Here is a 57671-nt window from a genome sequence, read left to right on the forward strand (position 1 = left end):
GAACAAGCTGATACGTCTGAGAAATATAATGAACAAGTTGAGTATGCAGCGGAAAAAGGAGCAAAAGCCGTATTGTTATATAGTACGATTGGGGATAGAGGCAACTATGGAGAAGCCTTTAACCCAGTTCTAAAAAAGAAACAATCAATACCTGTATTTGGGCTTGCTTATAATCAGGGAATTAGAATGAAAGACAAGATAGTGCATAATAAAAATATAGTTAGTTTAAAGGCAAAACACGAAATGAATTTGAGTTCATTAAATGTTATTGCGAAAAAAAAGCCCAAATACAAGACAGACAATGAGGATGTAGCAATAATGAGTGCTCATTATGATAGTGTTATCGGAGCACCTGGAGCAAATGACAATGCTTCTGGCGTAGGACTTTTATTAGAGTTAGCATACAATTTTAAAGATATAGAGACTAATAAAGAAATTCAATTCATAGCCTTTGGAGCAGAAGAAAATGAATCTTTAGGTGCTTACCATTATGTTAATCAGTTATCTACAACAGATAAGAAACATATTCTAGGGGTTTTTAATGCAGATATGATAGCGACAAGTTACCAGCAGGCTAAGGACTTATATGCAATGACACTAGATGGTTCTCAAAATGAAGTAACAAATACTGCGGTAGCCACTAGTAAAGCATTAGGGAAATCGGTTGTATTAACTGGAAAGTTTGATTCTAGTGATCATGTACCATTTTACGAAGCTGGAATTTCCTCGGCACTATTTATCTGGATGGATGTAGAGAGTTGGAATCCCCTTGTTTATCATGTTGAAAAGGTATTCCATACACCTCAAGATACCGTCTTAGAAAATATTTCTCCTCAACGTATGCAGGAGGCACTAGAAATTATAGGGACAAGTTTGTATTACTTTATCAAAAGATAGGTTTTTTCGGAGGTTTTAGCATAGCTAGCTAAATTTAGATTTTAATAATAATATAGTAAAACTTTTGTTGGGATAAAAATATACTTTGAGCATAGGCGAGGTAACTATATGAGGAGTACATGGAAAGAATTAAGGGGGATGGACCTTAATGTCTGGATCCGCTTTATCGGGGAAGCTTTAAATGGTATTGCAATGATGATGTTAATGCCATTTTTTGCATTATATTTGAAGGACAAAGTGGACTCTCTACTTGAGGTAGGCATAATTATAGCCTTATCTCCAATTGCGGCAAGTTTTGGTTCATTAATTGGAGGGCATATAGCGGATACTTATGGACGGAAACCAACTATGGTACTCTCTATGGCCAGTAATGGGCTACTAATGCTTGTCTTTTTGTTTATTGATAGTTTTATAGGGTATGCCATTTTATCAATTGGTTTAGGGCTATGTAATTCTTTCTTTGAACCAGCGGCATCTGCAATGGTTACCGATGTAACAGAACCTGAAAAAAGAACTGAGGCATATGGATTACTTAGAATGGCTCATAATATAGGAGCTGCGATAGGCCCTATCATTGGTGCAGCAGTTGTGGTTGTATCAAAAGATGTCATATTTTTGATTACTTCTGGAACCATGCTGTTTTATACAATATTAATGTTATTGTTTCTAAAGGAAACAAAACCTAAAAATATAATGATACATGAGGAAACACATAAACAGTCAATAAGATTTACGTTAAGAGTTGTTATAAGAGATAGAATATTTCTATTCTATATAGTGACGGGAATCATTATATTTATGGGATTCTCACAATCGGAAGGTATGTTACCACTTCATTTTAGTAATGAGGATACAATGATTTTTGGAAATAGTAATCCATTTCCATATTTAATGACTTTAAATGGCTTATTGGTTGTATGTTTTCAATTTCCAATTTCAAAGTGGTTAACTCACAAATCAATTGGTAAATCAATGCTATATGGTGCCATTCTTTTTGGCGTTGGTCTTTTAGCAATAGGATGGTTACCAAAGTGGTTTCAAGTAATAGACGCAAATGATCTAGTTATTCTAGGCTCATTATTAATAGCTTATACAATTTATACAGTAGGAGAAATGATTATGTCACCTATCCAAATGACATTTGTTGCTAATATAGCTCCAGAACATTTGAGGGGAACTTATATGGGAGCGGCTAATCTGCAATGGATTACAGGTAATGTATTTGGACCTCTTCTAGGTGGTGTATTACTGGATCAGCTTTTAGGGCATATATTATTTACAATCTTAGGTGTAGGTTGTATTATTTCTGGATTTGTTTACTTACTTTTAGATAGACTTATTGAGAATAGAAGTAAAGAAATACCTATAAAACAAACATCCTAATTTTAACATTGTTAATGAGTTGAAAATTAAATTTTATGTTTTAAGAGTTAAATAAAGTGCACGTTTATTATTAGTAAACGTGCATTTTATTTAATAGTATTTAAATTAACTCATATAAATATAAATTTTTTAGGTTACGACCTAAGTGTATAAAAGTAATTTACTGCTTCTTTTAATCAATTACAACTAAACTTCTTGACCTATCAATATGATTAAGTAACATACGATACTCCTCTTCGTACATAGTTACACGTTGTAGAAGGGACTGGTTTTCTGCTTCTAAATTTTTTATTTGGTTTTGTAAGTTTGTAAATTCATTTGTTTTTTTATAATTTTGTAGAAAGAGAATAATATCATCTAATGTCATAGATAAAGAGTTTGCTTCTTTTTTTTGTTGAGAGTGGGAAATACTGTTTCCCACTTTTCGATTTTGTTTTGCTTGTTGTATTTCTTCTTGGTATTGTTTTCTCACGTATGAATTCCAACGAAATCCACAAGCTGCAGGTGTCCTATTTAGTAGTTTTGCTACTTCTTTGAATGCAGCTAACTGTGTTCCACCGTTACAAATATTCTGGATTACTGTTGATGCGAGAAGTAAATCGTTATCGTTAGTCCAGGAATCTTGTCTTGAGATTACCACGTTTTAACCTCCTTATATGCTTTGTATTACATATATGCAATTACTTAAAATGATAGAAGTCCAGCTTTTCTTAATTTAACTAGTAGTAAGTTGATAAAAGTATGTATTTTTTAAACGCGAAATTGTATAAAGGAGCCTTAATTTTGTTTAGGTATTTGTAGGAGTTGAAAGGATTTTGGGTTGGTTATGATATAATAAAGTTCAAGTATACTAAGGGGGATTAATTAAATGATTTTTCAAAGCATGATTACAGCTATTATAGAAAAATTACAAGAGACGGTGAATCCCTATTGGATAATTGTGTTTGGATCAACGGCTGAGAATAGAGAACGGGAAGATAGTGATATTGATATAGCTTATGTAAGTGATACAACTTTAGGGAATTATGAACGTTTTTTATTAGCACAGGAGTTAGCTAACATTGTTCATAGAGATGTTGATTTAGTTGATTTATCCGAAGCTTCTACAGTTTTTCAAGCTCAGATTATACATACAGGAAAGACAATATTTTGTTCTGATGAGGAACGGAAAATCATTTTTGAAATGAAAACTTTAAAGATGTATTCAAAATTAAATGAGGAACGCAAGATAGTATTCGATGATATAAAGAAAAGAGGCTCAATATATGAAGAATGAGGTTATTTTAAATAAAATCTCCACAATAGAGCGTTGTTTAAAAAGAATCCAAGACGTGTATGGAAATGACCCTGAAAATTTGGAGGATTACACAAAGCAAGATTCAATAATCTTGAATATACAAAGAGCTTGTGAAGCGAGTATTGATTTAGCAATGCATATTGTTGCCGGGAAAAAACTGGGGCTACCTCAATCTAGTCGAGAAGCTTTTGATTTATTGGTTACAGCAGGACTACTTAGCGCAGAGCTGGCCAATAAGTTAAAGGCGATGGTTGGATTTCGAAATATCGCTGTACATGATTATCAAAGTGTAAATTTAGATATTGTTCGGCAAATTATTGAAAAACATTTAACTGATTTTAAAATATTTACAAAAGAAGTTATGGGGATATTGGAATTATAGGGAGACGCTATATAGGTGAGGAGAGATTGATATGCTCTTTTCTAATTTTAACATAACAATTTAGTTGTTTGCCTACTTGATTTAAAGATGAAAGAAGCAAGTATTATATGGCTACATAGTGGGAAGATACTCTTTAAAGAGTGTCTTTCTTTGATTTACTGCGTTTACATCTAAACACTAATGTTTCTTTAAGTTTTAATTATCTCGAAATAAATCTAAGGCAGAAAATAGCATAGAGAAATATGAGGAATTACCATAAAATAAAAAGCGGACCGGATTGTCCGTTTTTTATTTTATCAGGAGAGAATCTTGAATATTACTTTATGCTAATAAGATGAATAGGGTGTCTTTTAAATGTATTACTACTTTGTTTATTATTATGGAAAATTTGAAAGGTGATTTTAATGAAAAAATATTGGCATAAGCTATCGTTACTTCAAAAAAATATATTACTAACGGTATTAGTAATTCTGACGCTTGTGGGGAGTATGGGGGCGTTAAGTTTTAATATGTTTCAAAATAGTATGATGTCTATATTTGAGAGGCAGTCTTTTGAAACAGGAGATACAGTAATAAATCAATTAGATGTAGAAATAGTGAGAGATGTAGCAAAAGACCCCACAGCACAAAGAGTGAAGAAAGAAAAATTGACAGAGCAATTAGATAAAGCTATAAAAGGTATGAAAAGTGTCGGACAAACATATGTTACAGGAGCCAAGCTAAATGATAAAGCTGAATTACAATTAGTAGCTTTGGATACAGAATTAGCAAATACAGTTTCTATAAAACTAGGTTCTTTAAAAACAGGTGACTATTATGAGCATCCTACTCATTGGATGAAAACATACAGTAAAGTGATGAAAACGAAACAGGCACAAATGACAGAAGTGTATGAAGATAAATTAGGTTTCTGGGTAACAATTTTAGAGCCAATTACAGATGAAAATAAAAATATAATCGCAATTGTTGCAGCGGATTTGGACGCTTCTGTTATTCCACTTACAAAGGAAAAATTTTTAGCGCAAGGGTTACTCTTTATTATAATTTCATTAACAATCGCAACCACGATTCAAATATTTATCTCACGAAATTCTTTATCGCCTTTGAAGGATTTACAGGAAGGTTTACGTAAAGTTGGTGAAGGGGACTTAAGTATTAAATTGAATGAAAGATCTGATGATATAGGGATAACTAATTCCCATTTTAATAACACTATTGAAAAGTTTAATAGGATTATAGATAAAGTAAGGCAGACTGCTGAACAGGTTTCGGCATCTTCGCAGGAATTGTCGGCAAATACAAAAGAGAATAGTATGGCATTTCAAGAGATTGCAAGTTCTATGACAGGATTGAAATTAGAGGCACATTCTCATGTAGTGCATAACTGTTTAGGGATTGTTCAAGTAATGGAAAGTAAGATGAAACAAATTAAGGGAGCTGCAAAACAAGTTGCTACTGCTTCCGAAGGCATGGAACAGCATTCTATAGAAGGGAAAGATTTGATTAAGCAAATTGTTAATCAAATGAAAATAATCCAAGATAGGGTTCAAGATGTATCTTCTAGTATTTATGCATTAGAAGCACGATCTAATGAAATTATTACTGTAATTACAACCGTTTCAAATCAAACTAATCTATTAGCTTTAAATGCTACTACTGAAGACTCATGTGCTGGAAAAATCGGTAAAGAATTTTCAAGTGTTGTGGAAGAGGTATGTATATTAGCGGAAAAGACTGATGTATCTTCGAGAGATATAGCTAAATTAATTGATGAAACTAAAGCTGAAATAGAAGAGGCTGTAAAATCCATGCAGAGGAGTTCAAAGGAAGTGGAATCAGGAATAATACTTGTTCAGAGTAGTGGCGCTTTCTTCGAAAAAATTTCAAAATCTGCACAATCTGTTACAAATCAAATTAAAGCGACTTCGAGTAATTCAAGAGATGTTTTAGAAAATAGTCAATCTATTGTTCAGGTTGTAAATGAATTATCCCATATTGCAAATACATATGAGTGTAGCAGTAGTAATGTTGAGATAAGTATGAAAGAGCAAGAAATGTATGTACAAGATATTGCAGAGCTAGCAAATTCTTTAAATTGGCTCTCCCAAGAATTACAGGAGTTAATAGGAGGGTTCAAAATTAAGTAGGATAGAAGAAGGCGTAGGTATGACCTATACCTTTATTTATTCCCACATAAGGGATGAAAGCTTAGATATATATGTAAAATAGTTAAAAGAATAATTCTTTTGCATATTCCACTGGAAATAGAGCATTATATTACCAAATAAATGGAGGTGTGTTAGAAATGCAAATTCGAGAAAATAATAATTCAAACGAGATTTTGGTAGCAGCGGCAACAAGTGCAATTGAGCAAATGAAGTATGAAATTGCTCAGGAGTTTGGCGTTACACTTGGACCAGATTCAACATCACGAGCAAATGGTTCAGTAGGTGGAGAGATTACGAAACGTTTAGTTCGTATGGCGCAAGAGCAGTTATCTGGTCAATATAAAGTTCATTAAGGTTGGTTTTTGCCCATCCCCTTGAAAAGGGGAATAAGAAAAAAGCAAACTTCCCTTTTAAGAAGATTTGCTTTTTTCTAAGCTATATTAGTATTCTTTGACCCTTCTATATTTGCTAGGGTAAGCATTTTTATAAATACAACGTATTTATTGATTAACAAAAATATAAAACCCTTTTTCCCATCGATCTTTGAGCCATTGCAATTCTTCTTTCATATTGGGAACGTATTCGTTTGTTCGTTCCATCAATTTATAGGTTTCCACTAGTTCCAAACATCGATTTGGACTAGTAAGAGAATGTATAAAGAACATATCACGTGTTGTTACCGATCCAAAAGAGATCCCTTTACGACTCACCGATAATAACTCTTGAATTTCCTCTTGATTCATATTTGTTTTCTTTAGGTAATTATTCATATCAATGAATGTAGTGTAACTCCATTTCATATTATCATAATCATTTTCTTGTAGAATCATTTCACGATAAGATTCCATATCTTGTATGAGGAAATTACGAATCGCGTCTATAGAAAAGTGCATGTACCAAACTTCCTTTACTGTATAGGGGATTTGTGAGCTTTGAAGTTTCTTTAAAAAAAGTATTATCCTAATACATAGGAAAATACTTTTTTACTTTACCATATATTTAAGTTCTTAGCTGGTTTTAAAACCTGGTAATTTTGAAGGGAGAATCTTCATCGCTTCTCCTGTTTTTGGATTACGACCGTTACGCTCTGCAAGTTCCTAGACTTCGGATATCCCCCAAAACCAAGTAACTGTAATTTTTCTCCATGTTGTCAAGATTTTGCGATTTGGTCCACTCTTATTTTATCGCTGAAAACGCATCTTTTATGTTAAGTTTGTTTCTTGTTTAATGAGTTCCATTTTTTTATCTGTCACACTTATATATTCGGCAAGATTTCAGTAAGCATTATAACGTGTTTGATATATGTAAAACGAGATTCTTGCTTGCATTATCATATTTATACTAGAGAAAGTTATGCCGTCTTCAAAAAATTAATCAATATTTAAAAAATGTCAGAGAAAGACTTATATCTGATGTACTGACAGGCTTGTTGTTTTTTGTATATCTTCAATGTTCTTAATATAGCTACTTTACTTGTTTTATTAATAATTTGTATTTTGAAATTCAAGGATGATATTGGTGTACTTTTGCGTAAGTGAATAGTTTTCTGTTGAATTTATTGTTGGTGTATTGATTAATAAGAATGGAGACAGAGCAAACTGAAAAATTAATAGATAATAAAATTAAGGAAAGAAGCAGACGGTTCTGTTGCAAAGTTTTTGCAGATAGAAAGTTAGGATGGGGTATAGATGTTTACTCAATAGACGGCGTTCGTTTAGCGATGAAATTACAAGGACAAACTTTATTCTATCACTATAGTCTACGCGATGATGTAGTAGCAATGACAGACTAGAATGGGTAAGTTATTACAAATTACGGATATGATGCATGGGGTAATCTTCAGAAATACTTAACTCTGAGGCGGTCGCGAGTCGTCTCTCAATAGATTAATCATTACTACTTACTGTAATATATTAAAAACTTATTTCATAATTCATAATCTAGTCTAATAGAAACACGGAAACATACCCATCAACTTAAGAATTTAGAATTACCCCGAAACGAAAAAATGAGCTTTTTATTATAAGTTAGCACAAAATTTCGTTCTGGGGGTACTAGAAAATTTTAGCTTGATGGAGATGTGATGTTACCCCCATAAAGGTATGGTTTTTGTACTTTCAAATACAATCATGTCACTTAAGTAATGTAAGCGTCGTTGCAATTACATTGTCGACAAATGTACGTTGGGGGCGAGATTTCATCATAACTGTTAGACCGATTAACGCTACAATCAGTGCCTGTGCCAAAGACTTTGCATCTGTGTTGCCTTCCAGCTCACCTGATTGGATTCCGCGTTCAATCGTCTCCTGAAAAATGACGGCAAGGTACATTTGATGTTCTCTGGTCAAAATTTCAAATCTCTCATCATGAGGTGCTAATTCAACCATTGTATTGATACAAAAACAACCTTTACTAAGATCCCCTGCGTATTCTTCATTGACGACATCGGCAAAGAAAATAGAAAATGACTCTTTTACAGAGGAGTGACTTTGAAGCTTATTTCGTATATCAGAGGCCCGAGACATTGTATATCTACGAAGTGCGGCTTCAAATAATTCTTTCTTATCTCCAAAGGTCGAATAAATACTAGGGCGTTGAATGCCCATTCTAGAAGTAAGATCACTTAATGAGGTAGCCTCATATCCCTTCTCCCAAAATAACTGCATTGCTGCATCTAAAACTTGATCCTCATCAAATTCACGGGTTCTTGCCATTAAGAATTCTCCTCTTCAAATTTTGATTTTATTAATTGTTTTAGGATAGGTGTGTAGGTAATTATAATTATTTTTTATTACCAAACAGTATGTAATTATTATATGATTTGCCATTCTTTATGTCAAATCAAGCTCCATTCATTTAATTAAACATAAAATTTATTGTAAAAATCGTTGACATCATGAATAAGACTAAGTTATATTTACCAGTAATCATATTGTACTGAACGGTATGTTATGATTAAAAATCTAATGTGATTGGAGGGTAAGGTATGTTCAAAACAGAGACAAATATAGAAGATAATCCACTCTACACTAAGATAAGTCATAAATCTTCCATAACAAAACCTAATTTGAATCAACAGCCATCCATGTCTCATGCTTTGGCATTATTGTTTGCGGCTGCCTGTGGTATGTCTGTTGCCAATATTTACTTTGCTCAGCCGTTGCTTGATCAACTATCTAATGAGTTTGGTATTAACCATTCCATTATTGGTGTTGTTATTACCGTTACACAAATTTTTTATGGAGTGGGTTTACTACTACTCGTACCACTTGGAGATTTGCTAAACCAGCGACGTCTAATTGTCGGTCAAATGCTATTATCTACAACAGCTCTGGTTATAGTTGGTACTGCTTCCTCCAGCATGGTACTTTTCGCAGGTATGGCTTTGGTGGGGCTGCTTGCAGTTGTGACACAGACTCTCGTGGCGTTTGCAGCGACCATCGCTTCCCCTACAGAAAGAGGACGTGTGGTTGGCATTGTAACAAGTGGGATAGTTATTGGCATACTTCTCGCACGTACTTTTGCTGGTATATTAACAGATGTTGCGGGATGGCGTTCTGTATATCTATTTTCTGCTGCGCTCATGCTTTTGATGGTTTTTATGTTTATAAAGATGTTGCCCAATGTTGAGCGCGAGGTAAAATCGCTATCCTACCCTCAGTTAATTAGATCGGTGCTTACTTTATTTATTCAAGAACGAACGTTACGCGTTCGCTCCGTTCTAGCCATGCTGATTTTTGCTGATTTCAGCATTTTGTGGACTTCACTAGTATTGCCACTTAGTACACCGCCAATTGCTCTATCTCATAGTGCAATTGGCGCATTCGGTCTTGTAGGTGTCGCTGGAGCCTTGGCTGCGGCACGGGCAGGGAAATTGGCCGATCAAGGTTACGGACAACGAACGACAGGTATTGCTTTAGTTCTATTATTGATTTCATGGTTGTTCATCAGCTATATAGAGCAGTCATTGATCGCATTAGTGATAGGGATAGTTCTACTTGATTTGGCCGTACAAGCAATACATGTCACGAATCAAACCATGATCCTCCCATTGCATACAGGAGCACGGAGTCGACTTACTGCTGGATATATGGTGTTTTATTCTATCGGCAGTGCTGGTGGTTCAATTGCTTCGACTCAAATATACGCACACTTTGGCTGGGGAGGGGTTTCCTTACTCGGAGCCTCTGTCAGCGCTTTCGCTCTTCTTTTTTGGGCTATGACCAGACGAATTAAGATTTTATGAAATAAACGTGTGTTAGCCAATATGAGAAACACGTTACTACCATAAAGAAAATAATTAATTTTTTGACTTAAAATCTAATTGGAATAGGAGAGATAACAAATGGAAATAGGTATTACGTCTTTTGTAGAAACAAAACCAGATGTTCATAGTGGTGAAGTGATAAGTCACGCACAGCGATTACGTGAAGTTGTTGAAGAAATCGTTCTTGCTGATCAAGTAGGACTTGATGTATTTGGTGTTGGTGAGCACCATAGGAAGGATTATGCAGCATCCTCTCCAGCGATGGTTCTATCAGCGGCGGCACCACAAACGAAAAAGATACGGCTCGCGAGTGCAGTAACCGTGCTTTCTTCAGCTGATCCTGTGCGCGTTTTTCAGGATTTTTCTACACTGGATGGCATTTCAAATGGACGTGCAGAGATAATGGCGGGTCGTGGTTCCTTTATCGAATCTTTTCCACTGTTTGGCTATGACTTGAAGGACTATGATGAACTCTTTGAAGAACATTTGGATCTACTGCTCAAAATACGTCAGTCTGAAAAAGTGACTTGGGAAGGAGGAAATCGACCAGCAATCAATAATTTAGGTGTGTATCCAAGACCTGTTCAAAATCCTTTACCGATATGGGTTGGTAGCGGTGGGAATCAGGAATCAGCTATCCGTGCCGGTTTTCTTGGATTACCACTTATGCTGGCGATTATTGGTGGTAGCCCAATGCACTTTGCACGAATTGTACAGCTATATAAAAAAGCGGCGGCTCACGCTGGTCATGATGTATCAAAACTTCAGGTGGGGTCTCATTCGATTGGATTTGTTGGGGAGAATACGGAATTGGCAGCAGATACATTTTTCCCTTCCACTCAGGCAGGCATGAATAAACTTGGTAAAGAGCGGGGGTGGCCTTATTATGGGCGTTCCAGCTTTGATGCTGCGCGAAGTTTTGAAGGGGCGTTGTATGTTGGTGATCCAGATACAGTCGCCGAAAAAATCATCCATCTGCGTAAGCATGTAGGGATTACACGCTTTATGATGTATGTACCATTAAGTACCATGCCACATAATCAAGTCATGCGTGCCATAGAATTGCTTGGAACAGAAGTTGCCCCTCGTGTAAGAGAGGAAATTGCCAAATGGGAAGCTGAAGGAGAACAGGAGACACATCTATTCCGTTAATTATTCGATAAGGATTGCATCAAGTTTCATTATTTAACTGGAGGAATTTATATGAAAATTGACAGTCGAGTATTACCAGAAATAAAACAGGCTTTCTCACAATTTCCAGGCTTTCAATTAGAGGGGGATTTAGAGGCGAGTCGAAGTCTCTTGTCGAATCCACATTTGGAAAAATCAGAGCTTGTACACATGACCAAGCGAATGATTCCTGGTGCAGCCGGCGAGATGTTAGTTAAAATTTACGAACCCGTTGAGAAAAATCTTGATAAACTTCCAGCTATGCTGTGGATTCACGGTGGTGGATACGTAATGGGCCACCCTGATATGGACGATGTTTTGTGTGAACGCTTTGTTCAGACTGCTGAATGTGTTGTTGTGTCTGTCGATTATCGACTTGCGCCCGAGCATCCTTATCCAGCGGCTATTGAAGATTGTTATGCAGGCTTGGTTTGGATGACAAATGAGGCAGACTCGCTTGGAATTGATGTGAATCGAGTTGCGATCGCTGGAGCAAGTGGAGGCGGTGGGCTAACAGCAGCACTTGCGTTAATGGCTCGTGATAAAGGAGGTCCATCTATTATTTTTCAGATGCCGTTGTATCCAATGCTTGATAGCCGCAACATAACACCATCAAGCTACGAGATTATAGAAGACAACGCGACATGGAATAGAGCAAACAATTTGACGGCTTGGGGTATGTACTTGGGCAAGGAAAACGATACTAACGAATCATCTCCCTATGCCGTACCTTCGAGAGCAGACAATTTAGCAGGACTACCGCCAACTTATACATGTGTAGGTCAACTCGATTTATTCCGAGATGAAATCATTGAATATGTAACACGACTTGCACAAGCAGGAGTAGATGTTGAATTCCATCTCTATCCCGGCTGCTTCCATTGCTTTGAAGTACTTGTGCCTGAAGCCGAAGTGAGTCAGCGTGCCAGTCAGAATTATTTTGATGCGATGGCACGGGCGCTTCATCCATAATTTATTTATCACCAATGATTATCAATAATTGAAATGCTAATGATTATATTAAAAAAGAACCTTCAATAGGTTCTTTTTTATAGTTGGTAAATATGTTATCAACAATAGATGGTAATAAAGATAGAAATCTAGACACTTTTTATTAATGGGCTAAGTTTTCTTAGGAAGAAATCTATTTCTCATGACTGAACGCTAGATATAATAGGATATATCATTTATTAATTAGGGTGGGTGATTTAGCTTTTTGAGTTTACCACACTTAAATTTAAATTTTGTTTAGGGACAAAATGTTAAAGTTATACATTCTGAATTAACAGAAAATTAAGGTGGTAAAAATCCTATTAATTCTTTTATCAGGTAATTCATATTTCTTTGGCCTTATTTTCATGGTATTACCGAACGTTTATATGTCTCTAAGGGAAAGAAATACTTTAAGTTTTATTACCATCTAATGTTTGATTAAGATGGTAACATGAAAATAAAACGTTTACAACCAGGAAATAAAGAAAAAATATAAAAATTCGACTTTTTTCGACATTGTTACTATGAGAGAAAGAATCTAAATTAAGTAAATCTTATATTTAGAGGAGGGATTTATCTTATAAATAACTGTTAAAACGTTTGCAAATGTCTCACGATGAATTAAAAACGTCGAATATAAAATTATATTGTGACAATTTTCAACGAATACACTTTATAATTCATATTTAGACTAATAAATTAATTAATAATAAATTAAATACGTTATATTTAATAGAGTATAATATGGGATATTTAACTATAATATTCCATATTATATATAATTATAAATCATTTAACATATTTGTTGCGGGAAATTTTGACATAAGATATTTTAAATATTAAGCACAGAAACATTTCAAAGAAAAAGAGCTATTTTAAAATGTACCCTAAAAAAGTTTTTCCTAAAAAGTAGTAGGATTTTGCAAATCGTTTCTGTGCCTAATTAGATGAAAATAATATAATAAATTGTTTAAAAGAGATAAAAGTAAGTTACTTTTATGGAGAAATTACTATTAGAATTATGTCAAATTGCAGCATACAAATTACATTTTTCTATCTTACAAACTGTACAAATACCATTATTGGTAACTTGCCTAAGTTTTAACATCACATTCATCACTTTTTGTCCAATAAGATTAATAGGGTCAGAAAAATGTGTCGCTATCTACTATGAAAATATAAGAAATACGAAGAAGTATTTATAAAAAAAGTAATATAGTTATAAAATTCTTCGGTTGTATATACGTTGAGTTTCAATATTTTTGAGGTTTTTCAAATGATTTTCATTTTTTATAATGAGGACATTTGTTGTGTTGTTTGAAGAGAAGGGCATAGGTGTTAACAGTTCATTTGTATATAAAAGATAAACAGTTGAGTGCATAATAAATGATTTTTTAAAATCTTTCATGTATACACACAAGTGTTGTTGAGTTATTTATTCAAAATATAACCATAAATAATCATTAAATTATTATATACAAAAATAAGAATGGAGATATTCATTATGAAATTGATAAAAGGAATATTCGTTTCTACGATTGCACTTACATCTTTTACAGGATTAGAGTTAATTAAAATTAATGAAAATCCCGATATAGTGTATGCAGATTCGAAAGATTCTTCACAAAATATAAGTCAATTCCAGGGAGATATTAAAGAGGAGAATAAAATTATTTTAAAGTTTAAAAGTGAAGTGAATTTCCCGTATAAGGATGGACTCGAAAATCAAATAAAAGATGAAGGTAGTGATTCGGAATTAGTAAAAATCTTCTCTGAATTTCCGCAACTAACATTAAAGCGTTTATTTACATCTGTAAATCCTAAAGAGATTGAAAACATCGATAAACATAAGAGGGAAACTGAAAATAATTCATCTTCTAATTTAATAGATTATTATATTGTAGAAGTACCTAATAAAGTAACAGCTGAAACATTGATGGACAAGTTTAAGAAATCTCATCTTGTTGAAGAAGTATATATGCAAGAAAAACCAACTCTTTTACCAGAAGTCCAATTACCTACTGTATCGCTTAACCCTTACGACGATCCAAGATTTTTAAACCAGGGATATCTTAAGGAAGCACCATATGGGATTAATGCATCTTATGCATGGAGCATTATAGGTGGAGATGGAAATGGAACTACTTTTGTAGATATGGAGTATGGGTGGTTATTAGATCATGAAGATTTAGTAAATCAAAAAGTTGAGCTTATATCTGGTAGAAATATAGATCAACACGTTGGCCATGGAACTTCTGTTCTTGGGATTGTTTCTGCTGAAGATAATAAGGTTGGTAATATAGGAATTGCACCAAAGGCAAAGGTAAAAGTAGTATCCCAAATAAGAGGTGATGGGTCGTATAATACGGCTGATGCGATAATAAATGCTGTACATAATTTACAAGCTGGGGATATTTTATTATTAGAGGCACAAGCTTCTTATGATGGATATGGAGATAAATATTTACCTGTTGAAGTACAGCCAGATATCTTTGATGCAATACGAGCTGGAACAGATAAAGGAATTATTGTGATAGAAGCTGGGGCGAATGGCTCTAATGACCTGGATCAATTTAGAGATCGGAATGGAAAACAGGTATTAAATCGCAATAGTCCGGACTTTAAAGATTCGGGAGCTATAATGATTGGAGCAGCATCGTCAACTGTTCCTCATAAACGTTTATGGTTTTCAAATTATGGTAGTAGAATTGATGTTTATGGTTGGGGAGAGAACGTAGATACAACTCGTGCTGAACCTAATAGGATTACTAAAAATCTCTATACAACAGGCTTTAGTGGTACATCTAGTGCTTCTCCAATTATTGCTGGAGCAGCGACTTCAATACAAGGTGTGGCTAAAGAACATTTAGGTCGTCCATATAAACCAGCTGAATTAAGAAATATACTAAGTAATCCAAATACAGGTACCAAATCCCAAAATCCATTAACAGATAAAATCGGTGTTTTGCCAGATTTAAAGTCAATCCTGTCAAATTTAGGATATAGTCCAGATATATCAAAAAGTGTTTTAGAGGGAAACCATTTTGTATGGTCAATGAAAGGAATAGGAGATTTTGAGTTTGCAAAATTGGATTTTAATAAGACAAAAGAAGAAATGCAAATTCAATTAAAAGCAGGTGTACCACATCATTACTTTGATAGTACATATGCGAGTGTGAAAGTCCAAAATTCATCTGGAAAAGTGGTATATAATAAAGATATTTATGGAAACAGGCAACAAAATGCTGAAACACAAAAAATTCCGATGAAAGTCGGAGACTATATTGAGTTTACACATTTAGAGGGTGGAAACCGGGCGACTCTTATAAATGTGGATAAAAATATACAGGAAAGTTTTGGTAAGAAGATAGTGTATCAAGTTACAGTTAATGGTCTTAAGAAAGTTGATCAAATTATTAACCCTAGTCCAGATACGGAAGCTCCTACACGCCCTGAAGGATTACAAGCAGCCAACATTACTGCAAATAGCGTAGAGTTAAAATGGAATTCATCAACAGATAACGTAGGTGTAAAAGAATATAAAGTATTACGTGACGGGAGATTCATTCAAACGGTACAGGGAACCACATTTACTGATAGTAAACTGACTGCTAACATAGAATACAAATATACTGTGAAGGCGATAGATGCAGCTGGAAATGAGTCTATTCAAAGCAGTGTTCTTAGTGTAAAAACAAAAGAGCAAAATACCTCTTATGAAAAATGGGATCCGAGGAAAGCATATACAAAAGGGGATAGAGTAGAGTATCAAGGGAAAATCTATGAAGCTGTTCAAAGTTACCAAGGGAATGGGGATTCAAATTGGATATTCTCGTTATCCCTATGGAAACCAATTTCAATAAGTTGATGATATCGTCTGATATAAATATAGTCTATTTGAGAGAATAGTTATCTCATAAGAAGAAGTTGATGAAAAGATTAGTGTCTTAATGGTCGAACAAAATCGGGATCTACAAGATCAAAATCTCTTATTGTAGTATTCTCTATTGGATTATAGTTATAAAGTGTTAATAAATAAATCATATGTAACTCGTAGTGATTTTGATGCAGTTGAAAAACTTACAACAAAAACTATTGATGAGTATTTAAAATATTACTACCATTTCTATAAAGCTGTGCATAACACTATGATTGCTAGCTATATGGAAGCGCAGGATTGGTTACTCTGGATCACGGAAGACCGCCTGCACCAGCTTATGATAAGCAAATATAAAACAAAAAGAGGACGTATTATATACGTCCTCTTTTTGTTAATGGGGTAATGCTTTGTTTTATCTAATTATAACAATATTCGCAAAACAGTGTAAAGCAGTTCTAGATGTATAGTGGGATTCATTTGGCTTTTTCATTTAATAAAAAATTATGATTATACATAATTTAATAATTTCACATACCTTTATTTTTTCTTTAATAATTTCATATACGCTATATTTCATGAGCTCTTCAATCTGTGTATCTAGATTTTATTCTTGTGCACTTACAAGAAAGTACCCATAGCCCATTTTTAGCCCTCTTTATATATTATTTTTGATAAGTGTTACTGAGAGTATAAGGTAAAAACTGCTTTAGCTGGTGAGGAAAAAGCGGGTTATCCAATATTAGATGTAAGAGAGGGGAAAGAATTCTGGAAAACGTCAAAAGAAAAAGGAGTCGAATAACGACTCCTTTTTATATGAGATAGCTTAATTATTGAAAATATTACCTACTGAAATACTTTTTCAATTGTAGGCATAACAGCTATTGGTGGTAGAGATTTAGTCCATGCAGCTGCATATACATTTAATTTCTCACCTAATGTATAGTTTGCACTATCTGAAACAGGGACCCTTAAAATCTTATTTTGAGAAACTAGATCCCACCAATCATGTTGATAAGCAAGAGCTTCATCTTTTGTAGACGTAGCAGCAACTACTAAATAATTTTTCTCCACTGAAATGACATATCCAGTAAAAGGTTCTTGTTCTTGGTTCTGAATAGAATGAACAGGAATATTGTTGGCGGAAATCTTGTTAGAATCTGCAAAGGCCGGTGTTAATCCGAATGTAAATCCACAACCTAGTGTTAAAGCTGTTACCGTTGTTACGAATGTTTGTTTTTTGTTAAACATGATATATCCCCCTTATATTTTATCCTTACACTATCCACTTTCAATTTACATACATATAAAGCCTTTTAATATTAAGATACTTAACAATTTTGTAACAATTATTCCAATAATGTTAATATTACCTATTAATGGAATTGGGTTTGTGTTATAATTCACTAGGTGAACTATTATTATTCCTTTCATCTCTTGATGAATGGATGCCCTTCCTTAAATGTAAAGATGTTCGATTTTATTGGTGAAGAGAGGATATATCCCTCTTCTTTTTTTATTAATATGGGATTTTAGGGAATGAACAGAAAAAGAACCCTATGGGGTTCTTTTTCTAGGCATATTAACAGTAAGGAGAGTATTGAAATGCTATTTTCAAATCTTTACAAGGAGAAAAATTTGAAAAAGCTTATCATGTCATTATTTTTACATACATGTAATATAAAGTGAATTGATAATATTTAGACTCACTATTACCAATATTCAATTAAGATAGTTAGTACTACATTGATAGTGTTAATTATCCTGATTGGTGTGGAATGTGATAGGAAGCATAAGTTTTCCGCAAACTTATGCTTTCAGGATTTGAAGAATATTCTTAATATGGATTTTAAAGAAAATACAAATTTTTTACTAGATTTGAGAAAAAGGAATTGAAAATATCCTTTAAAACAAGATATATTCTGGTCAAAAAATTAGAGGGCATCAATTCATTAAAGCAGTAAAAAACGTTCTTATGAATTGGTGTCCTTTTTGTTTTAAAGAGAGAATATATTTTCTCAACAGGACAAATGGTAATTAGCTATAAGTATTAATTATAAGGATAAAAGGAAAATAGAAATTAATAATAAAGGAGAATGCGAAATGATAACATTAATATCTGAAAGAAATCTAGCTGAAATCCATGAAGACGATGTAGATGTATTAAAAGTAATGGCACATCCTGTTCGATTACAAATTGTAAATGAATTAATGCACCATAAAATATGCAATGTTACACAGTTAACGGAGATATTGAGACTTCCACAATCCACTGTTTCACAACATTTATCAAAATTGAGGGGAACCGTACTCCGCTCAGAAAGAAGAGGGTTAGAGATGCATTATTATATAGATAATGCTAAGGCCCGTCAGATTGTTGAAATTCTAGGTTTGTAGGTTAATAATACGTAAAAGGTTTCCTGTTACAAAGCAGGAAATCTTTTTATATGTATAACTAATTGTGTGATAATATCATACCGTAGAAACTACCTAACAATAATTCAATTTAACACGATGTATAGGTATAAACATGTAAATAAGGGATTTAAACGGAAATTAGATATAACAATGGATAATGGTAAGTGTATTAAAGAAATTATAGAATTAATGATATAAAAAATAATCAATAGTTGTTGTAAAGGCTTATTCTGATAATAAAAGGAATTAGATACATTAAATTCAACTATGAGTTTTTTTACTAAAAATATGTAGGTGAAGAGTATAAGCAATATAATCCTTTTGTTGCTGATGGACGAAAAGCCTTTATGGATTTCTTTAAGGAGAATTTTGTTAAAACCCCTAATTCCTCTGCAGAGATTAAACGTGTAGTAGCTGAAGGGGATACAGTTGCTCTTCATGTACATTCTCGTACTAATTCTCAAGATAAGGGAGTTGCTATAGTCGATATATTTCGTATCAAGGATGGAAAGATTGTCGAACACTGGGATGTAATTCAAGAGATCCCAAGTGAAGCAGCTAATGATAATACGATGTTTTAGGTAGAATAAATATTTATTTGTTAGAGATGTATTGAATCTAGATATTATAAAATGAAGGGGATGTCCTAGGTATACTACTAAGACATCTCTTTTTGTTTTACCAAGATTCAATTTGTTATAATTTGTAAGGGAGGTATTTTGTATTGAGTAAGAAAAAGCATTCAAGTATAGATTTTGAAGAAGTACCAAGTATGATTGAACGTTTAAGAGGCGAAAGCGGACAGTATATGTCTCTATAATAAGAGGCTCAAATCCTTGACACAAAACGTGTTGAGGTTTTTTTATGTTGTGGGTAAAACACTTTTATTTGAAAGAAGAGTAATTCAACCACAAAATGTTCACATAAAAAATCAAGATTTCCTGAAACTAGACAAGATAAATCCCTACTATAAAAAAGAAGGGGAGAAAGCCCCCTTACTTTAAAATTTATAAAAAAACAACTTAATTCATTGATGAAATATTATTGAATTGGTGCACAACTCCAAATGTATTTTCCAACTACTTTTATTTCTGGACAATTTTCTATATCTGTACAATCAAACATTAATGGATGTATACTTGGATTAAAAGAATCTGGTTCTAGGATAATTCTATTATTGGTTTTGTAAATTCTTTTTAAAGTGGCGTCATATCCGTTGATGAGTACAGCGGCTATGTCGCCATTATTTATATTTGTTGTCCTCTCAAGTACAGCTATATGTCCATCATGTACAATTCTATTCATACTGTCTCCGTTTATACGAAGTGCTAATAGTTTTTCAAATCCATATTTATCTAAAATGATATCAGGTACCTGTATATCACCAATTACATTTTCTATAGCTTCAATGGGTTTACCAGCTGCGATTGTACCATAAATGGGAATATTCCGTTTGGTAATTGCGTGATCTTCAGGATAATAGGATTCATTTTCATCAATAAAGTAGGTTGCAGAGACATTTAATATCTTAGCGATTTGAGATATTTTTGACATTTTAGGGCTTCTTTCACCATTTCTCCACCGTAAAACAGTAGTTCTACTAACAGATAATAATTCAGCTAACTGTTCGTCTGTCATATTATTTTTCTTCATTAATTGAGATAATTTTAAACCGAATGATTTCATGACTTTTTGTCACCTCCGTCTTGATTGATTATATAATTGGTGTGACAAAAATGCAACTTTCTTCGTTATTTGGTAAAAAAATTCTTGACTGTTTTGTCACGTAGTACTATATTTGAATTTGAAAAGAGGTGACAAAAATGCACAAGATGATATTTTTAGAAAGAAAATTAAAGAGAAAAACTATTGAAGAAGTTGCTGATTTTCTCAATGTTTCTCCACGTACATATTGGGCAAAAGAACATAATAAAAGTGAATTCACTCTGAAAGAGGCACATATGTTATCGTGCTATTTAGAGAAATCTATAGAAGAGTTATTCCCTGATCTTTTTTTAAATAATTTGTGACAAAAATGCACGTATTTATATCTGGATTATAGGATGTTTTTTGGGGTTATTTTAAACCTAATATCTAATAATCCTACTATTAAAGGTACTTTATATATAGTTTTTACTTAGAAACGAAGGAAAGAGATCCAAAAAATGAAACGCTAAAGTGTATTTGGGTTATAAAAATTGAGGTGAAATATAGAATACTAAATATTCAAGTAGATGAAAGAGCGATCAGAAGATTATATTGAGAAAAATTAGAAGAAAAGCTTAAAGAAGTGGATACAGAATTTTTATTTTGGGATACAAGTGAATTAAAAAAAGAACGTGCATGTCGTGGACTACTATTTAAAAAGAATTCTTTTTTTGATCAGCGTTTACAAAAATTTAAAGTGGACGGAAAATGGTATTTTTCGGCTAAAGGAACGAAGGCATTTTTATTAAATTAGCTAACAGAGAATTTGGTGTAAGAAAAGAAAGACAATCGTCTTAAAAAACAAATCTTATAGGAAAGTCTATGGCAGGGGGGATTAATTATGGTTTTTAAAGTGACAAAAAAACAAGGATATGTCAGCAAGAGTACTTATGAAAATGAAGAATTTAGTAATACTATTCGTTTTGAATCGGAAAAGCTTTCGCATAAACAGTTAAAAATGATTTATGCCAAAATGCATATAATAGCATTGAAATATGATGGAGTAATATCAAAAGAGGAAATCAAAAATAAATTAAAAGTAATACTTAAAATTCAATCACTAAGTGATCTTACAAGGAAGCAAGCTAATCAAGCTATAAAAGTATTAATAGGTTGGGAAATTTAAAGGTTTTGGAGAATAAAACCTTTAATATTTAGGAAATTTAATATATTAATTTTAAGAAAAAGTTCTGGAGGAAGATAAAATGAGTAGTTTGCTAATACAGGATGAGCCACTATTAGTATTACCTCGATTAGCAAGTAAGATTGGGTTGAACGAGGCAATTTTTCTTCAACAAATACATTATTGGCTCAAGCGCTCGAAACATTATTATGATGATCGTTATTGGGTCTATAATAGCATTACAAATTGGCATAAACAATTCCCGTTTTGGAATGAAAGAACATTGAAACGTATTGTTAAAAATCTAGAAGAGTTTAATTTATTGATAAGTGGTAACTATAACAAATTAAAGTTTGATAAAACAAAATGGTATTCAATAAATTATAACAGACTAGTTGAATTAGAAATAGATAACGATTGTGACAAATTGTCTCAACGAAAAGAACATATTGTCATAATGGAAAATGAAAATATGTCTCAACCAATACCAGAGACTACACAAAAGATTAACTCAGAGAATACCACTCAAAAAGATATAGTAGAGATAATTAATTATCTCAACCGTGTATGTAATACAAGTTATCGTATTTCAACTAAAAAGACACAAATGTTAATTAAATCTAGACTACAAGAGGGATTTAATATAAATGAATTTAAAGAAGTTATTGAGACGAAGGCGAGGGAATGGCTTTATACAGAACAGGCAAAATATTTAAGACCAGAAACCTTATTTGGAACTAAATTTGAGGGATATTTGCAGCAGAGAAAGATGGTGAAATCAAATGGCTTTAACAAAGGTAACAGATATAGTACAAAGTCTTTCGAAGAAAATGAACTTCCTTTCTGAAACATGTGTGATATGTAATCAGGAGAGGAAGCGAATTGTAAGATTGATGGAGATTCAGGGTGAAACGATTTGTCCAGTATGTCGTTTAGAAGAAGAAAATAGAAGGTTAGAAAAAGAAATGAATGTTTTTCGTTATGAGAAAGAGGAAAGAAAACGTAAAAGTATATTTTACGATCATAGTCTTATTAAAGATGAAACTATTAAATTAGCTAGATTTTCGACATTTATATCAGAATGTGAAGAGGATGAAAAGAATTTAATTTTAGCTAAAAAGGCTCTTACAGACTATTTAAATGATATTCGATTTAATTTGATTCTTGTGGGGAAAGTTGGAGCCGGAAAAAGTCATATTGCCTACTCTATAGCGCATGAAATGAATGAACAAAGTTCGGATAAAGTTATGTATGTTACAAGTTCAGAACTCTTTGATTACATACGTTCGACATTTAATACGCAATCTTGTGAAACAGAGCATAGCATAACAAATATGCTAATTTCTATGGACTTATTAGTCATCGATGATCTAGGAGCAGAGCTAGGGGATATGGATATTAATGATTTAAAAGCAACAGCATTTGTAAATCGTGTGTTATTTAAACTATTTGATGGACGACAAGGGAAAAAAACAATTATCACAACGAATTTAACAGGTGAGGCAATTATAAAAGCGTACGATGAAAGAGTTACATCTCGTATGTTTAATACATATCGACACATAGAATTTAAAAAAACAAGAGATAAGCGTAAGAGAAAATTACCTTTTTAGGAAAAGAATATATATTGTGTAGGAAATATAGATGCAGATGAAAACATATTGTTCAAGAAATTTGTACTGTATGAATTGGTTCTTTTAATTAGCGAGTAAGTGAAGTGATTCGGAAGTTAAGAAAGAATATGAGGAATGGAAAGAGCATTTAATCAGAAATTCCACATATGTACATTGAAAGCAGTTTTTAAGTTTATTTAATATGTTTTAAATAATTAAATGGAGGCATCTTGAAAATGAGAACATATAAAGGATTTGAAGCAATTAAACGAATGAAAACAAATTGGATTACAACAGTTCAAGAGACACCGATGTGTTGGAAAATAGAAGGAGAAAGAGTGATTGCTGATTATTTAGGTAAAAAAGAAAGCTATCAACAAATTAATTTCTTCTTTGAGAATGAGTTTATAGATTGTAGAGAAACTATTCGAAAAGGAGAACTATTGTATATTGAAAATGAAAAAGGTGAAAAATTTATCGCTGAATATTGTAAAGAAAATGAAAAAGAAATAAAGCATAGTAGTTGGTTCTGGATTAATGGAGAGGAGTTCTCTAATAATTATGGTCATTTTGAAAAGAGTACGAAATTAAAAATTAGGAAAGCTGAAAAAAGTGAAAAATTATTATTTGAACGGGCAAAATTATTCGCTATCAAAGGGCGTAAAATAGATGAGTTTAGACTTGGTGATGTAGTTGAAAGAGATAATAAATTGTATAAAGTGGCTATTGTAAAAAGTGGAAGTGAATCTCAAATTATAGTAGGATGTGTTCCGATTAATGGGGGTGCAATTTGCTATTATAATTCAAAAGATATAGAGATTCAATTTTTCGTTGAAGATATGGTGGTGTAGCAAGATGAAGTTATTTTTAATTAATCAACTTGTTGAAAATGGAATTTACAAATATAAGGATAAACAATTGTACGAATTAAATAGTGATGAGTTAATAAAATTAATCAAAAATTATAAGGATAAGAAAATAAATGTTAGCAATACAATGTATGAAATAATACATGAGGGATATAAGCCTTAATAGCAAATCATTGTAATGATTTTGATATGTGAAATTCAAATTATGATTCAGGATAAATGATAAGAAAGGGGCTTAACATGTTAAATATAGAATTACCAGTATTAAATAAAGAAGCTACTAAAGAAAATGTACTGAAAGCTATAAAGAAATACAGATTATTTATGAAGTGTAATTATCTTAATGAAACGGTACTCTCGAAAGAAAATATATTAAAAGAAAATGCGAAAGAAGAGCGGGTCAATTATATTATTGCGATGAACAAAGGGTTAGAAAAGCTAGATATTGAAAGTGATAGAATAATTATTCAAAAATATTTGTTAAAGAATCGAGTTAATAGATATGAGGTTATGAAAGAGTTGAATTTATCCGAGGGAGATTATTATAGAAAAAGAAATACTGCTTTTTACAACTATGCATATGCATTAGGGATTGAGGTTGAGGAGTGTTAAGATTATTAATCATAAATAAGTTTTTAATATGGATTATAACCACCTGTGTAAACAAACAGGTGGTTATTTTTATGTAAAAAAATGATGAAAAAGAGATAAAAACGAATCGTTATATACATATATCATATAAGTACAAAGTAGCAATGATAAATAGTATTAAGGAAGATTTTTTAAAAATAATTTTAGTTTTTGATGAAAAAAAATAAATGGAAATTAAATGTAGATTTAGATGGTCTCTATTTTTAACAATTTTGCTTTGTTATAAGGGTGGGAATGGTATATGCGAGATTTAATTATCCAATATAAAGAAACGTTATGTAAGCTAGAGAGTGCAAAAATAAGTGCAAAAGAAGAAGAGATTAAAATATTAACAAGTATGATTAGTGATGTCACATATGCTTTGGAGTGGATGAAGAATGCAAAGATGCCGGGGAATCGCAGAGGAATAGAACGTAGAGCTGCTTATCAACGAGAGAAATCATATGATTCCTTGTTAATGCAAAGGTATTTTCGTAGTACTGATACAACATATGAATGGGATGATGAAAACAAAGAAAGTGTCATTTCAGAATGGGAGAGAATAAAACTAGAAGATGCGCTCTCTACTTTGACAAAATATGAAAGAGAAATATATATCATGTCAAGAGGAAGAGGCATTACACAAGAGAAAATTGCTAAATATTTGAATGTTTCAAGAAGCACAATTAAAACGATTCTATATAGATCTGAAATAAAAATTGCTAAACAAGTAAGAAAAAGTCTTTTCTGCGAAAGTAGTTAAGGCTTTTTTTATTTACAAATACATTCTTGTCACCATAGTGCCACCTATAAATAGAGAGTAATAAAATAAGTTTAAATGAAATATAAAAAATGAAGAATGGATACTAGCAAAAAGAAAGAGTAATCCAAAGGATATCTATAAATTAAATGAGAGATTTTAAAAGTGACGGCATCTTTCTATTTACTACAAAATAGGTAGTAGTACATGAAAAACTACAGAAGGATGCGATTAGATGTTAGAACAAGATATAGATACTATGCCAATATGTTCAATTTGCCTTGAAAAATGTTTGTGGGTTTTGAAATTTCCAATCACAATTCAGTATTGTGAACAAATGTTAATTCGTGAGGTAGTTGACGACAATATAACAACAATATGTATTGAGTGTTTAGAAAAAGAAATACAAATGATGAGTTGAAACGGGAGGGAATGCTAGTGGCGCGACCAATGAAATTGAATGATGAGCTGATAAATAGGTTGACCCAATATATTAAAGTAGGGAATTATATTGAAACCGCATGTGCGTTAGTTGGAATAAGTAGAAGTATAGTTTATGTTTGGTTAAAACAAGGGCGTAGGGCAATTGAAACGAGTGAAAAGACAGGTGAAGTAGTACCGAGAAAAGATAAGATTTATGTGAAGTTAGTCATGGAAATTGATCAAGCATTAGCATTTAGTGAGGCGAGAGACGTTGAGACAATTGGGGAGCATGCAAAATCTAATTGGAAAGCGGCAGCATGGAGATTAGAAAGAAAATTCCCAACTAAATGGGGAAGGAAAGATCAATTGCAAGCAAACGTAAATCATTCAGGAGAAATGAAAGTAGAGCATAATAAAATGGCCATGAAAATTGGGTGTGATGAGGAAATGCTTGATTTAGCTATGAAATTATTTGAGAAAGTTCAAGGAGGAGAATTACAATCATGACACGGATGAATGTGCATAAGTTAATAGATGAAAATACATTTAAGGAATTGGCAAAAGTGAACTACCCCTTTCTATGTTCAGTATACACATAAGGGATTCTATAAACATGCAAAGCACACAAAATTAATAACAAAGATTTGCCAAGATTTAATTGAAGAGAAATTATCGACTAATAGATTAATGGTGTTTATGCCACCTAGGCATTCAAAATCACAGTCTATAACAGAAACATTACCAAGTTGGTATTTAGGAAATTACCCAAATAAGAGAGTTATAGAGGTATCTTATGCATCAAGTTTAGCTGAAAAGTTTGGTAGAAGAAATCGTGCTAAGATTGAAGAGTTTGGTAAAGAAATATTTAACATTAGAATTGATGAGCGGCAAGGTTCCGTAACAGATTGGGCACTACATAACCACTCTGGTGGAATGTTGTCTGTAGGAGTTGGTGGTTCGATTACAGGGGAAGGAGCAGATTTATTAATTATTGATGACCCTATTAAAAATCGCCAAGAGGCCGAATCAATTACATACCGAAATCGACTATGGGATGAATGGGAAGATACTTTATCTACACGTTTACAAAAAGGTGCAAAGGTAATTCTAATTTTGACGCGATGGCATGAGGACGATTTAGCTGGTAGATTGTTAGAGAAAGAACAGGAGAAATGGACTGTGTTATCAATTCCTGCTATAGCAGAGTCAAGGGATGATCCATTGAACAGAGAAATAGGCAGAGGTTTATGGGTTGAACACTATGGCCAAAATTATTATGAAGATAAAAAGAAGTTTTCCTCTGCACGCTCTTGGTTATCTTTATGGCAACAAAAACCATCGAGTGATATAGGGAATATTTTTAAAAGGAACTGGTTTCAATATTATGATGTGTTACCAAATTGGGAACAATTTGATCAAATTATTACTTCCTGGGATATGGCTTTTGATAATACTACAAATAAAAGTTCATTTGTGGTTGGACAGATTTGGGGAAAAATAGATGGAGACAAATATTTAATTGATCAAGTGAGAGCGCAAATGAATTTCCTAGAAACAAAGAAAGTATTTGTTGTTTTTCATCATAAATATGAGTCGATTCTTCGGAATTCTGGTTTTAAAAAGTCCATTCCGAAATTAGTTGAAAAAAAAGCAAATGGCCCTGCCATTATTAGTTCATTGAAGAATGAAATAAGTGGTATTATTCCTATAAATCCACAGGGTTCAAAAGAAACACGTGCTGAGGCGATATCCCCTGAATTTCAATCTGGAAATGTATATATACCTAATCCTAAAATACAATCGTGGGTATATGATTATGTAGATGAATTAGCTTCTTTCCCATCTGGTAAGCATAATGATCAAGTAGATACAACGTCACAAGCCTTAGAATACTTTTTTACTAAGCAAAAAAAAATAATGGGTGGAAAAATAAAAAGAGTTTAGCTGAACATGTAATGTTCAGCTTTTTTATATTGGTAAAGTTTTTATGAAAAACATTGAATAGATGATTTGTATATGAAAGGAGGCATAGGTTTTATGGTTGATAAGAAAGCAATTAAGAATGTGAAAGTACTTAAATTACAAAATCGTGAGATGAATTTACGTAATGAGGAACTTCAAAGTAAACAAATGGCAATTGATCCATTTGCACAAGTGTACGGTGATAAAGAACTAGTAAAGCCTCCATATGATATGCAAGTATTATTAAATTTGAGAGAAAGTAACCCTATTCACTCGGCATGTATTAGTGCAAAAGTAAATGATATTGCTGGTATGGGATTTGATTTTGCACCGCTAGATGAAGTGACAGAGGCAAATCAAGAACAATATAAAGAATTAAAGCGTTTTATGAGGTATTGCAACAATGAAATGACAAGTAGCGAAATACTTAGGGCAGTTTGGGAGGATTATGAAACTGTAGGTTGGGGAATTATAGAGGTTGTTCGTAACTTGAAAGGGGAACCAGCGCAGCTTCACCATATTCCAGCACATACGGTTCGTGCGCATAAAGATAAGATTCGATTTGCGCAAATTGTAAATAATGAGGAGAGATGGTTTAAACGATTTAGTTATCCATATGATTTTAGGTTAGTAGATGGAGAAACAATTAGTGATAGCTTAAATGAAAACTCGTTATTAGACACTGAAGAAAAAGCTGGTGAAGTTATTGTAATTCGTAAATTTGGTTCTAGATCATCATACTATGGTATTCCGGATTATGTGAGTTCTATTGGTTCCATTGTAGGATCACAAGCTGTAAGAGATTACAATATTAATTATTTCACTGGTAAAACAATTCCAGATGCTGTTTTGTTTGTTGAGGGTGTTGATGAAATAGATGATTCAGTTGAAAGAGAATTAAAAACATTTTTCTCTGTCGAAACAAAAGGAGAACATCATAAGTTAGCAGTTGTTCCTGTCCCTGAAGGAGCAAAAGCTCGCTTAGAGAAATTAGGGCCTGATGTCAAAGAAGCGAGCTTCCGTTTATATCGCCAAGATAATGCTATGGAAATTTGTGTAGCTCATCGAGTTCCACCATATAGAATTGGTTGGGCTATGACAGGATCACTTGGACAGACGACAGCAAAAGAAATGAATGAAATGTATAAAAGATCAATTATTGAACCAGGTCAACAAATTTTAGAACATCGATTAAATACACAATTATTTAAAGAGTTTACAGAAACGTTGGGGGAGTTGGACTGGCAGTTTCAATTAAATGAAATTGATACAGATGATCGAGCAAGTGATATGCAATATGCAATAGATGGATATGAAAAGAGTATATTAACAAGAAATGAATGCCGAAAAGTTATTGGATACGAACCAGTTCTAGAAGGAGATAAATTTTTAAATGAAGATTCAAATTCGATTTAGTAGTCTTGCTAGAAAGTAGGAATATATTATGCCAAATGAATTGAAAAATGTAGAAATTAGTTATGTTTCATTAGTAACAAAGGGGGCTAATGGTAGGCCATTTGCAATTATGAAGGGTATGAACATGAATGGCTCTAACGTTTTGAAAAATGTCCCTATTTTAAAGAGGGAAGATGAAAAACAACTTGTAACAGGGGTTGTTTATGAACCAAATATAGAAGATGCACATGGTGATATTATGACGGCTGAAGAAATTGAAAGAGCGGCTTATAATTTTTTGGAGAAATATAGATACATAGATAAAAACCATGACGAGTTGGCAGGAAAAGGAACGGTAGTAGAAAGCTGGATTTCTAAAAATAATACGGTTGTTGGGAAACAAAATATTAAAAAAGGAACATGGCTTATGACTGTTCGAGTAGACGATAGTGAAACATGGAAAGAGATCAAAAAAGGGAAAATCACAGGCTTTTCGATGGGAGGGGTTGGAGAAAGAATGGAGATGCCACAAATGGATGAGTTTACACAAGATGAGAAAGGTGTAATTCGTAAGATGTTTAATTTTTTCAAGTCACATTATGACGAGGAACAAACTCAGGAGATGGATAATCAGTCATTAAATAGTAAACAAAGCTCTAAGATGCAAAAGGTATTTAATTTGTTTGAAGATGTATTTTATGTTGGGATTTGGGAGGGAAATGTAGATATTAAGCAGATGGTTTCCACCTTAGATGAAATGAAGGACATTTTAAATACAATGAAGGGTGGTGATACAGATTTCTCGCCGGAAGATATTACTATTAATTCCATAAATGAAGTAGGCAAAATCTTATATAAGAAAAATGATAAAAAATTTGATGAAATAATTTCTTTGATGAACCAAATTAAAGAAAATAAGTTACAAAAAAACGCAGATCAAAATTCAGATGAGATTGCAGACATTGTAAAGAGAGAAATGGGTCCTTTTCTTGAGAGATTACAGGAGTTGGAAGAACAGTTAAATAAAGAACTTGAATCAACTCATGATACTAATGAATTAGAAAATGACAGAGAATCTAAAAAGACAAGTGAATTTATTCAGAAGGTAATAGACCCCATTTCAAAGAGACTTGAAGTAATTGAGCGATCAGCACAAGTTCGTAAAAGTCTTGGGGCTGATGCCAAACCAACAAACGAGATGAGAAAACCAGTAAATAAATGGGTAGGATTAGATCTATAAAGATAAGGAGAAATGAATCTATGAATAATAAAGAATTATTAGCACGTATTGAACGAATTGAAAAGAGTACAATGACAACAGGAGGAATGAAAGCGGGGCTATTATATCCGGAACAAAGTAAAGAATTTTTCCGAATGGTATTTGATGCAACTCCATTTTCTCAATTGCATCGCAAAGAGATTCGTAAAGCGAAAAAAGGTGAATTAGATAAAATTGCAATCGGTGGTCGAATTTTACGTAGGAAAATGGAAAATAGTGATGATGGCTATCGAGCGGGTGTAGAAACGTCGAAAGTTGAATATGATACAGTTTCTATTCGTTTACCATGGGAGATTACGGAGGAGCTACTTCGAGAAAATATCGAAGGTGAAGGATATGAAGATACTGTTATGACATTAATGTCAACTCAGTTAGGTATTGACCTTGAAGATCTTCATTGGAATGGGGATGTAACTTCAGAAGATCCATTTCTTCAAATTAATGATGGCTGGTTAAAACAAATTAAACAATCAAGTAAATCTCATATTGTCGATCATTTTAAATTAGTGACGGGAACGGGAGATGCTGAAGCTAGCGCCGGATTTAGTAAAGACTCAATCTTTAATTTATCTAAGGCGATGCCTAATAAATATAAAAATGAAGGTTTAAAGTGGATTATGTCACCTGCTCGTAGAGAGAAGTGGATTGAATATTTAACAACTCGTTCAACTGGCTTAGGTGATGCTGCGTTATTAGGTACAGGGGATCAAGTTAATAAGCCGTTAGGGTATGAGATTGTTACAGTTCCTTCTCTTCAAGATGATGTAATTATTTTTGCAGATCCTAAAAACTTTATTGCGGTAAATACGTATGACACGCGAGTTCGTAAGACTGTAGAAGGTAAATCTGCTGTTATGGAAGATAAGCGATTCTATGTTATTCATTTGGATGATGATGCAGTTATTCAAGAAATGGACGCAGTAGCAATTCTTACTAATATACCTGATAAATTTGGAAATTAAGTAAGGTAATTTGCATATGAAGATTATAGAATTAAAACTAGGCGGTACATATACTGCATATGGCTATACTTTTTTTAACGGAGTAAAGGAAAAGGTTGCAAATGAGAAAGCAAACTATTTACTAAGTACAGGACATTTTAAGTTAATAGATAGTATAGAGGTTAAAAAGAAAGAGAAGTAAAAGAGGTGGAAGGATGGAAATTACTGTACAGGACATAAAGAACAGGGTAAATGTTCAACGAATGCCCGATACGGTAATCCAGGAGCTCATTAGTCAATATGAATTGATTACTAAAAACTATTTGAGAAGTAAGCCAAGTAACCCAATGAAAGAGAAAGTTAGAACAAGTAAATTGGCTTGGCTTTCTTTTCGAGCAGAAAATTTGATCAAGGTAATCCATATTGGTTCTGGAGAAGAAGTTACCAGTTCAGTTTTTTCTGATGGTTGCACTGTATATGGTTTAAGTGAGAATCAATTATATGAATTTGAGTATACCATACAAGATTATGATGGGCTTTTGACTTTAATGAAAAAATGCATCATCGATATGACGTGTTATGCGGTAATTCGAACAAATCTACAATATGAAAATATGAAAAAATCAGCAAATATCGGAGATTATTCATATGAAATAAATATTGAATCGCTAGATGAAGAAACTGTTAATAAAAAGATTTTAAAAGTATTAAAAAAATACCGAAGTAGAAACCCTTTAATAGCATTATGAATGAAAGAATAGGCTGTGAGCATTAGATATGGAAGAATTATATATACATGAAGTAACTGTGAAAAGGAATCAAAAGGTAAAACAGCCGGCAGGAAATTTTAAAGAAGAGCCTGTCATTATTTATGAAAGAATGAAGTGTCGGGTAACAACACACACAGCAGTAGATAATGAAAGGTTAAAAAGAAATAAACAAAATTTTGAGCCGAATTTTAAAATTTATACTTCTGCAGAACATAACATCCATACAAATGATGTAATTTATTTTCATGATTATGTATTTGAGGTAAGAGGAGAACCAAGAAATCCATCATTTTTAAATCATCATATTGAATTGTATTGTGAGTTGTTGGAATAAAATGACGAATACATCAGAATTCATGGTTACACGTAATGTAGAACAGGTTAAAGAACAACTTAATAAAATGATGGTAGAAAGAATTATAAGTGCTTGCAATCAACTGCAAAGAGAAATGAAACAAACAGTATCAGGTAGTCACAATGGTGTGAAGTATAAAATTCCACGATCAAGTCGCACATATATTGCTTCAAAACCAGGAGAGACATTTGCTTCTAGAACGGGAGAATTACAAGATTCTATTAAATATGGCTTACATATTACAGATAACGAAGTAGTAGGAACGATTGGAAGTCAATTAAAAAGAGCGGTGTATGTCGAAAATGGTACAAGTACTGTAGAAGCCCGACCTTTTTTCTTAAAAACGTTTGAAAAAGAGCGTGGGGAATTAAAAAGGACATTGGGAGGAGAACAATGACGACAAAAGCGATTGCAACAATTAGAAATATTATTGAGAAAGATACAATTGTGCAAAGTAATCTATCGAAATATGAAGGAGAGCCCGCTCTAACATTTCAAACTGCACAAAATGATATGAAAATGCCTTATGTGGTAATGAGAATTGAATCTAATAATCCGGATGATATAGAGGTAATTGATCGTATGATCCTCACTTTTGATATATATTGTGGCCAAGGTGATTATGAAAAAGCGGATGTAATTTCAAGGCGAATAGAACATTTGTTAGACAGAGAAGCGGGATTGTTAAGAGATTCTGGTATTATTACGATTCATCGAGCAGGCAGTATTACAGTTCCAGATGAAGATCCATCAATTATTCATATTAGTATTAAGTTTCTTGTACGGGTAGGAAGAATGGAATTATATTAAGGAGGGAAAAAAATGAGTTGGAAGCTTATTAATGGTGTACGTGAGGGTACAACTGATAATTTTGTCATTGGACCGGGTGTAATGTATAAAGGTTTTAAAAGTGTAAAAGATCTAGGTGAGATGTTAGGAGCTACTACAGGTGGCTGTAAAGTCGGGTTTACTAGAGAATACTATGATGCTGATATTGATGGTGTTTTAGGAAAACTAGTTCGCGGAAAATGGCTATTAAAAGATGAACCACATATGGAGGTTACACTAGTAGAATTTACGAAAGAAAATTTAGAGTTAGCTCTACCAGGCGTAGATGTAGATAGTACGACTGATAACGATTATAACATTGTAAAACCAACCAATGAAATTAAAGACGCAAGTTATAGTGATATTGCAATAGTAGGTGTAGTTTCAGGAAGTGATATTCCGGTTATTTTTGTTATCCGAAATGCAATGGTAGTTTCTTCTGTAGAAATTGATTTAAAAGATGGTAAAGGAACTGTAGGACTTAAATGCAAATTTATTGGTCATTATAGTGAAAGTTCGCCTAATACACCCCCTTATGAAATTTATTTACCAAAGAAAAAAGCACCTAAATTACCTACAACAAGTAAATAAGTTGTAGGTTTTATTTTTAGGTTATAAAAGGAGATATTGAATATGACAACAATGCTAGAAAAAATGATGCATAATAGTACAGAAATTACAATTTCGGGTCAGAAGATGAAGATGAGACGTTTAAATGTAAAAGATGTTTGGCGTTTTACTAAGATTATTTCTAAAGTTGGTCGTCATGCAATGACTGATTTTATGGAGTTTGGGAAAGAAAAGAATGAAATCGATGAAAAAATTCAATTGGCCCAAATGAATGAAGAGCAACAAGAACAGTTAAATGAAATTGAAAAACAAAAAAAAGAAAAGGGTTTAGAGTTTGTCTTTCAATTATTGTCTATGATTCCGGAATGTGAAGATGAGTTTTCGGAATTTTTCTCTAGTCTATTACAGATTAAGCGTGAAGAATTCGATCAGTTACCACCAGAAGCCATGGTAGCAGTTATTGAAGGATTATTAGAAAGCGAAGATTTAATGTCTTTTTTCAATCAGGTCAAGGGTCTAATCAAATCTCAAAGTCTCAAGTGGAACAAACAAGAAATGTAGAAAATGACTCTAATAAATACATAGAAGAAACAGAGCAAAATATGCTAAGGGCTTTTGATAAAGTCCAAAAACGGTATGGATGGACAGATGATTATGTCTTATCCATACCGTATTCTCGTTTAATGGACTTATTTTCTTTTATTAGTCAGGAAGAGCAGCAAGAAGAATTAAATGAATGGAAAAAGATGGCCTTTATCGGATTTCAAACAAGGCAATTAGAAGAAGGAACAACTTTTCAGGACTATTTGCAAGCTTTTGGACTTACGGAATCTACGTCGGATGGGGAAGAAAATGAGACTATGGAAGTTTGGTCCAAAGATGAATGTATCAACCATGCAAATAAGCTGATTGCAGAGTTTCAGTTTGAAGACGATCAGGAATAAAAAACTTCCTAGTTAGAAAGGGGGGAGTGAATGTTTACAGAAGTATTCCAGTTGTTTGGTACAATTGGAATTAAAGCAGATGAAGCTTATAAGGATTTAGCAAAGTTTGAGGAAAGTTTACAAAAGGCTTCTAAAAACATACAAGAAAAATTTCAAAAACCAGCAGAAGTACTTAATCAAATAAATGGCCAAATTCAAAAATTTGGTAACGGGGCGACCAATGTTTTTGGGAAGATTGGTAACAAAGCGGATCAGGCATATAAAGGTGTAGAAAAGTTTGAAGAGAGAGTGCAAAAAGCCTCTAATACAATGCAAGAAAAAATCCAAAAATCAGCAGATTCTCTTGGGAATATTAGTAAGCAAATGCAAACGTTTGGTGACACTATTTCAAATAAAGTTACAAAACCTATAGAACAAGTCAATAGCAAAGCTTTACAATTTGCTACCGATTTGGAAGGTTCTCAAAAAAAACTACAGGATATGCTTGGGTTAACTGAAAAAGATGCAAAGAGTTTGGCTGGAACTATTCAACCTATCGCTCAACAAGTCGTGAAGATTTCCAATATAGTAATACCATCGTTGAAGCAAACGGTTGAGTTAATCAAATCTGTTTCTAGTCTTATATCTAAGGCGAGTGAAATCATTGGTGGCCTTGTAAATATAGTTAAAACATTAATGCAAATACCGGGTGCAATTACGGCGATTATTAAAGATGCCTTAAAACTAATTAAAGTTTTTAGTGAGTTCGCACAGATATTGACTGGTCTTGGAAAATCAATGTTTTCATTAGTATTAAGTCCATGGGGCATTGCAATACTTTTAATGGTTGGTTTAGTATATGTGCTGTATAAAAATTGGGATTCAATTGTGAAATATACAAAGCAGGCAGTGCAATGGATCAGTGATATTTGTTCTAAAGCCTGGGATGCTATCGTTAAAGTTGCGAAGTCAGTATGGGATAGCTTGTCAAAGTTTTTCTCAAGTTTTTGGGAAGGAACAAAAAAAGTATTCCAATCTGCGGTATCGTTTATAGATAAAATACTTAGCGGGGCATGGAAAATAATTACTACTGTAATTACAATGTATATCAACATATGGAAAAAGACATTTGAAATTGGTTGGAATTTAATAAAAACGATATTTAATACAGTGCTAAACGTAATAAAAAGTGTTGTTAAGTTTGCTTTAGAATTTATTAAAAGCTATATTTCTACTGCTATTAAAACATGGCAAAATATTTTTAAAACTGGCTGGGATATTATAAAAACAGTTTTTACGACGGTGCTAAACTTTTTGAAAACATTTATAAGTGGTGCATTTCAAGCAATTCGCAGCATAATTACGACTGTGATGAATGGGATAAAAACCGTCATTTCTACAGTGTGGAATGGAATAAAGGCAATTTTTACGACTGTATTAAACTTCTTAAAATCAGTTGTAAGTAGTGTGTTTCAAGCAATTCATAGCATAATTACAACTGTAATGAATGGAATAAAGACGGTTATTTCTACGATTTGGAATGTAATTAAAACAGTTTTTATAACTGTATTAGAGACTATAAAGAATTTTGTGGTTACAGCATTTCATTTTATAAAAAACACAATTACGACTGTAATGGATATCGTAAAGTCTATTATTGTAACCGCATGGAATTTTATTAAAGAAACAATAATAGTTGCTGTTCGGACATTTGTTAACTTTGTGGTGGATAACTTTAATAAGATAAAAAACACAATATTTAGTGTTGTTGGTGCTATTAGAGATTTCATAGTAAGTAACTTTGCAGCAATTAAAAAAGCTATCGTCGGAGCGTTTGACGGCATTGTTGATACAGTAAAGGATGTATTCGGTAAAGTTGGTTCTATAGTTAAAGGGATAGCAAACGACGCTGTAAGCTGGGGGAAAGATATTATTGCTGGTATTGGTAAAGGTATGACATCTATGGCTGGCTGGGTTGTTGATAAAGCTAAAGGCGTTGTAGACGGAATACCAAAAGCAGTTAAAAGTTTCTTTGGTATAAAATCTCCTTCGCGTCTAATGATGGAATACGGCGGATATATTACAGAAGGTCTTGGTGTAGGGATGGAAAAAATGATTCCGGCTGTAGACAAGGCTTCTGGATTGTTAAATAAAGCGGTTGTTCCACCAAAACCAATGCAACTAGTAACAGATGTATCTACTCGAATTGGACAAATGGGTGCACATTCTGCTGATATGATTGGAAAAGCTGCACATCCATTTGGTGGGCACTCTTCTGTTGAAAAGAAAACTGATAAAGGTGTTACAATTCAAAATGCTACATTCAAAGTTGCTGTTGAAAAATTGCAAACCGCAGAGGATTTTGTGAAAATGAGAAAATTACTACAAAACGTAGTTGCTGACGATCTAATGGGAATGGCGGTGCGGAATGTATGAGTATATTAAAAACATTGCATAGAAGAGCTGGTTCATATCATCTCTTATGGGATGCTACAGAATTAAAAAGTACAATTAAATATACTATTAATTTTTCATGGCCTGGGACATATAATTTTTCTTTTATGTCCCAAGTTCCTATTGGTTCTGATGGTATGTTACCAGATAAATACTTTATTGTTCGGGTAAATGGTATTGAAAAATTTAGAGCAAGAGGTGCTTATGCCTGGGAAGCAAGAGAAATTTTTGTTGGTGCAGGGCCACAAACAATTGAATTTACAACAAGCGGTTACGGTTCTTCTGACGTAGCCTATTTGCGTGATGTTTATTATCATGCATATGGACCTATACCTACAATTGCAATGATTGAACAAACGAAAATGCCTAAATCCTTAAACGGATTAAAAAATTACAATGTTATGCATGGATATCCTCGTTACCAAAGTACTGGTAATAAAGGATGTGAAGTAGAATTTACTGCTTTATTCAATGATATCAGTCATTGGCGTGAGTTCATGGGGGAAATATATCGCCCTCATATTATTACAGGTGATTACGGTACCTATGGTGGTATTATTCCACCTAATGAAGTTGATGCAATACGTAAAGGAACGCTAGTAATAGCAAAGTGTAAATTAATATCTATGTCACAAGCAGGTATTGGAGTTGATGGAATGTGAGAGAAGGATCTATTTCTTTAATCAGAATGTTGGGAAGCTATTTCCAAGTGGGGAATAATGCTCCTAATTTAATTGTTTATATGAAAAAAAGAGAATCTTCGTCTTATGTACAAATACAACATCGTGTAATGGGCCTGGAAGTGCAGGAGAACGCAGATCAGTTCGCAAGTACATTTTCTATTACCTTTGCTAATGAATATGGGCAAATGGCACCTGATAACTGGTATGGTAAGTTTTCTTCCATTCAAGAATGGTTTTACAACAGTGAAGTAACAAACACAAACCAACTATATCCGCAGACTGAATTTAAGGTTTCTATCGGTTATGGTGAAGAAGCTTTACCGTATATACATGGTTTTGTATCTGACATAAAGGTGAATGCCGAAAGCGGCACAATATCAGTTACCTGCACAACATCTTATAAAAAGGTTCTACAAAAATCAGTAATTCCAACGCGGGGATCAGATGAAATTGTTGCACCTACCGGTAATGTGTATGATGTAGTGAAATTCTTCCTTGAAAAAGCAGGAGTTACATTACACGGAAGTAGGGTAAACATTCCCGGTACAAATCAAAGCTGGATTATTGAAGGGGCAACAGGAAAGAGATTTCAAAAATGGGATGAGATTGTTCGAGATATCATAGATACAACATTCCATTATATTAAACACGAACCAGACGGAAGTTGTACATTTATGAAAATGCCAGACTATGCAATTAATGAGCCTGCAAAGTTTAGTTTTAGAGAAGGCGAAAACCTTATCTCTTTAGATATGCAGCTAACTGACCAGGATATAAGTAATAGCATTGTTGTTAAATGCGGAGATTATGCAAACGGATTTCTTAATTCGTTTCTATTAAAAAATGTATCGCAGGGTGATTTACGAGAGGAAATGATAGAAGTTCCTTGGGCGACAACGTTCTTTGCAAGAAGAGCGGTTGCTGCAGCTTATCATTTAAAAGCAATCCAGAAGTTCAGAACATTAACTGTAGCGGTCATTGGAGATCCAAGGATTCAATTATTCGATGTGGTTTCTGTTTACAATAGAGATTCTGGGCAACAATGGAACTACTTTGTTAAAGGAATTAATACCATGATATCTGCTGATGATGGATTCTATCAAACTTTAGATTTATCTGTTAACTATGGGTATGAACCAGCTCCATATACAGATATAACTGGTATTACAGTAAATGTAGATACATTACGTTTAAAACTTTGGGATTGGGATGTAGAGGATGGCGATTTATTAAATATTTACTGTAATGATAAATTAATCGAAGAAAATTATTTCATCCGAAACAATCCGACGTATGTTGATATTCCGCTTGAATATGGCGTGAATATTATCGTATTTGAAGCAGTGCGAAACCCTAAAGGAATTCTTACAGGACGTTTGCAAGTACTAGATAAGCAAAATAATATCTTGTTTGATTATGGTTCGTTACCAGATTTATCATTTCCTCGGGTAAATCAAAACAAAGATCACTATTATATCCAACGACCAGCAAAAACTTGGTCTGTTACGAGGGTAAATTAGGGGTGATTCAATGATAATGCAAAAAAACTTATATGATCCTATTATGTATTTAATGAAAGGGTTAATTGATAGGGAATTTTACAGCGGTGGAAAACCAATACCTGGTAATGATCCAAATGAGGTATTTAAAGGAGGCATGACCGAAGGATATACGCTTATTCGTGATGGTGCTCGTTTATCTGCAGTCGATGGAGATAAATATTTACACTATGATTTAGCTTTTAATGCACACAGCATGCTAGAAAAGGTTCTTGTCTCTCATAAAGTAACAGGAAAAGAAATGGAGATACAATTAATATACAATGCACAAAAGCAATTAGAACGTGTGCAACCGAGACTTCTTAATAAAGGTAATGGTATACTATCTGATTTAACAATTCCCGATGTGTCGTAATGATGCACGGGAATTTTTTAATACAAGAAAAAGGGTGATTGCTCTTGTTTGAAACAACCTATTTAGCCGGTGGTCGATTAGATCCACCTTTTCATCCAACAAAAACAGAACCATTCGTACCTGGATTCATTATGGATTCCACATCATATAAAACGGATGAAGTGAAATATATATTACCTGCAGACATGGAGATTTACGCAATTAGTGTTAGTTCTTCCATTTACGAATTAGATGATAAATGGGATTTAATCGTGAATGGACAAACTGTTTGCCAAGATATTTATACAAAGCGTCTTCCAGAAGGGATGCATTTTATGGTTTATAAAGCGGTTAAAGCAGGAGATACAATTGTATTCCGATTCCATAACCAAGGAATTCTTGATAAAACTGTTTGGTTTGAATTGCACTTTTTAAGATAAGGAGGCGTACTTATGAGTTTTGCAATTAATTATATGGCTGGTGGAAGATTCGACGCGCCTTACTTCCCGACAAAAACAGAGCCATTCATACAAGGGCGTAGGGTTGGTATTCATGATGAAATTCATATAGATAAGTTTTCATTACCATTCGAAACAGAAATGATTGCTTTTTCTGTTGCTGCTTCACATTACAGTGATTCGGACTACTGGAATTTATTTATTAATGGCCAACAAGTGTTTAAAGAGGTTTATGTAAAAGATGTGCCGGAGGGATTTAATTTCTCTATTGTAAAACCTATACCTGCTAATGCCGAGTTAAAGTTCGAATACCACAATGCATCTGCAGAGAAAAAAGCTATATGGCTTAATTACCAACTATTAAGAGATTAGGAGCGTGAAATAGATGGCATACGTTGAGAAAATGTATACAGAAGGCGAATTCCAAGACGAAATCGTTAAATTGGTAATCGCTAACGGATGGAAGAAAGTAAAATCGTTTTTCAGAGCTGTTTATCCGGATTTAGACGTAAAATCTGACGATGATACAAAATTTGAATTTGGCATGAGTAAGCACATGTTAGTGAAGAATAAAAGCGGTTCTATTTATGGAATTGCTCAAATTTCAAAATGGTCCCTTAAAAAGTCAGAGATTAAATACAACTTCACAAATGAAGAAGGAAAGAAAGCTTTTGCCGAAGACGGTAAAAAACGTTTAGAAAGCGGCAGAGATCGTTCTTGTTTTTATGTTTACATGATTGAAAAAGAACCAAGCGTTGCAGATGAGGGTGTTCTTGTTCTTCCTTATGAATCTAATAAATTCGAAAAAACATTATTAGATGTTGAATTAACTAAAATAACAGTTACTACAAGAGTAAATAGTGGTAGTACTTACAAAGTTTACTCCTATGATGAAGCAGAGACACAAGTCATGATGTCTCCTTGGGTAAAAGTAACATTACGAAATACAAATTTACAAGGTATCAATGCTCAAACAAACTGGTGGCCAGATTCATTGGTCCGAATTAATGGCCAAGTTGATGAAAGTCGTGTTGTTTTATTAATACAAGCTGATAATACACCAGCCTTTGAAAACAATGTAGTTCCAGTTACACCGCTTTATATGGGGCAATTAGAAAGTTATGCTAACGACGATACATTAGGGGATGCATTATGGGCAGGAACCGCATTTGATACTGGAAACGAAGCAGCATCACACAAATTCGATTTTAATGACACAAAACCATATAGAAACGTAGAAAACTATATGCCTGTCATGAAGTCTTATCCGCGTTCTCCTGGTAATGGTATTGATAACGTAATTATTAAACGTTCACGACTGGGAGCAAGGTACCAGGCTCACTTTATTGCATGGAATGTAGCGCCTAATGCAATGCCACCAGATCGCGTTGGTAAAGATGGCGGTCAATATTCACTAGCATGGCAATCTCAAGATAATGACGAATACAAATATCAATTTAATCCGTCTGTTTATAGTAATAAAGTACATACTTCACGCGCTTATATTGTTCATCCAGACGAAGGTGTACGTGGGTATTTACCTTATATGATCCTATTGTCTCCACTAGGTCTATTAAATGGCGATAGGTTAAAGGTTAGGAAGAATACTTGTCCGGATTCACACGACATTTACAAATTCTTTAATGTAGATGCTATTTCACCAATTACAAAAAGACCTGCTACGGCATATCGTCCTGCTGGATTAGGTATTTTCGAGAAAACAGTATAAAGGAGTGGACTTATATGTGGTTTGATAAAGTCGTATATTTACAGACATTACCGCAAGAATTAGAAAAACTATTTGCTGATAACGGTTGGAAACGAACGCTATTTTTCCAAATTAAGAGCGGTATTTCAAAATTTATTGATGTAAGGTTGTTTGAATCATTAGGAAGTGATGGAGAACGTAGAAGATTCGGTATAGCAAATGCGTATGATACTGCTGATTCTGATTTCACTGATAGTCGGTTTATTTCGGCAGATTCTCCATTAGGTAAATTAGGGATGGGGGATGGAGTGAAGAAAGACTTCTTCATCCCTGTTTCTCCTGTTCTTGGCCCTTCTGTCATTGTATATGTAAATGGGTTTGAGCAAGAAAAGAGTAAATATAAGGTGGATGCAACTACAGGTAAAGTAACATTCACTACTGCTATTGCAAAAGGCGATAAAGTAACATGCGAATACAGATTAGCTACCAACACATATGAGCCGAACAATGACATGTTGCTATTTACTTTTAATCGATATTTTATCGAAAAAGAGATTCTTGCTGGTGATAAATTAGGTGAATTAGGAAAAGGAGATGGAACGAAAAAGAACTTTGCATTGCCATTTCCTAACTTTGATGAAAGTAGAACGATAGTTTACAAAAATAATACTATTGTTGATCCAAGCGAGTACTCGTTCACTGAAAAAGAAATTGTATTTAAAACAGCACCTGCAGCAGATATAACAATTAAGGTTTCCGGTATTTATTTCTTATTACCAAAAGAAGATGGAACACTGGATGCATTAACAGCAAAAACAAACTTTGATGTACAAAAGATGGAAAGTATTATGGGCGAAGTTTATTCTACGATTAATTTTGTGAATCCATCCCCTTATACATCAATTAGTTTTACACCAGAGCAGCGTTTCTCTAAAGAGCTAAATCGTGACTCTGTTGTTTATCTATACGGGAATGCAAACAAGGACCGCTTGATTATGTTTATGCGTGTAGATCCAACGCCAAATCCAGTTCGTGCATTATTCGTTCCGTTGTATATCGGGAAATTATATACATTCGATGTTGCACCAAGAAAAAACATGATTATTTTAAGTGGCTGTAGACCAGGTGATCAATTTGTATATTCACAAAATAAGAAAATCGGTAACGCGCCACTTGATTACGGTTCTGATACATCAAACGGGAACGAAACGGTCCAATTATCGCAATCAAGTACAGGAGCAATGTACCAACACCATTACTTAGCTTTCATTACACATGATATGTCAGTAGATAGTGGGCAAGGACGCTTTAATCCATCCGTTTATAGTGGTAAATACCATTTATCTCAAATTTATATTGTGCATCCTAATGATGGCTATGTTGGGAAGTTGGATGATGTATATGCGGTTCATCCGAAGAATATCCAGCAAGCCGACGAACTAGAAATTGAGAAAACGGTTGTAGATGAAGTAATTGGAAAAGGCGATGGGCACCGTAAAGTATTTCATTTAGAACATAAGTCAAAGGGCGAAACGTTAAGACTATTCATTTCATGTAAAGAAGTAGAAAAAACGGATTATGTATACAATGCAGAAGATAAGACCGTTACATTTAAAGAAGCACCGGTTATTGGTTCTGAAATCACAGGCGCTTATGAAATGGCTCAATTATATCGTTACACATTACCAACAACGCCTGTTTGTCCTATGACACAAGCAAAAGCAACACCATTTAATCCAATTGGTTTAGCAATCTACAAAGAAGATATTTAAGCATAAGGGGGTAGCAGAAGAATGAGTGAAAAAGTTTATTCTATTGCTTCCCCTTCTATATGTACCAAAGAAAAAAGTCATGTTGTTGTCGTTGGTTCTGGACCTAATTGGAATGAAAAAGTTTATTCTTTTTCTATTACACCAGCAAATACAGAAAACAAAAATGATGTTGATTATCCAATTTGCATTGCTCCCTATACGAGATATAAGGCTGTTAAAGAAGATAACGCAGGAGTAACTGCCATAAAAGTAAGGGCAAAAGGGATGTTAACAGATGTTATAGAGAATGCATTGCGACAAATAGAGGTAGAAGCCTATATTTCAAATACAACTGATTTTGATTTAAATCGAAATATAAATGTGGCCAACATTGAAATGCAGCATTCGCAACGAATGGACAGTATTTCTGTTCAACTAATTTCTGCAGAAGAATCACCACAACATAGACGAATTTTCGATATAAACCATATCGAAGGGGTAGAGAGCACAAAACCAAACGAGATAGAAGCAATGGTACACGCTTCTGATAAAACAAATCTCATAACGAATGAATACGAAGCTGCACCGATCATAAATCAGGATTTACTAAAAGGTAAGTTACGTGAATTCGCTGCAGGTGTAGAAGTATTACCGGAATGGGTAAATGTTGCGCGTATTGTATACGGTGAGGGTTTCTATAATGAACTTATGGCTGTCAGAGTTACAAAGGATTATAAAGCTGTATCAATGCATAATGACGCAAGCGATATTGTTACCAGGGAGCTAAAAGCTACACATGCAGAAGTTACTTTATCTACAGTAGTTCCAAATATATTACCTGTATCTATTATCGAAAAGGAAACTGGTGATATACAGCAAAAAGAAATACTTCTTCATGCTCCGGCACAATTCGAATTTAGTACAAAAGAGCGAGAAGTTAAAGGAACCATAGAAGAATTTGATTTGTTCAATGGTATGGGTATACCGGTTTATCTTCCGGATTATGATTTATTTGCTCGTATGCAAAGAGACATTGAAACATCTATCGTTAAACAATATGAGTTGAATCGCGTAGAAGAAATTGAAAATGTGGACTTGCTTCCTTATGAAGATATTGAAAGCGCGTATTTAATTCGTAAGATCGATGTAGCGCAAATTAACCTGGATCACTATATTCGAACAAAGGAACTTGCTGCAGATGTTATTGCAAGTAATGAAGTAAGCAAGAAAATAAATATATTTGATTCTGGAAGAAATGAATCTGCATCATTTACAAGAACAAAAGAACAGTATGCGAATGTAGTTACAACACACACATTTGAACGTATTGTAGAAACACTTGACTCTGTTTATGCCGATCAACAAGAATTCGCCAATAAAGAACATGTATTTACAGCAGCTGTAGAGGGAGGGCAAGAAGTTAAAAATGCTTCACGGGTATTATCTGTTAAAGATATTTCCATAACTGACGACGCAAAGAAATCGCAAAACATATTTGAAATACAGACAATCGTCGGAGAAGAAGCAGAGAGATTACATGAAATAAATGCTGATATTACTGCTGCAGATTATTCTCATCGTATCTTAAAAGTATTACAAGGCGTATCGCCAGACTTTACTTTTGCAGAAGTGAAAAATGAGCTGCAAGCAACTGTAGTTGAACTGGATTATGCAGATAAAGAAGATACTGCATTGCTTACACATATAGATGAAATTTCTTTATTCGAATTAAAAGAACTCTTCATTAGTACCCATGTAGATACTGATGAAGTTGCCAATAAAACAGAAAAAGAATTAGAAGCTATCATAGAAGAGTTTGATTTATTTGAGGGCCTTGGTATCCCCGTATATCTTCCAGAATTCGATTTGTTTGGTCGTGTTCAAAAAGAACTAGAAACACGTATTTCCTTACTTAATGATTCATCTAAATCATTAAATGTGATGCAAATGAAGCTAAATCAAACAATTGAATCTGAAAAAGCAATGAAAGAACATACAACTATAGTAATTGAAGAAGTAGCTTCTGACATCATTCCAGTTATCTTAGATGCTGAACATATATTATTAGACTTTTCTTATAAACAAGTTACACAACAAGCCTTTATTACGGAGCAACAGTCCTTTAACTTTATACGTGAATTTGAAGGTGGAATTATTTCTGACATAACACCAGCTGTTAAAGAAGTTATAACAACAGATACAAATGTAATTGAAACTGTAGATGTAGTAAGGGAATCTGAACGATATGCAATCGTTAGTGAAAAAGAATTATTAGAAAGACGGGCTAGTGTAGAAGTTGTAGTTAATGAAGTAGGTATATTTGATAGGGAACATGAATTAGGAAGCGTTATAGAGGAATATGAACGATTTGAACGTACACCAGAACGAGAATCAGTTCTAGAGGATAATGAACTATTCAAAATGGAGAGAGTGCTAGATACAGTAAAACCAGATGAATTAATAGTTATCGAAAAGGAAAATGATGATCCGAAGTTATGGCTGCGTCATAGCCGTCAATCTTGGTGGACAAATTCAAACTGGAAGAAAACGAGATAAAGAGAGAGTGATAAAATGGCAAGACAATTAGGAAAAAACCTATTGCAACCAGAACCAGGGTGGACTCGTGAATATTGCTTTTTAGAAAATGCAAAACCAGGTATGTTTTTTTCAAATGTAGACCTAGATAATAAAATTACGGGTGATAAATGGCGTGCAGTAGGTGATACTAACAGATTAGAGCAGAATAGTGCCTGGTATGTTGGTGATACATTAGGTCGTTCATTTTATTTTAAATTCACAGGGACTTCAGTTCGTATTTTATTAAAAAATTTTACAACTCATGCATATAATATTACAGTCACTATAGATGATATAAGCTATGTTGGTTCGGTACCTGCTTATTCTAGCGAATATTCTCTTGTCGTATTTGAGAAACTAGATCTAATTAAAGGTGAACATAACGTTAAAGTAACCACAAATGGATATGCTTCTGGGGCACCTGGAACTGCTTATACGTTTATAACTGCTATTGATTACGCGGATTTAAGCGCAAATGTCGGTGATGTACTTACACAACCGGAGCCAGGTTGGAGTCGTTTTGATGATAGAAATAGTGCTATTAGATATGAAGGGAATTGGCAAATTTATAATAACCAGTCTTCCGGTGACGGTTATCTGGGTAGTTACCATATAAAAAATAATGACAAAGATAAATTAGGTCATGTATTTTTCAACTTCACGGGTACCAAGTTACGAATCCTAGCATATAGAACAGATGGACTTTATTTTGATAACACCAAAATAGTAATTGACGGAGTTACTTACGACATACCTAGAGTTGATAAACCCTCATCTGTAAAGACTGTTGTTGTATTTGAAAAGACTGACCTTAGTCCAGGTACTCACTCTGTTGATATGTACGACTATTATTTAAACTTGGATGCTATAGACGTGGGTCAGGGGGAAAGTATTGTAGAAAAAGCTAAAGTAGGGGGAATATTAAAAGAACCCGAACCTGGTTGGCAGCGACATAAGTTTAATGAAAAATTAGACGATGGTACAGAAGCTATAAAATACTATCCGGAAGGTGCATGGATAGTAAGAGACTCTGGGGATTATACATATACAAAAAATCATGTTGGTTATTTAAGATTTAAATTCTATGGTAGTGCTATCAGAATTATATCAACGCACTTTAGTGACACTGCAACGAATACGAAAATAACCATAAATGGTAAAACAAGTTTCCATAATTTTAGAGGGAATGCAGATGGAGACCTACTATCTTTTGAACAAGCAAATCTCCCCTTAGGTATTCATACAGTAGAAATTGATGCCAATAATTCTGGGAAATCAAATTTATCTGCTATAGATTTAAAAGATGGTGAGTACCTTGTGCCTTTAATTAAAGTTGGAGAAGCTTTACTTCAACCAGAGCCAGGTTGGACCCGCTATGATGATACAAGTATCAATATTAAATATAGTGGTCCGTGGTCTTCTAGTTTAGCAGATACCGGTAGTTATAATAACTCCATACATTACACTGTAGAAAATGCTGGTGTTACATTTTCATTTTATGGAAAATCATTAAGGATTATTGGATTAGTAAGTACGGGTTATAAAAAAGCTAATATCATCATAGATGGTAAGATTTTAGATGAAATAAATTTCAATTCCGCAGTAACTGAAAGATCCATTCTTTTGTACGAGAAAAAAGACCTAACTGAAGGAAAACACACCGTTACAATATGGGGTGAATATATTAATTTAGATGCAATTGATATTAATGGAAGTGGATTTCTTATTCCTCCTGTTAAAGTAGGTGAAAGATTAAAAGAACCAGAACTTGGTTGGAAACGTTTTGATGATAGGGACCAAAGAATATTTTATGAAAACCCCGATGGAGGATCTTGGATACAAATATCAGTAGATCCTACTGATTACTATAACGGAACACTTACATATAAAGAACATGTAGGGATGCCACGTTTAAAAGTTAAGTTTAAATTTAAAGGAATCCAACTCAGAATTCTTGCTACAAGATTTACTACAAACCTTTCTAAATATGAGGAAGCTAAGATTCTAATAGACGGTGTTCAATATGTATATAACCAAAATGGAACATCCAATCAATTTTGTACATTACTATTTGAATCACCAGTCTTAAACCAGGATGTTCACACAGTAGAAATCACGACCGGTAAAGGTCCATTTGATTTTGATTGTATAGATATATTGGGTGGGGACTTATTTTTACTTGCTAAAGTTGGCGATGTACTTACACAACCGGAACTAGGTTGGAAACGATTTGATGATACGGATAGCAATATCAAATATATAGGTAATTGGGTTGCTGTCCAAAATATTGAAGACCGTTTTAATGGAACTCTTCATTACAAGCATAGTTCTCATGGTACAGAGCCAATAGCAATCGAATTTCATTTCAAAGGAACTAAACTTAGACTTATTACCCTTGTAAGTAAGATATATGATAAAGATCTACAAATTACAATAGATGGCGTAACAGAAACGTTCAGTAGTTCTAGAGATACAGTTGCTGCTCAAATACTCACTTATGAAAAATTAGGTTTATCAAATTCAATTCATACCGTGAGAATTACCGGTATTTATGCAAATTTAGATGCCATCGATATTGATGATACTGGAGAGTTAATTCCAATAGATGTAGCTAAAAAGCCCAAAGTATCCTTGTACGAAAAAGAAAGCGGAAAAATATTTGTAGACGATTTTGATTCCGTAAATCCCAAATGGCTTATGTCACTATCAAGTGCATTTAACAATGCTATCAAAAAAGGTTTCTTACGTATGAATCATTCCGCAGATAAAGACGTTATGCTGTTAATCGATAAACCGCAAGGTAACTTTGCAATCCAGGTTATTGCGGATTATGCTCCTACAAAAGAAGGAGATGAAGGTGGCTTACTGCTCTACCAAAATGAAAAGAATAAGGTTGAATTCCTTGAATCTTATGCTGCTAATAGTTCACAAAGCAATAAAGAGTGGCTGGCAATATGTAAAGAAGATCAATGGGACTTTTACACAAAGACAGATACATTCTTTGATTATGCGAATAAAGATTCATTATCAACTGAACGAATAGGTGTGGTTTTAAAAAGAGGAACTGAAGAAGGATTTGTACCGCTAGACATTAATAAAATCATTATGACAAAGAGTAATATGTTACGTCTGCGCCAGCTATATGAAAATTATAAGATTGTATTAAAAGATACTGCAGATAATACCCTTTCTACTAACATCGTAGCTACAGCTCATACAGGCATTGATATTCTACTTCCTTCTTTAGAATTTGAGGGAATCGTAGAAATATATGACGAGGAAAATGAACTGTTAGCAAAGAAACAAACTACTTTTTATGGTGGAGATATGTATTGTATGGGTTCATCTTTACAAATAAAAATGAATAACGATGAATTAAATACAACAGATTCAACGAATTTAGGTTACATGTTGAATAATGAGCGAATTGTAAAAATGACAATCGTAAATGATAACATCGGTGCTGCTACAAATATAAAACTATCGATTCAGCAATACATGGATAAAATTGGTTACACCTGGGCACTTATTTCATTAGATGGTACTAACTACTTGAATGAAATACAGATTGATTCAATAGCCGCACAAAGTACACGTGATTTTTGGGTAAAGGTTGTGAAGGATACAAATTCTCTAGCATTTGAACCAATTTATTTTAATGTTCATTTAAAACATAATTGAGGTAAATAAGATATAGATACAGTAACGAGATTAATGAAAAGAAATTTTAAAATTATAATTGACCCCAAAAACGATTTTTATATAACAAAGATGTAGAATGTAATCATTTGAATAAATCCTGAGTCTAGCCGGAGAACTTTCTGTGAATTCTATCATAATAGAGAACTAAAAAGAGAATATGGATTGTTTTTTTGAAATAAAGAACGATTAAGTAGTTAGTCTGCAGATATAGTTACCTTACTTGAGAGAGTGCTAGGCATAGAAAAAGGAGAATAAATAGAGGATGTAGGGAAAATATAGGTTTGAAACTATGTGAAGTATTAGTTATTTGTTAACAAGCTTACATTGAAGAAAACTAGATAATATAGGGTGATAGAGTGACAATTCAATTAGGCAATAGTTTACTGAAACCGGAATCTGGATGGAATCGTAAGTATTTCCAACGCGATAACGTTAACACTTTTTTTCAAGGTATAAGAGATAAGGATAAATACCCAAATGCTAATTGGTTTATAGTAGGTGAAAATAGTAATCCTTCTGCAGAAGACTGTTGGGTTGCAGGTGATGGCCCCCGAAATACAAGTGATGATATATTTTCATTCACATTTACAGGAACAGCTTTAAGAATAATGCAAAAATCTAGTTCAGCACATCGTTACAATATAAAAGTAAGAATAGATGGTGGGAATTGGATTAAAGGCTCAGTAATTTCTAATTCTCCATCAATGTTTAGAGTCTGTTTTGAAAAATTTGATTTACCTAGCGGCACTCATAGAGTAGAGGTAACTTATGATGGTTTCACTACTGGTTCAAATGAGAATCATTATACGTTTTTATCAGCTATTGATTACGCAAATTTTAATGCTAAAGTCGGTGATGTATTAAAAGAACCAGAGCCTGGTTGGGAACGGTTTGATGATAAGGATAGCAATATTCGATATACAGGAAATTGGCAACACAATACAAATGCTACAGGTTACTATAATAAATCAGTTTCGTACAAGCATCAAGATCATGGTAACGAACCAACTAAGTGTGAGTTTATCTTTTCAGGAACCGGAATTCGGATTATTTCAGAATATCATAATAGTACCAGCAGCTACCACCGCCCAATAAAAATTACGATTGACGGTTTTTCTGAAACTTATACAATTTCACCTATAACTCATTTACAACAATGTTTAGCATACGAAAAATTAAACCTTACTTTAGGAATTCATACAGTTGTAATTGAAGCTCAAGATAATATTATAGATGCAATTGATATATTAGGGGGAGCACTTCTTACAACTGTTAAAGTTGGTGATGTACTAAAAGAACCAGAACCAGGTTGGAAAAGGTTTGATGATATGGATAGCAATATTAATTATACTGGCGATTGGATGGTGCATCAAAGTAGTTCAGGTATTTACTACAATAACTCAATTCACATGAAATCATATTCCATGCCAGGAACATATGGAATTCAGTTTACGTTTATTGGTACGGGTCTACGATTAATTGCAGTGAAATCCGGAACGACAAGTTTTAAAGGTAAGTTAACTAAGGTTACTATTGATGGAGTAGACGCAGGCACATTTGAGATGTATGAAAGTTCTATAAATGTATTATATCAATGTATTCTATTTGAAAAGTTAAATCTTGCACCAGGTTCTCATACTGTCACTATTGGTACAGGCGCATTGTATTTAGATGCTATCGATATATTAGGTGGAGAATTAATATCACAAGATGTAATTAAAAAGCCAAAAGTATCCTTATATGAAAAAGAAAGTGGAAAAATATTTGTAGATGATTTCGATTCCGTAAATCCAAAATGGCTTATGTCACCATCAAGTGCATTTAACAATGCTGTTAAAAAAGGATTCCTACGTATGAATCATTCTGCAGATAAAGACGTTATGCTGTTAATTGATAAACCACAAGGTAACTTTGCAATCCAAGTTATTGTGGATTATGCTCCTACAAAAGAAGGAGATGAGGGCGGCTTACTGCTCTATCAAAATGAAAAGAATAAGGTTGAATTCCTTGAATCCTACTCTGCTAATAGTTCTCAAAGCCATAAAGAGTGGATGGCAATTTGTAAGGAAGATCAATGGGATTTCTATACAAAGACAAATATATTTTTTGATTATATGGATAATGATTCATTAGTAGCAAAAAGAATTGGTGTTGTTCTAAAAAGAGGAACTGCAGAGGGATTTGTACCGCTTGACATCAATAAAATTATTATGACAAAGAGTAATATGTTACGTCTGCGTCAACTATATGAGAATTATAAGATTGTATTAAAAGATACTGCAGATAATATTCTGTCTACTAATATTGTGGCGGCAGCTCATACAGGCATTGATATTCTACTTCCTTCTTTAGAGTTTGAGGGAATCGTAGAAATATATGACGAAGAAAACGAACTACTAGCAAAGAAACAGGCCACCTTCTATGGTGGGGATATGTATTGTATGGGTTCATCCCTACAAATTAAAATGAATAACGAAGAATTAAATACAACGGATCCAACGAATTTAGGTTACATGGTGGATAATGAGCGAATTGTAAAAATGACAATCGTAAATGATAACATTGGTGTTGCTACAAATATAAAACTATCAATCCAGCAATACATGGAGAAAGTTGGTTACACCTGGGTACTTATTTCATTAGGTGGTACTAACTATTTGAATGAAATACAGATTGATTCAATAGCCGCACAAAGTACGCGTGACTTTTGGGTAAAGGTTGTGAAGGAAACAAATTTACTAGCATTTGAACCGATTTATTTTAATATTCACCTAATACATAGTTGAGGTGAATATAATATGGGGACTGTAATGAAATTAATAGGAAAATATCACATATTAATTTCAAATTGTAAAAAATAATGAAAATAAAATTAAAGGAGGGACAAACTATGTAACAGCTAACAAAAATAAATTTTAAGGGATATATTTTTTTGAAAGTCAGTAGTGATGGATATACTGTTTTGTTTAGAAATCATTACAAAGTAATTTGAACGATTTGAATGTAACTAGGACGAAAAATTGTTATGGAAGATGACTAAATATTTTCATTGGAAAGAGCATTAGATAGAAAAATATATAATAATCTGAAGTTATGAGTATTGTATAGTCACTAATAATGATGGGAGAACTTCAATTGGAAGGAAACGAGAAAAAGAGTAGGTGATGTAATGACTGTAATTGGGGATATATTGAGGAATCCAGAAGTTGGATGGAGGAGATATGATTGTATGCCATCTCATTCATTCCTTTTTGAGATGAATGGATTTACTGTCAATGATACTTATAAAAATTATTATTTTGGTTCAACAAAAGATAGTTATTTACGATTTAAGTTTTTGGGGAAGAAACTACGTGTAATAGCAGAAGTCAGTAGCGGACCAGGGAATGTTTCTATATCAATTGATGGTGGTGAAAAAGAATATTTTAGCCTTTATAAAGATTTAAAAGGCGGTTTACAGGAATATACTTTCCTTTTTGAAAAGCAATTATTAAAATGGGAGATACATGAAGTTATTATTAAAATTGAGAGTACAACTGGTCATAGTCACCGATTTAATGCGTTTGATATAGATGCACAAGGGGAATTTTTAACATTTCCTAAAAAAGGTGAGGAATTAAAGGAACCAGAATCAGGATGGAATCGTTTTGATAATACTGATCGTAGGATTAAATATACTGGGAACTGGGAAGAAATCCATAATGATTCTCGGTATCACAACGGAACAGGGATTTATAAAAATACTACACATGGAACAGAACCTGTAATATGTGAGTTTAGTTTTAATGGTACGGGACTCCGAATAATTAGTCGGAATTATGATGGGAGTGGTGGCTACAAAGCGCCTATTGCTATAACTATAGACGGTGTAACAGAGACATATTCTTTAATAGGTTCAAAAGTTTTATGGCAAGCTCTAGTTTATGAAAAATTAAAATTAGAACCTGGAATTCATCAAATAAGGATAGAAGCTATAGAAAATGTTATTGATGCAATTGACGTATTCGGTGGAGAATTACAATTATCAGACCTAATTAAAAAGCCAAAAGTATCCTTATACGAAAAAGAAAGCGGAAAAATATTTGTAGATGATTTTGATTCCATAAATCCAAAATGGCTTATGTCACCATCAAATGAATTTAACAATGCTGCTAAAAAAGGATTCCTACGTATGAATCATTCTGCAGATAAAGACGTTATGCTGTTAATTCATAAACCACAAGGTAACTTTGCAATCCAAGTTATTGCGGATTATGCTCCTACAAAAGAAGGAGATGAAGGCGGCTTACTGATTTATCAAAATGAAAAGAATAAAGTCGAGTTCCTTGAATCCTATTCTGCTAATGGTTCACAAAGCAATAAAGAGTGGATGGCAATATGTAAGGAAGATCAATGGGACTTTTACACAAAGACAGATACATTTTTTGATTATATGGATAATGATTCATTAGATGCAAAAAGAATTGGTGTTGTTCTAAAAAGAGGAACTGCAGAAGGGTTTGCATCGCTAGACATCGATAAAATTATTATCACAACAAGTAACATGTTACGTCTGCGACAACTATATGAGAATTATAAGATTGTATTAAAAGATACTGCAGATAATATTCTGTCTACTAATATTGTGGCGGCAGCTCATACGGACATTGATATTCTACTTCCTTCTTTAGAGTTTGAGGGAATCATAGAAATATATGATGAAGAAAACGAACTACTAGCGAAGAAACAAACTACCTTCTATGGTGGGGATATGTATTGTATGGGCTCATCCCTACAAATCAAAATAAATAACGATGAATTAAATACAACAGATCCAACGAATTTAGGTTATATGTTGAATAATGAGCGTATTGTAAAAATGACAATCGTAAATGATAACATCGGTGCTGCTACAAATATAAAACTATCAATCCAGCAATACATGGAGAAAGTTGGTTACACCTGGGTACTTATTTCATTAGGTGGTACTAACTATTTGAATGAAATACAGATTGATTCAATAGCCGCACAAAGTACGCGAGATTTTTGGGTAAAGGTTGTGAAGGATACAAAATTCCTAGCATTTGAACCAATTTATTTTAATGTTCATCTAAAACATAACTGAGGTGAATACAATATGGGAACTGTAATGAAATTATATAGATATACATCCGAAAGTGAGATTACACCATCAATCCTTATTGAGAGGAATGTACAAGTTACAATTGAACCAGGGAAAGTTCTATATGCTCCGCTGGATGTAGGTTGTAACAAATACGATATTCGTACGATTCAAGTTACAAATGATTCAAACGTTGAAGCGATGTTATTTATGTACGATCAAAAAGAGAATGGGAATCAGATTTATAAAAGCTTATCAGAAAAAAGAACATATGATATTTTGGCTATTCCTTGTGAGGATAAAGATCATACAAACAAGGTACATCTTTATATAGAAAATAGGGGCGTAGCAAACTCTACTTTTAATGTTTCTATGAAAGCAATACGTTTAAATTAAGGAGGAACATATAAAATGACAAATAAAATTTGTAAGTTACACAGACTAGAACGAAGAGAAGTCTTTATGAAGATTATTGATGAAATGAAAAAGTCTGGATGGCAGCAATTAAATGCTGACAAACCGGATAAGAATAATATTTTTGTTATGTTTTCTACAGGTAATGATGGAACCAAAAACAATTATATTGAGCTGCGTCCTAATGACTCAACCTCTAAAAACGACCAACTATCGAGCGCAAATGATATAAGGGATCCAAAAGGGAATCGTGCAGATGGGAGTTATAGACTGATTAGAGGTTACAATAAAGATACTAATAATGGGACCGGAGAAGAATCATGGTTTCCGTTAGTATTTCATCATGGAAAAGTACATAATTCGAGCGGAATAACTACTTTAGGTTATGAAAAATATATGGTTGATCTATATCTATACGTTGATAAGGATACAGTCATTTATTGTGTATATGCAAATGATGATGAAATCCCATCCGAAAAAGGAAAAACAACAATTGGTTTTCTAGGAATACCTGACGAATTATATCAACCGGAATTATTTACACCTTATTCCTATCCTTTTAGTGTTTTATTAAGCGCTGGAGCCTATTCCCAACAAACTGCACAAGTAACTAATAAAAGCAAATTTGCTACACCATCACCAGTGTCTCGTTCAGTTTCAACATTCTTTTGGGATAAGGTGTTTTTAAGAGCTCCTTCAAATGAGGGGAAAATAGTTTTCACACCGCTATATTTGGGTGATTCGACAGATGGGTTCAGAGGGAAATATGATGGTTTTTACATATATAAAGGGAGTGGTTATATTTACGGTGATATTGTAGAAGTCCCAGAGAATAATGAAATTCAAAAATATAAATTATTTTATACGTATGCTCCATCTGTAAGCGGACAATACAATTCATTTGCTGAATATGCTATAGCTTTACGCATCGAGTAAGAAGGAGGTAAGTATATGACAGTACTTCAAAGTATAATCATATCTCCAACAAATCTATACCGTACGGGAACACGCGAAATTAATACACATCAGGGTATAATCATATCTCCAACAACGCTATATCATGATGGAACACGCGAAATCAATACACATCGTCAAGGGGCTATTGTTAATCCAATCGATTTTTCACATACAGGTGTTAGGCAACTCCTAACACATCGAGGTGGTATTTTAAATCCCGATGATTGGATACGAACAGGTATTAGGCAGATTTCCACCCGTCAAGGTGTTATGCACAATTTATCTCAAAGTAAGAAAGGAACTACTGAAAAAGAAGTAATGAAGCCACCACGAACTGAACCACTAGAGTATGCGTGGAAGAAAATGAATATGTAAATCTTTTATACAATAGCGTGCCAAAGCAGGCTTTTTTATTTTGCTTTGAAATGTAAAAAGGGGGGTGAAAGTTTGGAACGAATTCATGAGCTTGTAAAAACATTAAATGTACTTGATGTTATTAATACCACCCAATTTAAAGTTGCTTCTGTAATTAGTGGCGGATTGGGAACTATATTTAATTTTTTATATGGTAAATCTAATTTAATTTGGATTATCATTTTGGTATGGGTAGTTGTATTAGATTGGATAACTGGTAGTAAGGCTTCAAAATTAGATGGTACGTATTCATCACAATATGGAATTGAGGGCATTGCACGAACTGTGGTGCTCTTTTTATTACCTTCTTTAGCGCATTTATTTGATATTGCGTTTAAACTACCAGAGTTTTTCTATTTTATGGTAACGGGTGGTTTAATTTATCATATTTTTAATAGCTTTACAGCCAATTGTGTACGGATTGGCTGGGATAGATGGATTCCTACTTGGTTGTTAGAAAGTGTATCTTCTGAAATTGAAGCGAAAATTAGAAGATCAAACTCTAGAAAAGAAAAAAATTAAATATAGACAAATATAAAAAATGATAGCAAAAGGAGCA

The 57671-nt window shown here is 33.4% G+C and carries 56 protein-coding genes and 4 pseudogenes (1 of these 60 cut by a window edge); 53 read left to right on the forward strand and 7 right to left on the reverse strand.

The annotated features are described in order from the left end of the window. On the forward strand, positions 1–897 hold the 3' portion of the coding sequence (locus tag AC241_RS29030) for a M28 family peptidase (protein WP_050845246.1). The gene continues 477 nt to the left of window position 1, outside the view; only the last 897 of its 1374 coding nucleotides appear in the window; its start codon lies beyond the left edge, outside the window; its stop codon occupies positions 895–897. Between the two features lie 108 nt (positions 898–1005). Beyond that, on the forward strand, positions 1006–2280 hold the full coding sequence (locus AC241_RS29035; RefSeq protein ID WP_050845248.1) for an MDR family MFS transporter: 1275 nt from the start codon (positions 1006–1008) through the stop codon (positions 2278–2280). Positions 2281–2452: 172 nt separating this feature from the next. Here the strand turns inward: AC241_RS29035 and AC241_RS29040 are convergent, their stop codons facing one another. Further along, positions 2453–2920 carry an RsfA family transcriptional regulator gene (locus AC241_RS29040; RefSeq protein WP_050845251.1) on the reverse strand — a complete coding sequence of 156 codons (468 nt, stop codon included), beginning with the start codon at positions 2918–2920 and terminating at the stop codon, positions 2453–2455. Positions 2921–3148: 228 nt separating this feature from the next. On the opposite strand from AC241_RS29040, the gene mntA reads away from it, so the two are divergent. From mntA to AC241_RS29060, 4 genes are all read left to right on the forward strand, one after another. Next, the gene (mntA, locus tag AC241_RS29045) at positions 3149–3556 is read left to right on the forward strand and encodes a type VII toxin-antitoxin system MntA family adenylyltransferase antitoxin (protein WP_050845253.1); all 408 of its coding nucleotides are present in this window, start codon (positions 3149–3151) and stop codon (positions 3554–3556) included. After that, positions 3546–3959: a type VII toxin-antitoxin system HepT family RNase toxin gene (gene hepT / locus AC241_RS29050; RefSeq protein WP_000787553.1), complete on the forward strand. Its 414-nt coding sequence runs from the start codon at positions 3546–3548 to the stop codon at positions 3957–3959. The genes mntA and hepT overlap by 11 nt, the downstream gene beginning before the upstream one ends. Positions 3960–4363: 404 nt before the next feature. After that, entirely contained in the window at positions 4364–6106 is a 1743-nt protein-coding gene (locus AC241_RS29055) for a methyl-accepting chemotaxis protein (protein ID WP_050845255.1), read from the forward strand. A 158-nt stretch (positions 6107–6264) separates the two neighbouring features. Further along, positions 6265–6480: an alpha/beta-type small acid-soluble spore protein gene (locus AC241_RS29060; RefSeq protein ID WP_048564930.1), complete on the forward strand. Its 216-nt coding sequence runs from the start codon at positions 6265–6267 to the stop codon at positions 6478–6480. A gap of 147 nt (positions 6481–6627) precedes the next feature. Here the strand turns inward: AC241_RS29060 and AC241_RS29065 are convergent, their stop codons facing one another. Both AC241_RS29065 and AC241_RS36080 read right to left on the reverse strand, forming a co-directional pair. Then, entirely contained in the window at positions 6628–7020 is a 393-nt protein-coding gene (locus AC241_RS29065) for a hypothetical protein (protein ID WP_048564931.1), read from the reverse strand. A 114-nt stretch (positions 7021–7134) separates the two neighbouring features. Next, positions 7135–7182, reverse strand: a pseudogene (locus tag AC241_RS36080) (hypothetical protein); the annotation flags it as partial. 527 nt (positions 7183–7709) lie between these two features. On the opposite strand from AC241_RS36080, the gene AC241_RS35365 reads away from it, so the two are divergent. Next, positions 7710–7919 (forward strand): hypothetical protein, encoded by a 210-nt coding sequence (locus tag AC241_RS35365; protein WP_050845258.1) that lies wholly within the window; start codon positions 7710–7712, stop codon positions 7917–7919. A 340-nt stretch (positions 7920–8259) separates the two neighbouring features. Here AC241_RS35365 and AC241_RS29075 read toward each other — a convergent pair whose 3' ends face one another. Continuing rightward, positions 8260–8841 (reverse strand): TetR/AcrR family transcriptional regulator, encoded by a 582-nt coding sequence (locus AC241_RS29075; RefSeq protein ID WP_050845259.1) that lies wholly within the window; start codon positions 8839–8841, stop codon positions 8260–8262. 272 nt (positions 8842–9113) lie between these two features. Between AC241_RS29075 and AC241_RS29080 the strand changes: the two genes are divergently transcribed. The 5 genes and pseudogenes from AC241_RS29080 to AC241_RS33740 all read left to right on the forward strand — a co-directional run. Then, on the forward strand, positions 9114–10373 hold the full coding sequence (locus AC241_RS29080; protein ID WP_050845261.1) for an MFS transporter: 1260 nt from the start codon (positions 9114–9116) through the stop codon (positions 10371–10373). 99 nt (positions 10374–10472) lie between these two features. Beyond that, positions 10473–11546, forward strand: a complete 1074-nt coding sequence (locus AC241_RS29085; protein WP_050845263.1) for an LLM class flavin-dependent oxidoreductase — start codon at positions 10473–10475, stop codon at positions 11544–11546. Between the two features lie 51 nt (positions 11547–11597). Further along, positions 11598–12536, forward strand: coding sequence for an alpha/beta hydrolase (locus tag AC241_RS29090; protein WP_050845265.1), 939 nt, complete (start codon positions 11598–11600; stop codon positions 12534–12536). 1525 nt (positions 12537–14061) lie between these two features. After that, entirely contained in the window at positions 14062–16425 is a 2364-nt protein-coding gene (locus AC241_RS29095) for a putative mucin/carbohydrate-binding domain-containing protein (RefSeq protein ID WP_050845267.1), read from the forward strand. Between the two features lie 82 nt (positions 16426–16507). Further along, positions 16508–16735 (forward strand): annotated as a pseudogene (locus tag AC241_RS33740) (aspartate phosphatase); the annotation flags it as partial. 240 nt (positions 16736–16975) lie between these two features. Here the strand turns inward: AC241_RS33740 and AC241_RS35925 are convergent. Together AC241_RS35925 and AC241_RS29100 are read right to left on the reverse strand one after the other, a co-directional pair. Beyond that, positions 16976–17080, reverse strand: a pseudogene (locus tag AC241_RS35925) (recombinase family protein); the annotation flags it as partial. Between the two features lie 200 nt (positions 17081–17280). After that, positions 17281–17685: a DUF3221 domain-containing protein gene (locus AC241_RS29100; RefSeq protein WP_050845268.1), complete on the reverse strand. Its 405-nt coding sequence runs from the start codon at positions 17683–17685 to the stop codon at positions 17281–17283. A gap of 852 nt (positions 17686–18537) precedes the next feature. Here AC241_RS29100 and AC241_RS29105 point away from each other — a divergent pair. Both AC241_RS29105 and AC241_RS29110 read left to right on the forward strand, forming a co-directional pair. Continuing rightward, on the forward strand, positions 18538–18831 hold the full coding sequence (locus AC241_RS29105; protein WP_000631352.1) for an ArsR/SmtB family transcription factor: 294 nt from the start codon (positions 18538–18540) through the stop codon (positions 18829–18831). 305 nt (positions 18832–19136) lie between these two features. Beyond that, a pseudogene (locus tag AC241_RS29110) lies at positions 19137–19433 on the forward strand (nuclear transport factor 2 family protein); the annotation flags it as partial. A gap of 460 nt (positions 19434–19893) precedes the next feature. Here AC241_RS29110 and AC241_RS29115 read toward each other — a convergent pair. Beyond that, positions 19894–20538, reverse strand: coding sequence for a LexA family protein (locus AC241_RS29115; RefSeq protein WP_050845270.1), 645 nt, complete (start codon positions 20536–20538; stop codon positions 19894–19896). A 137-nt stretch (positions 20539–20675) separates the two neighbouring features. Here AC241_RS29115 and AC241_RS29120 point away from each other — a divergent pair, with 137 nt between their 5' ends. From AC241_RS29120 to AC241_RS29300, 39 genes are all read left to right on the forward strand, one after another. Then, the gene (locus AC241_RS29120) at positions 20676–20882 is read left to right on the forward strand and encodes a helix-turn-helix transcriptional regulator (protein ID WP_000549412.1); all 207 of its coding nucleotides are present in this window, start codon (positions 20676–20678) and stop codon (positions 20880–20882) included. A 260-nt stretch (positions 20883–21142) separates the two neighbouring features. After that, a complete protein-coding gene (locus AC241_RS34440; protein WP_226606380.1) occupies positions 21143–21313 on the forward strand; it encodes a hypothetical protein in 171 nt (56 codons plus the stop codon). Positions 21314–21400: 87 nt separating this feature from the next. Then, positions 21401–21685, forward strand: coding sequence for a hypothetical protein (locus AC241_RS29130; protein WP_050845271.1), 285 nt, complete (start codon positions 21401–21403; stop codon positions 21683–21685). 79 nt (positions 21686–21764) lie between these two features. Then, positions 21765–22529, forward strand: coding sequence for a conserved phage C-terminal domain-containing protein (locus AC241_RS29135; protein ID WP_050845273.1), 765 nt, complete (start codon positions 21765–21767; stop codon positions 22527–22529). Beyond that, complete coding sequence (locus AC241_RS29140) at positions 22465–23295, forward strand: ATP-binding protein (protein WP_050845275.1); 831 nt, start codon at positions 22465–22467, stop codon at positions 23293–23295. The genes AC241_RS29135 and AC241_RS29140 overlap by 65 nt, the downstream gene beginning before the upstream one ends. A 236-nt stretch (positions 23296–23531) precedes the next feature. Then, positions 23532–24146 (forward strand): hypothetical protein, encoded by a 615-nt coding sequence (locus tag AC241_RS29145; protein ID WP_050845277.1) that lies wholly within the window; start codon positions 23532–23534, stop codon positions 24144–24146. Between the two features lie 4 nt (positions 24147–24150). Continuing rightward, a complete protein-coding gene (locus AC241_RS33745; protein ID WP_080990927.1) occupies positions 24151–24327 on the forward strand; it encodes a Fur-regulated basic protein FbpA in 177 nt (58 codons plus the stop codon). 77 nt (positions 24328–24404) lie between these two features. Then, a complete protein-coding gene (locus tag AC241_RS29150) occupies positions 24405–24776 on the forward strand; it encodes an ArpU family phage packaging/lysis transcriptional regulator (protein ID WP_000931950.1) in 372 nt (123 codons plus the stop codon). A 280-nt stretch (positions 24777–25056) separates the two neighbouring features. Next, positions 25057–25557, forward strand: coding sequence for a sigma-70 family RNA polymerase sigma factor (locus tag AC241_RS29155; RefSeq protein ID WP_001205173.1), 501 nt, complete (start codon positions 25057–25059; stop codon positions 25555–25557). Positions 25558–25789: 232 nt separating this feature from the next. After that, complete coding sequence (locus AC241_RS29160; RefSeq protein WP_000892959.1) at positions 25790–25975, forward strand: hypothetical protein; 186 nt, start codon at positions 25790–25792, stop codon at positions 25973–25975. An 11-nt stretch (positions 25976–25986) separates the two neighbouring features. Next, entirely contained in the window at positions 25987–26484 is a 498-nt protein-coding gene (locus tag AC241_RS29165) for a hypothetical protein (RefSeq protein ID WP_069603977.1), read from the forward strand. A gap of 189 nt (positions 26485–26673) precedes the next feature. Then, the gene (gene terL, locus AC241_RS29170) at positions 26674–27921 is read left to right on the forward strand and encodes a phage terminase large subunit (protein ID WP_230690621.1); all 1248 of its coding nucleotides are present in this window, start codon (positions 26674–26676) and stop codon (positions 27919–27921) included. 93 nt (positions 27922–28014) lie between these two features. Further along, positions 28015–29355, forward strand: a complete 1341-nt coding sequence (locus tag AC241_RS29175; protein ID WP_050845280.1) for a phage portal protein — start codon at positions 28015–28017, stop codon at positions 29353–29355. A gap of 28 nt (positions 29356–29383) precedes the next feature. Then, positions 29384–30574 carry an XkdF-like putative serine protease domain-containing protein gene (locus AC241_RS29180; protein WP_050845282.1) on the forward strand — a complete coding sequence of 397 codons (1191 nt, stop codon included), beginning with the start codon at positions 29384–29386 and terminating at the stop codon, positions 30572–30574. 20 nt (positions 30575–30594) lie between these two features. Next, the gene (locus tag AC241_RS29185; RefSeq protein ID WP_001060157.1) at positions 30595–31575 is read left to right on the forward strand and encodes a phage major capsid family protein; all 981 of its coding nucleotides are present in this window, start codon (positions 30595–30597) and stop codon (positions 31573–31575) included. A 16-nt stretch (positions 31576–31591) separates the two neighbouring features. Further along, complete coding sequence (locus AC241_RS33750; protein WP_000691127.1) at positions 31592–31756, forward strand: YqbF domain-containing protein; 165 nt, start codon at positions 31592–31594, stop codon at positions 31754–31756. 13 nt (positions 31757–31769) lie between these two features. Beyond that, positions 31770–32303 carry a hypothetical protein gene (locus AC241_RS29190; RefSeq protein WP_000406978.1) on the forward strand — a complete coding sequence of 178 codons (534 nt, stop codon included), beginning with the start codon at positions 31770–31772 and terminating at the stop codon, positions 32301–32303. Between the two features lie 28 nt (positions 32304–32331). Next, a complete protein-coding gene (locus AC241_RS29195) occupies positions 32332–32658 on the forward strand; it encodes a hypothetical protein (protein ID WP_000392019.1) in 327 nt (108 codons plus the stop codon). A 1-nt stretch (position 32659) separates the two neighbouring features. Next, on the forward strand, positions 32660–33076 hold the full coding sequence (locus AC241_RS29200; protein ID WP_002153798.1) for an HK97-gp10 family putative phage morphogenesis protein: 417 nt from the start codon (positions 32660–32662) through the stop codon (positions 33074–33076). Further along, on the forward strand, positions 33073–33489 hold the full coding sequence (locus AC241_RS29205) for a hypothetical protein (RefSeq protein WP_000208342.1): 417 nt from the start codon (positions 33073–33075) through the stop codon (positions 33487–33489). Before AC241_RS29200 ends, AC241_RS29205 begins: the two co-directional genes overlap by 4 nt. Before the next feature lie 12 nt (positions 33490–33501). Continuing rightward, the gene (locus tag AC241_RS29210) at positions 33502–34098 is read left to right on the forward strand and encodes a hypothetical protein (RefSeq protein ID WP_000118565.1); all 597 of its coding nucleotides are present in this window, start codon (positions 33502–33504) and stop codon (positions 34096–34098) included. 42 nt (positions 34099–34140) lie between these two features. Continuing rightward, positions 34141–34638, forward strand: coding sequence for a hypothetical protein (locus AC241_RS29215; RefSeq protein ID WP_000210326.1), 498 nt, complete (start codon positions 34141–34143; stop codon positions 34636–34638). After that, a complete protein-coding gene (locus AC241_RS29220) occupies positions 34617–35021 on the forward strand; it encodes a hypothetical protein (RefSeq protein ID WP_050845284.1) in 405 nt (134 codons plus the stop codon). The genes AC241_RS29215 and AC241_RS29220 overlap by 22 nt, the downstream gene beginning before the upstream one ends. A 30-nt stretch (positions 35022–35051) precedes the next feature. Next, positions 35052–37436, forward strand: a complete 2385-nt coding sequence (locus AC241_RS29225) for a phage tail protein (protein WP_050845287.1) — start codon at positions 35052–35054, stop codon at positions 37434–37436. Continuing rightward, the gene (locus AC241_RS29230) at positions 37433–38116 is read left to right on the forward strand and encodes a hypothetical protein (RefSeq protein ID WP_050845290.1); all 684 of its coding nucleotides are present in this window, start codon (positions 37433–37435) and stop codon (positions 38114–38116) included. The genes AC241_RS29225 and AC241_RS29230 overlap by 4 nt, the downstream gene beginning before the upstream one ends. Next, positions 38113–39657 (forward strand): hypothetical protein, encoded by a 1545-nt coding sequence (locus AC241_RS29235; RefSeq protein ID WP_050845291.1) that lies wholly within the window; start codon positions 38113–38115, stop codon positions 39655–39657. Before AC241_RS29230 ends, AC241_RS29235 begins: the two co-directional genes overlap by 4 nt. Before the next feature lie 10 nt (positions 39658–39667). After that, complete coding sequence (locus AC241_RS29240; RefSeq protein WP_050845293.1) at positions 39668–40051, forward strand: hypothetical protein; 384 nt, start codon at positions 39668–39670, stop codon at positions 40049–40051. A 44-nt stretch (positions 40052–40095) separates the two neighbouring features. Continuing rightward, positions 40096–40470, forward strand: coding sequence for a hypothetical protein (locus AC241_RS29245; RefSeq protein WP_050845295.1), 375 nt, complete (start codon positions 40096–40098; stop codon positions 40468–40470). Positions 40471–40482: 12 nt separating this feature from the next. Next, the gene (locus AC241_RS29250; protein WP_050845297.1) at positions 40483–40860 is read left to right on the forward strand and encodes a hypothetical protein; all 378 of its coding nucleotides are present in this window, start codon (positions 40483–40485) and stop codon (positions 40858–40860) included. A gap of 13 nt (positions 40861–40873) precedes the next feature. Next, positions 40874–42217 carry a hypothetical protein gene (locus AC241_RS29255; protein WP_050845299.1) on the forward strand — a complete coding sequence of 448 codons (1344 nt, stop codon included), beginning with the start codon at positions 40874–40876 and terminating at the stop codon, positions 42215–42217. Between the two features lie 14 nt (positions 42218–42231). Beyond that, positions 42232–43968 (forward strand): hypothetical protein, encoded by a 1737-nt coding sequence (locus tag AC241_RS29260; protein WP_050845301.1) that lies wholly within the window; start codon positions 42232–42234, stop codon positions 43966–43968. 21 nt (positions 43969–43989) lie between these two features. Beyond that, entirely contained in the window at positions 43990–46503 is a 2514-nt protein-coding gene (locus AC241_RS29265; protein WP_050845303.1) for a hypothetical protein, read from the forward strand. 15 nt (positions 46504–46518) lie between these two features. Beyond that, complete coding sequence (locus tag AC241_RS36085) at positions 46519–50205, forward strand: protein containing cell adhesion domain protein (protein WP_413541768.1); 3687 nt, start codon at positions 46519–46521, stop codon at positions 50203–50205. A 377-nt stretch (positions 50206–50582) separates the two neighbouring features. Then, the gene (locus tag AC241_RS29275) at positions 50583–53012 is read left to right on the forward strand and encodes a hypothetical protein (protein WP_413541769.1); all 2430 of its coding nucleotides are present in this window, start codon (positions 50583–50585) and stop codon (positions 53010–53012) included. Between the two features lie 383 nt (positions 53013–53395). Next, positions 53396–55330 carry a hypothetical protein gene (locus AC241_RS29280; protein WP_050845305.1) on the forward strand — a complete coding sequence of 645 codons (1935 nt, stop codon included), beginning with the start codon at positions 53396–53398 and terminating at the stop codon, positions 55328–55330. Positions 55331–55342: 12 nt separating this feature from the next. Continuing rightward, positions 55343–55723 carry a DUF1998 domain-containing protein gene (locus AC241_RS29285; RefSeq protein ID WP_050845308.1) on the forward strand — a complete coding sequence of 127 codons (381 nt, stop codon included), beginning with the start codon at positions 55343–55345 and terminating at the stop codon, positions 55721–55723. Between the two features lie 15 nt (positions 55724–55738). Then, positions 55739–56677 carry a hypothetical protein gene (locus tag AC241_RS29290; protein WP_050845310.1) on the forward strand — a complete coding sequence of 313 codons (939 nt, stop codon included), beginning with the start codon at positions 55739–55741 and terminating at the stop codon, positions 56675–56677. A gap of 15 nt (positions 56678–56692) precedes the next feature. Further along, positions 56693–57073 (forward strand): hypothetical protein, encoded by a 381-nt coding sequence (locus AC241_RS29295; RefSeq protein WP_230690622.1) that lies wholly within the window; start codon positions 56693–56695, stop codon positions 57071–57073. Positions 57074–57145: 72 nt separating this feature from the next. Then, positions 57146–57634, forward strand: coding sequence for a phage holin family protein (locus tag AC241_RS29300; protein ID WP_050845313.1), 489 nt, complete (start codon positions 57146–57148; stop codon positions 57632–57634). Positions 57635–57671 lie beyond the last annotated feature (37 nt).

Origin of the sequence: Bacillus thuringiensis (assembly GCF_001182785.1) — a bacterium.
In the GTDB taxonomy this organism is placed as follows: Bacteria; Bacillota; Bacilli; order Bacillales; family Bacillaceae_G; genus Bacillus_A; species Bacillus_A thuringiensis_S.

Excerpts from the sequence above, each read along its gene's own strand:
- AC241_RS29035 (WP_050845248.1), top strand. The coding sequence starts at position 1,006 with ATGAGGAGTACATGGAAAGAATTAAGGGGGATGGACCTTAATGTCTGG.
- mntA (WP_050845253.1), top strand. The coding sequence starts at position 3,149 with ATGATTTTTCAAAGCATGATTACAGCTATTATAGAAAAATTACAAGAG.
- hepT (WP_000787553.1), top strand. The coding sequence starts at position 3,546 with ATGAAGAATGAGGTTATTTTAAATAAAATCTCCACAATAGAGCGTTGT.
- AC241_RS29055 (WP_050845255.1), top strand. The coding sequence starts at position 4,364 with ATGAAAAAATATTGGCATAAGCTATCGTTACTTCAAAAAAATATATTA.
- AC241_RS29060 (WP_048564930.1), top strand. The coding sequence starts at position 6,265 with ATGCAAATTCGAGAAAATAATAATTCAAACGAGATTTTGGTAGCAGCG.
- AC241_RS29065 (WP_048564931.1), bottom strand. The coding sequence starts at position 7,020 with ATGCACTTTTCTATAGACGCGATTCGTAATTTCCTCATACAAGATATG.
- AC241_RS35365 (WP_050845258.1), top strand. The coding sequence starts at position 7,710 with ATGGAGACAGAGCAAACTGAAAAATTAATAGATAATAAAATTAAGGAA.
- AC241_RS29075 (WP_050845259.1), bottom strand. The coding sequence starts at position 8,841 with ATGGCAAGAACCCGTGAATTTGATGAGGATCAAGTTTTAGATGCAGCA.
- AC241_RS29080 (WP_050845261.1), top strand. The coding sequence starts at position 9,114 with ATGTTCAAAACAGAGACAAATATAGAAGATAATCCACTCTACACTAAG.
- AC241_RS29085 (WP_050845263.1), top strand. The coding sequence starts at position 10,473 with ATGGAAATAGGTATTACGTCTTTTGTAGAAACAAAACCAGATGTTCAT.
- AC241_RS29090 (WP_050845265.1), top strand. The coding sequence starts at position 11,598 with ATGAAAATTGACAGTCGAGTATTACCAGAAATAAAACAGGCTTTCTCA.
- AC241_RS29095 (WP_050845267.1), top strand. The coding sequence starts at position 14,062 with ATGAAATTGATAAAAGGAATATTCGTTTCTACGATTGCACTTACATCT.
- AC241_RS29100 (WP_050845268.1), bottom strand. The coding sequence starts at position 17,685 with ATGTTTAACAAAAAACAAACATTCGTAACAACGGTAACAGCTTTAACA.
- AC241_RS29105 (WP_000631352.1), top strand. The coding sequence starts at position 18,538 with ATGATAACATTAATATCTGAAAGAAATCTAGCTGAAATCCATGAAGAC.
- AC241_RS29115 (WP_050845270.1), bottom strand. The coding sequence starts at position 20,538 with ATGAAATCATTCGGTTTAAAATTATCTCAATTAATGAAGAAAAATAAT.
- AC241_RS29120 (WP_000549412.1), top strand. The coding sequence starts at position 20,676 with ATGCACAAGATGATATTTTTAGAAAGAAAATTAAAGAGAAAAACTATT.
- AC241_RS29130 (WP_050845271.1), top strand. The coding sequence starts at position 21,401 with ATGGTTTTTAAAGTGACAAAAAAACAAGGATATGTCAGCAAGAGTACT.
- AC241_RS29135 (WP_050845273.1), top strand. The coding sequence starts at position 21,765 with ATGAGTAGTTTGCTAATACAGGATGAGCCACTATTAGTATTACCTCGA.
- AC241_RS29140 (WP_050845275.1), top strand. The coding sequence starts at position 22,465 with ATGGCTTTAACAAAGGTAACAGATATAGTACAAAGTCTTTCGAAGAAA.
- AC241_RS29145 (WP_050845277.1), top strand. The coding sequence starts at position 23,532 with ATGAGAACATATAAAGGATTTGAAGCAATTAAACGAATGAAAACAAAT.
- AC241_RS33745 (WP_080990927.1), top strand. The coding sequence starts at position 24,151 with ATGAAGTTATTTTTAATTAATCAACTTGTTGAAAATGGAATTTACAAA.
- AC241_RS29150 (WP_000931950.1), top strand. The coding sequence starts at position 24,405 with ATGTTAAATATAGAATTACCAGTATTAAATAAAGAAGCTACTAAAGAA.
- AC241_RS29155 (WP_001205173.1), top strand. The coding sequence starts at position 25,057 with ATGCGAGATTTAATTATCCAATATAAAGAAACGTTATGTAAGCTAGAG.
- AC241_RS29160 (WP_000892959.1), top strand. The coding sequence starts at position 25,790 with ATGTTAGAACAAGATATAGATACTATGCCAATATGTTCAATTTGCCTT.
- AC241_RS29165 (WP_069603977.1), top strand. The coding sequence starts at position 25,987 with ATGCTAGTGGCGCGACCAATGAAATTGAATGATGAGCTGATAAATAGG.
- terL (WP_230690621.1), top strand. The coding sequence starts at position 26,674 with ATGCCACCTAGGCATTCAAAATCACAGTCTATAACAGAAACATTACCA.
- AC241_RS29175 (WP_050845280.1), top strand. The coding sequence starts at position 28,015 with ATGGTTGATAAGAAAGCAATTAAGAATGTGAAAGTACTTAAATTACAA.
- AC241_RS29180 (WP_050845282.1), top strand. The coding sequence starts at position 29,384 with ATGCCAAATGAATTGAAAAATGTAGAAATTAGTTATGTTTCATTAGTA.
- AC241_RS29185 (WP_001060157.1), top strand. The coding sequence starts at position 30,595 with ATGAATAATAAAGAATTATTAGCACGTATTGAACGAATTGAAAAGAGT.
- AC241_RS33750 (WP_000691127.1), top strand. The coding sequence starts at position 31,592 with ATGAAGATTATAGAATTAAAACTAGGCGGTACATATACTGCATATGGC.
- AC241_RS29190 (WP_000406978.1), top strand. The coding sequence starts at position 31,770 with ATGGAAATTACTGTACAGGACATAAAGAACAGGGTAAATGTTCAACGA.
- AC241_RS29195 (WP_000392019.1), top strand. The coding sequence starts at position 32,332 with ATGGAAGAATTATATATACATGAAGTAACTGTGAAAAGGAATCAAAAG.
- AC241_RS29200 (WP_002153798.1), top strand. The coding sequence starts at position 32,660 with ATGACGAATACATCAGAATTCATGGTTACACGTAATGTAGAACAGGTT.
- AC241_RS29205 (WP_000208342.1), top strand. The coding sequence starts at position 33,073 with ATGACGACAAAAGCGATTGCAACAATTAGAAATATTATTGAGAAAGAT.
- AC241_RS29210 (WP_000118565.1), top strand. The coding sequence starts at position 33,502 with ATGAGTTGGAAGCTTATTAATGGTGTACGTGAGGGTACAACTGATAAT.
- AC241_RS29215 (WP_000210326.1), top strand. The coding sequence starts at position 34,141 with ATGACAACAATGCTAGAAAAAATGATGCATAATAGTACAGAAATTACA.
- AC241_RS29225 (WP_050845287.1), top strand. The coding sequence starts at position 35,052 with ATGTTTACAGAAGTATTCCAGTTGTTTGGTACAATTGGAATTAAAGCA.
- AC241_RS29230 (WP_050845290.1), top strand. The coding sequence starts at position 37,433 with ATGAGTATATTAAAAACATTGCATAGAAGAGCTGGTTCATATCATCTC.
- AC241_RS29240 (WP_050845293.1), top strand. The coding sequence starts at position 39,668 with ATGATAATGCAAAAAAACTTATATGATCCTATTATGTATTTAATGAAA.
- AC241_RS29250 (WP_050845297.1), top strand. The coding sequence starts at position 40,483 with ATGAGTTTTGCAATTAATTATATGGCTGGTGGAAGATTCGACGCGCCT.
- AC241_RS29255 (WP_050845299.1), top strand. The coding sequence starts at position 40,874 with ATGGCATACGTTGAGAAAATGTATACAGAAGGCGAATTCCAAGACGAA.
- AC241_RS29260 (WP_050845301.1), top strand. The coding sequence starts at position 42,232 with ATGTGGTTTGATAAAGTCGTATATTTACAGACATTACCGCAAGAATTA.
- AC241_RS29265 (WP_050845303.1), top strand. The coding sequence starts at position 43,990 with ATGAGTGAAAAAGTTTATTCTATTGCTTCCCCTTCTATATGTACCAAA.
- AC241_RS36085 (WP_413541768.1), top strand. The coding sequence starts at position 46,519 with ATGGCAAGACAATTAGGAAAAAACCTATTGCAACCAGAACCAGGGTGG.
- AC241_RS29280 (WP_050845305.1), top strand. The coding sequence starts at position 53,396 with ATGACTGTAATTGGGGATATATTGAGGAATCCAGAAGTTGGATGGAGG.
- AC241_RS29285 (WP_050845308.1), top strand. The coding sequence starts at position 55,343 with ATGGGAACTGTAATGAAATTATATAGATATACATCCGAAAGTGAGATT.
- AC241_RS29290 (WP_050845310.1), top strand. The coding sequence starts at position 55,739 with ATGACAAATAAAATTTGTAAGTTACACAGACTAGAACGAAGAGAAGTC.
- AC241_RS29295 (WP_230690622.1), top strand. The coding sequence starts at position 56,693 with ATGACAGTACTTCAAAGTATAATCATATCTCCAACAAATCTATACCGT.